The 57,671-nt window shown below is 46.7% G+C and carries 50 protein-coding genes (2 of these 50 running past the window's edge); 17 read left to right on the top strand and 33 right to left on the bottom strand.

The window, feature by feature from the left end:
* The 3 genes from ACJJIY_RS01890 to fghA all read left to right on the top strand — a co-directional run.
* Positions 1-762, top strand: partial view of an AraC family transcriptional regulator gene (locus ACJJIY_RS01890; protein WP_445358975.1) — the 3' portion only. Its footprint begins 252 nt before the window's first position; only the last 762 of its 1,014 coding nucleotides appear in the window; the start codon falls outside the window, past its left edge; its stop codon occupies positions 760-762.
* Positions 763-936: 174 nt separating this feature from the next.
* Entirely contained in the window at positions 937-2,070 is a 1,134-nt protein-coding gene (locus ACJJIY_RS01885; RefSeq protein WP_413663342.1) for an S-(hydroxymethyl)glutathione dehydrogenase/class III alcohol dehydrogenase, read from the top strand.
* Between the two features lie 14 nt (positions 2,071-2,084).
* Entirely contained in the window at positions 2,085-2,942 is an 858-nt protein-coding gene (gene fghA, locus ACJJIY_RS01880; protein ID WP_445358974.1) for an S-formylglutathione hydrolase, read from the top strand.
* 138 nt (positions 2,943-3,080) lie between these two features.
* Here fghA and ACJJIY_RS01875 read toward each other — a convergent pair whose 3' ends face one another.
* On the bottom strand, positions 3,081-3,533 hold the full coding sequence (locus ACJJIY_RS01875; protein ID WP_444907253.1) for a hypothetical protein: 453 nt from the start codon (positions 3,531-3,533) through the stop codon (positions 3,081-3,083).
* Between the two features lie 412 nt (positions 3,534-3,945).
* On the opposite strand from ACJJIY_RS01875, the gene ACJJIY_RS01870 reads away from it, so the two are divergent.
* Entirely contained in the window at positions 3,946-6,153 is a 2,208-nt protein-coding gene (locus tag ACJJIY_RS01870; protein ID WP_445358973.1) for a S9 family peptidase, read from the top strand.
* Positions 6,154-6,224: 71 nt separating this feature from the next.
* On the opposite strand, the gene katG is transcribed toward ACJJIY_RS01870, so the two are convergent.
* The 11 genes from katG to ACJJIY_RS01815 all read right to left on the bottom strand — a co-directional run bounded on the left by katG (position 6,225) and on the right by ACJJIY_RS01815 (position 20,344).
* Complete coding sequence (gene katG / locus ACJJIY_RS01865; RefSeq protein WP_445358972.1) at positions 6,225-8,498, bottom strand: catalase/peroxidase HPI; 2,274 nt, start codon at positions 8,496-8,498, stop codon at positions 6,225-6,227.
* A gap of 375 nt (positions 8,499-8,873) precedes the next feature.
* Positions 8,874-11,222: a DNRLRE domain-containing protein gene (locus tag ACJJIY_RS01860; RefSeq protein ID WP_445358971.1), complete on the bottom strand. Its 2,349-nt coding sequence runs from the start codon at positions 11,220-11,222 to the stop codon at positions 8,874-8,876.
* Between the two features lie 87 nt (positions 11,223-11,309).
* The gene (locus tag ACJJIY_RS01855; RefSeq protein WP_444940748.1) at positions 11,310-11,951 is read right to left on the bottom strand and encodes an Lcl C-terminal domain-containing protein; all 642 of its coding nucleotides are present in this window, start codon (positions 11,949-11,951) and stop codon (positions 11,310-11,312) included.
* Positions 11,951-13,534 (bottom strand): ethylbenzene dehydrogenase-related protein, encoded by a 1,584-nt coding sequence (locus ACJJIY_RS01850; RefSeq protein ID WP_445358970.1) that lies wholly within the window; start codon positions 13,532-13,534, stop codon positions 11,951-11,953. Before ACJJIY_RS01850 ends, ACJJIY_RS01855 begins: the two co-directional genes overlap by 1 nt.
* A gap of 291 nt (positions 13,535-13,825) precedes the next feature.
* Positions 13,826-14,428: a glutathione S-transferase N-terminal domain-containing protein gene (locus ACJJIY_RS01845; RefSeq protein WP_445355654.1), complete on the bottom strand. Its 603-nt coding sequence runs from the start codon at positions 14,426-14,428 to the stop codon at positions 13,826-13,828.
* A gap of 83 nt (positions 14,429-14,511) precedes the next feature.
* Positions 14,512-14,763, bottom strand: coding sequence for an HP1242/YdcH family protein (locus ACJJIY_RS01840; protein WP_282931240.1), 252 nt, complete (start codon positions 14,761-14,763; stop codon positions 14,512-14,514).
* 313 nt (positions 14,764-15,076) lie between these two features.
* Positions 15,077-15,769 carry a TetR/AcrR family transcriptional regulator gene (locus tag ACJJIY_RS01835; protein ID WP_413663333.1) on the bottom strand — a complete coding sequence of 231 codons (693 nt, stop codon included), beginning with the start codon at positions 15,767-15,769 and terminating at the stop codon, positions 15,077-15,079.
* A gap of 205 nt (positions 15,770-15,974) precedes the next feature.
* Positions 15,975-16,994, bottom strand: coding sequence for a cytochrome d ubiquinol oxidase subunit II (gene cydB, locus ACJJIY_RS01830; protein WP_445358969.1), 1,020 nt, complete (start codon positions 16,992-16,994; stop codon positions 15,975-15,977).
* Positions 16,991-18,379, bottom strand: coding sequence for a cytochrome ubiquinol oxidase subunit I (locus ACJJIY_RS01825; protein ID WP_445358968.1), 1,389 nt, complete (start codon positions 18,377-18,379; stop codon positions 16,991-16,993). Before ACJJIY_RS01825 ends, cydB begins: the two co-directional genes overlap by 4 nt.
* Positions 18,380-18,696: 317 nt before the next feature.
* Positions 18,697-19,254, bottom strand: coding sequence for a GbsR/MarR family transcriptional regulator (locus ACJJIY_RS01820; RefSeq protein ID WP_282931244.1), 558 nt, complete (start codon positions 19,252-19,254; stop codon positions 18,697-18,699).
* Between the two features lie 136 nt (positions 19,255-19,390).
* Positions 19,391-20,344 carry a DUF1853 family protein gene (locus tag ACJJIY_RS01815; protein ID WP_445358967.1) on the bottom strand — a complete coding sequence of 318 codons (954 nt, stop codon included), beginning with the start codon at positions 20,342-20,344 and terminating at the stop codon, positions 19,391-19,393.
* A gap of 263 nt (positions 20,345-20,607) precedes the next feature.
* Between ACJJIY_RS01815 and ACJJIY_RS01810 the strand changes: the two genes are divergently transcribed.
* Together ACJJIY_RS01810 and ACJJIY_RS01805 are read left to right on the top strand one after the other, a co-directional pair.
* Positions 20,608-21,510 (top strand): bile acid:sodium symporter family protein, encoded by a 903-nt coding sequence (locus tag ACJJIY_RS01810; RefSeq protein WP_445358966.1) that lies wholly within the window; start codon positions 20,608-20,610, stop codon positions 21,508-21,510.
* Positions 21,511-21,721: 211 nt separating this feature from the next.
* Complete coding sequence (locus ACJJIY_RS01805; protein ID WP_445358965.1) at positions 21,722-22,639, top strand: glycosyltransferase family A protein; 918 nt, start codon at positions 21,722-21,724, stop codon at positions 22,637-22,639.
* A gap of 80 nt (positions 22,640-22,719) precedes the next feature.
* On the opposite strand, the gene ACJJIY_RS01800 is transcribed toward ACJJIY_RS01805, so the two are convergent.
* The 3 genes from ACJJIY_RS01800 to ACJJIY_RS01790 form a co-directional block, all read right to left on the bottom strand.
* Positions 22,720-25,080 (bottom strand): autotransporter family protein, encoded by a 2,361-nt coding sequence (locus tag ACJJIY_RS01800; protein ID WP_445358964.1) that lies wholly within the window; start codon positions 25,078-25,080, stop codon positions 22,720-22,722.
* A 151-nt stretch (positions 25,081-25,231) separates the two neighbouring features.
* Entirely contained in the window at positions 25,232-26,026 is a 795-nt protein-coding gene (locus ACJJIY_RS01795) for an OmpW/AlkL family protein (protein WP_444896092.1), read from the bottom strand.
* Positions 26,027-26,319: 293 nt separating this feature from the next.
* Positions 26,320-27,249, bottom strand: coding sequence for a LysR family transcriptional regulator (locus ACJJIY_RS01790; RefSeq protein ID WP_444896093.1), 930 nt, complete (start codon positions 27,247-27,249; stop codon positions 26,320-26,322).
* Positions 27,250-27,362: 113 nt separating this feature from the next.
* Between ACJJIY_RS01790 and ACJJIY_RS01785 the strand changes: the two genes are divergently transcribed.
* Genes ACJJIY_RS01785 through ACJJIY_RS01770 form a run of 4 tightly spaced genes read left to right on the top strand, consistent with a single transcriptional unit; the run spans position 27,363 to position 30,124 of the window.
* Positions 27,363-27,581, top strand: a complete 219-nt coding sequence (locus ACJJIY_RS01785; RefSeq protein WP_282931251.1) for a hypothetical protein — start codon at positions 27,363-27,365, stop codon at positions 27,579-27,581.
* A 2-nt stretch (positions 27,582-27,583) separates the two neighbouring features.
* Positions 27,584-28,513: a sodium-dependent bicarbonate transport family permease gene (locus tag ACJJIY_RS01780; protein WP_445358963.1), complete on the top strand. Its 930-nt coding sequence runs from the start codon at positions 27,584-27,586 to the stop codon at positions 28,511-28,513.
* A gap of 6 nt (positions 28,514-28,519) precedes the next feature.
* On the top strand, positions 28,520-29,011 hold the full coding sequence (gene purE, locus ACJJIY_RS01775; protein WP_282931253.1) for a 5-(carboxyamino)imidazole ribonucleotide mutase: 492 nt from the start codon (positions 28,520-28,522) through the stop codon (positions 29,009-29,011).
* Between the two features lie 12 nt (positions 29,012-29,023).
* Complete coding sequence (locus tag ACJJIY_RS01770; RefSeq protein WP_444896095.1) at positions 29,024-30,124, top strand: 5-(carboxyamino)imidazole ribonucleotide synthase; 1,101 nt, start codon at positions 29,024-29,026, stop codon at positions 30,122-30,124.
* Positions 30,125-30,127: 3 nt separating this feature from the next.
* On the opposite strand, the gene mnhG is transcribed toward ACJJIY_RS01770, so the two are convergent.
* Genes mnhG through mbhE form a run of 7 tightly spaced genes read right to left on the bottom strand, consistent with a single transcriptional unit; the run spans position 30,128 to position 35,871 of the window.
* Positions 30,128-30,472, bottom strand: coding sequence for a monovalent cation/H(+) antiporter subunit G (gene mnhG / locus ACJJIY_RS01765; RefSeq protein ID WP_413663319.1), 345 nt, complete (start codon positions 30,470-30,472; stop codon positions 30,128-30,130).
* On the bottom strand, positions 30,462-30,797 hold the full coding sequence (locus ACJJIY_RS01760; protein ID WP_413663318.1) for a cation:proton antiporter: 336 nt from the start codon (positions 30,795-30,797) through the stop codon (positions 30,462-30,464). Before ACJJIY_RS01760 ends, mnhG begins: the two co-directional genes overlap by 11 nt.
* Positions 30,797-31,270, bottom strand: a complete 474-nt coding sequence (locus ACJJIY_RS01755; protein ID WP_445358962.1) for a Na+/H+ antiporter subunit E — start codon at positions 31,268-31,270, stop codon at positions 30,797-30,799. The genes ACJJIY_RS01760 and ACJJIY_RS01755 overlap by 1 nt, the downstream gene beginning before the upstream one ends.
* Positions 31,271-31,291: 21 nt before the next feature.
* The gene (locus ACJJIY_RS01750; RefSeq protein ID WP_444918185.1) at positions 31,292-32,797 is read right to left on the bottom strand and encodes a Na+/H+ antiporter subunit D; all 1,506 of its coding nucleotides are present in this window, start codon (positions 32,795-32,797) and stop codon (positions 31,292-31,294) included.
* Complete coding sequence (locus ACJJIY_RS01745; protein ID WP_444907269.1) at positions 32,794-33,168, bottom strand: Na+/H+ antiporter subunit C; 375 nt, start codon at positions 33,166-33,168, stop codon at positions 32,794-32,796. The genes ACJJIY_RS01750 and ACJJIY_RS01745 overlap by 4 nt, the downstream gene beginning before the upstream one ends.
* Before the next feature lies 1 nt (position 33,169).
* Positions 33,170-33,589: a Na+/H+ antiporter subunit B gene (locus ACJJIY_RS01740; RefSeq protein WP_444911518.1), complete on the bottom strand. Its 420-nt coding sequence runs from the start codon at positions 33,587-33,589 to the stop codon at positions 33,170-33,172.
* Positions 33,586-35,871, bottom strand: coding sequence for a hydrogen gas-evolving membrane-bound hydrogenase subunit E (mbhE, locus tag ACJJIY_RS01735; protein ID WP_445358961.1), 2,286 nt, complete (start codon positions 35,869-35,871; stop codon positions 33,586-33,588). Before mbhE ends, ACJJIY_RS01740 begins: the two co-directional genes overlap by 4 nt.
* A gap of 348 nt (positions 35,872-36,219) precedes the next feature.
* On the opposite strand from mbhE, the gene ACJJIY_RS01730 reads away from it, so the two are divergent.
* Both ACJJIY_RS01730 and ACJJIY_RS01725 read left to right on the top strand, forming a co-directional pair.
* Positions 36,220-37,008: a NosD domain-containing protein gene (locus ACJJIY_RS01730; RefSeq protein ID WP_445358960.1), complete on the top strand. Its 789-nt coding sequence runs from the start codon at positions 36,220-36,222 to the stop codon at positions 37,006-37,008.
* Between the two features lie 571 nt (positions 37,009-37,579).
* The gene (locus ACJJIY_RS01725) at positions 37,580-38,404 is read left to right on the top strand and encodes a right-handed parallel beta-helix repeat-containing protein (RefSeq protein WP_445358959.1); all 825 of its coding nucleotides are present in this window, start codon (positions 37,580-37,582) and stop codon (positions 38,402-38,404) included.
* Positions 38,405-38,461: 57 nt separating this feature from the next.
* On the opposite strand, the gene ACJJIY_RS01720 is transcribed toward ACJJIY_RS01725, so the two are convergent.
* The 5 genes from ACJJIY_RS01720 to ACJJIY_RS01700 all read right to left on the bottom strand — a co-directional run bounded on the left by ACJJIY_RS01720 (position 38,462) and on the right by ACJJIY_RS01700 (position 42,626).
* Positions 38,462-39,157, bottom strand: a complete 696-nt coding sequence (locus ACJJIY_RS01720; protein WP_444896101.1) for a pirin family protein — start codon at positions 39,155-39,157, stop codon at positions 38,462-38,464.
* A gap of 109 nt (positions 39,158-39,266) precedes the next feature.
* Positions 39,267-40,169 carry a LysR family transcriptional regulator gene (locus ACJJIY_RS01715; protein WP_445355668.1) on the bottom strand — a complete coding sequence of 301 codons (903 nt, stop codon included), beginning with the start codon at positions 40,167-40,169 and terminating at the stop codon, positions 39,267-39,269.
* Between the two features lie 101 nt (positions 40,170-40,270).
* Positions 40,271-41,242 carry a glutathione S-transferase family protein gene (locus tag ACJJIY_RS01710; RefSeq protein WP_445358958.1) on the bottom strand — a complete coding sequence of 324 codons (972 nt, stop codon included), beginning with the start codon at positions 41,240-41,242 and terminating at the stop codon, positions 40,271-40,273.
* Between the two features lie 39 nt (positions 41,243-41,281).
* Positions 41,282-41,716, bottom strand: coding sequence for a DoxX family protein (locus ACJJIY_RS01705; protein ID WP_444896104.1), 435 nt, complete (start codon positions 41,714-41,716; stop codon positions 41,282-41,284).
* Positions 41,717-41,888: 172 nt separating this feature from the next.
* Entirely contained in the window at positions 41,889-42,626 is a 738-nt protein-coding gene (locus ACJJIY_RS01700) for an OmpW/AlkL family protein (RefSeq protein WP_445358957.1), read from the bottom strand.
* Positions 42,627-42,999: 373 nt separating this feature from the next.
* Here ACJJIY_RS01700 and ACJJIY_RS01695 point away from each other — a divergent pair, with 373 nt between their 5' ends.
* Positions 43,000-43,869 carry an alpha/beta fold hydrolase gene (locus ACJJIY_RS01695; RefSeq protein ID WP_445358956.1) on the top strand — a complete coding sequence of 290 codons (870 nt, stop codon included), beginning with the start codon at positions 43,000-43,002 and terminating at the stop codon, positions 43,867-43,869.
* Between the two features lie 204 nt (positions 43,870-44,073).
* On the opposite strand, the gene ACJJIY_RS01690 is transcribed toward ACJJIY_RS01695, so the two are convergent.
* Together ACJJIY_RS01690 and ACJJIY_RS01685 are read right to left on the bottom strand one after the other, a co-directional pair.
* Positions 44,074-47,274: a DEAD/DEAH box helicase gene (locus ACJJIY_RS01690; protein WP_445358955.1), complete on the bottom strand. Its 3,201-nt coding sequence runs from the start codon at positions 47,272-47,274 to the stop codon at positions 44,074-44,076.
* 145 nt (positions 47,275-47,419) lie between these two features.
* Positions 47,420-50,437 (bottom strand): DUF2339 domain-containing protein, encoded by a 3,018-nt coding sequence (locus ACJJIY_RS01685; protein ID WP_445358954.1) that lies wholly within the window; start codon positions 50,435-50,437, stop codon positions 47,420-47,422.
* A 598-nt stretch (positions 50,438-51,035) separates the two neighbouring features.
* Here ACJJIY_RS01685 and ACJJIY_RS01680 point away from each other — a divergent pair.
* Positions 51,036-51,758, top strand: coding sequence for an AzlC family ABC transporter permease (locus ACJJIY_RS01680; protein ID WP_444934162.1), 723 nt, complete (start codon positions 51,036-51,038; stop codon positions 51,756-51,758).
* Entirely contained in the window at positions 51,755-52,069 is a 315-nt protein-coding gene (locus ACJJIY_RS01675) for a branched-chain amino acid transport AzlD family protein (RefSeq protein ID WP_445358953.1), read from the top strand. The genes ACJJIY_RS01680 and ACJJIY_RS01675 overlap by 4 nt, the downstream gene beginning before the upstream one ends.
* 131 nt (positions 52,070-52,200) lie before the next feature.
* Here the strand turns inward: ACJJIY_RS01675 and ACJJIY_RS01670 are convergent, their stop codons facing one another.
* Positions 52,201-52,581 carry a DUF5329 family protein gene (locus ACJJIY_RS01670; RefSeq protein ID WP_444934160.1) on the bottom strand — a complete coding sequence of 127 codons (381 nt, stop codon included), beginning with the start codon at positions 52,579-52,581 and terminating at the stop codon, positions 52,201-52,203.
* Between the two features lie 116 nt (positions 52,582-52,697).
* Complete coding sequence (locus tag ACJJIY_RS01665; protein WP_445358952.1) at positions 52,698-53,006, bottom strand: hypothetical protein; 309 nt, start codon at positions 53,004-53,006, stop codon at positions 52,698-52,700.
* A gap of 446 nt (positions 53,007-53,452) precedes the next feature.
* Between ACJJIY_RS01665 and ACJJIY_RS01660 the strand changes: the two genes are divergently transcribed.
* Positions 53,453-54,445, top strand: a complete 993-nt coding sequence (locus tag ACJJIY_RS01660) for a hypothetical protein (protein ID WP_445358951.1) — start codon at positions 53,453-53,455, stop codon at positions 54,443-54,445.
* 388 nt (positions 54,446-54,833) lie between these two features.
* On the opposite strand, the gene ACJJIY_RS01655 is transcribed toward ACJJIY_RS01660, so the two are convergent.
* Positions 54,834-55,958: an alkene reductase gene (locus ACJJIY_RS01655; RefSeq protein ID WP_445358950.1), complete on the bottom strand. Its 1,125-nt coding sequence runs from the start codon at positions 55,956-55,958 to the stop codon at positions 54,834-54,836.
* A 179-nt stretch (positions 55,959-56,137) separates the two neighbouring features.
* On the opposite strand from ACJJIY_RS01655, the gene ACJJIY_RS01650 reads away from it, so the two are divergent.
* A complete protein-coding gene (locus ACJJIY_RS01650) occupies positions 56,138-57,028 on the top strand; it encodes a LysR family transcriptional regulator (protein WP_445358949.1) in 891 nt (296 codons plus the stop codon).
* A gap of 116 nt (positions 57,029-57,144) precedes the next feature.
* On the opposite strand, the gene ACJJIY_RS01645 is transcribed toward ACJJIY_RS01650, so the two are convergent.
* A protein-coding gene (locus ACJJIY_RS01645; RefSeq protein ID WP_445358948.1) for a winged helix-turn-helix domain-containing protein crosses the window boundary here: on the bottom strand, positions 57,145-57,671 show its 3' portion. 1,639 nt of this gene lie beyond the right edge of the window; the window shows 527 of its 2,166 coding nt (coding positions 1,640-2,166); its start codon lies beyond the right edge, outside the window; its stop codon occupies positions 57,145-57,147.

Here is a 57,671-nt window from a genome sequence, read left to right as displayed (position 1 = left end):
GGTAAGCTGATACTGGAAAGTGAGAATCTATCCAGTGCTTTGACAGTAACTCATCGGTATATGGTGTTACACAACCAGGCGGACTACTGGAAAATTTACCAAACCGATGACTGCTTGATTGCAGAGAGAGTTAATCACTTCCCCGACGCAATTCCCGCGCAACAGTATACTGAACTTTCAGTAGGCGCTGCCTATCGCCTGATACAGGAGATGGTTGGCTCTAAAGTATCTCCCCGCTCTGTTTCATTTCGGCATAAGCCCCAATCTCCGCTGAGTAGTTACCAAAATTTTTTTGGCATTGAGGCTAGTTTTGAGCAAGATCGAGATCGCTTGGTTTTTGATGGATCATTGATGAACTATCCCCTCGCTAAACCCAGCAGCGGTCTTATGAGATATTTTGAGGAGTTTTCCAAGTGCTTATTGGCAGAGCACAAGGGTGATATCAGCCGACAGGTTCAAGTCTTAATCCTTCAAACTCTCGGGGCCCAGCAGCACTCCCTGGAGCAAATTTCTCGCTTACTCGGTATGCCAATGAGAACGCTTCAGCGCCGTTTAAATGAAGCGGGAACCTCCTTTAAGCAGTTGGTACAGGGGGCGCGAATGAAGACTGCTCGCTGGCATCTACGGGCCTCAAGTATTGATGTGGGATTACTATCAGCAAGTTTGGGCTACACCGATATCAGTGCTTTCTCAAAAGCATTTCGAGCCATTCATGGAAGCTCCCCACTGCAGTGGAGGAAGCGACAAGCTATTAATTGTTAATCAATTAAAGGAATTATTTTGAATAATTGTTCGGCGCTACCAATTATTACTAGAAGGGTGAGCTTTTAGATTTTTCCTGATTTTACTTCAGCAGCGGCGCTTGGCTTTGCACCAATAATCTTAGGGGACTATGCTGGGCGCCACTGGAACGAATGATGAAAGGCAGAATTGAAAATGAGTGCAGAGACAATCCGTTGTAAAGCAGCTGTAGCTTGGGGGCCTGGGGAGCGTTTGGTTATTGAGGATGTCGATGTTATGCCTCCCCAACGGGGTGAAGTTCGCGTGAAATTACACGCCACCGGCGTTTGTCACACAGATGCGTTCACTTTGTCAGGAGATGATCCTGAAGGGGTATTCCCGGCAATCCTCGGTCACGAAGGTGCGGGTGTTGTTGAATCCGTTGGTGAGGGGGTGACCAGTGTCTCTGTCGGGGATCATGTAATTCCTTTGTATACCCCTGAATGTGGCGAATGTAAGTTTTGTCTCTCTGGAAAGACTAATTTGTGCCAAAAAATCAGGGGCACCCAGGGCAAAGGATTAATGCCTGACGGTTCGACACGTTTTTCGGTGAATGGGAAACCCATTTTCCATTATATGGGATGCTCTACTTTTTCTGAGTACACAGTCCTTCCTGAGATATCTGTGGCCAAAATTAATCCCGAAGCCCCCTCAAATGAGGTTTGTCTGCTGGGTTGTGGTGTTACTACGGGAATGGGAGCCGTTACCAATACCGCCAAGGTTGAGCCGGGCTCCTGTGTGGCAATTTTTGGTTTGGGCGGAATTGGTTTATCCGCAGTGATCGGAGCCAAGATGGCTGGCGCCTCACGAATTATTGGTGTCGATATTAATGAGGACAAATTTGCGCTGGCGAAGAAGTTGGGAGCCACTGAGTGTATTAACCCCAAAGCTTACGATAAGCCTATTCAAGAGGTTATCGTAGAGCTTACCGATGGCGGAGTGGATTATTCTTTTGAGTGTGTGGGCAATGTTAACCTGATGAGAGCTGCCTTGGAGTCTTGCCACAAAGGATGGGGGGAATCCATTATTATTGGAGTGGCAGGTGCAGGACAGGAAATCAGTACCCGCCCATTCCAGTTGGTTACAGGGCGGGTTTGGAAGGGATCAGCATTCGGCGGTGTAAAGGGGCGCTCTGAATTGCCTTCTTTCGTAGAGCGTTACCTGGCTGGAGAATTTAAATTGAATGACTTTATTACTCACTCAATGCCCCTTGAGCAAATAAATGATGCCTTCGATTTAATGCATGAAGGTAAAAGTATTCGCAGTGTTATTCATTTCCAGCAGGCTTGATAGGACCACTTAAAATGTCGATTGAATTGGTTAGCAGTACTAAATCTTTTGACGGTTTTCAGCAGCGTTACCGACATAAATCCAGCACGCTCAACTGTTCTATGGTCTTCTCCATTTTTTTACCACAGGATGCAGAGGGGAATACACAGAGGAAATATCCTGTTGTTTATTGGCTTTCGGGCTTGACGTGTACGGATGAAAACTTCAGTCAAAAGGCTGGTGCTCAGAGAATCGCTGCAGAGTTAGGGATTATCTTAGTGATACCCGATACGAGCCCCAGAGGAGACGATGTGGCGGATGACCCGGGTTATGATCTGGGGCAGGGGGCTGGTTTTTATGTGAACGCGACTCAAGAACCCTGGAAGCAGCATTATCAAATGTATGACTACATCGTGGATGAACTTCCAAGCCTGGTAGAACTTCATTTTCCCACCAATGGTCGACGCGGGATTTGCGGGCACTCCATGGGCGGGCACGGTGCCCTGGTCATCGGTCTGCGAAACCCCAAGCGATATCAATCAATTTCTGCTTTTAGTCCAATTTGCAATCCTATTGCTTGCCCTTGGGGAGAAAAGGCGCTGGGAACATACTTGGGAGCTGATCCCAAGAGCTGGGAGCCATATGACGCAACAGTGCTAATGGGGCGCGCTGTAGAGAAAACGCCGATTTTGGTTTCTCAGGGGGAACAGGATGAGTTTCTTGAGGAACAGCTGAGGCCACATTCCCTGCAAACAGCTGCTGAAGCCAGTGATTATCCTCTTCGGATAGAGCATCACGCAGGCTACGATCACAGTTACTATTTCATCGCTTCATTTATTGAGGAGCACTTAAGGTTCCATGCAGACTCATTGTTGAGCAGACATATATATTAGGCTGGATAAATTACGGACTAGTGAAGTTAGCCCCTCAGTTGAGGGGCTGTTTGGGTAAAGGGTTTCGCGCCCTGGGCAAGTTGCTATGTATAAAGCGATACGAGCAGAATACATAGAGCCAAAGTGAGAGGCGTAAGCTTATCGTGCAACCGCCCGACACTCGCCAATAATTTCAGCTCTGTTCTGGTCAAAAGTTTGTTCGATCAGGAACCAGCCATTGGGACAGAAGCCACTTTCGGCTAGCAAGAGTTCCATTCTCTGCCGGGCAACTTTCTTCACATCTCCAGAATTGGCGCCGCCGGGACCGCCACCTCCTGGGCCACCACTACCCTTACCACCGCCGCCGGGACCACCACCACCGGGACCACCACCACCGGGACCACCGCCACCTGGACCTCCACCACCCGGACCACCACGCTTACCGCCTTGGCCCTTGGGGCCAGCTCCAATGGTTGCCTTGTAGGTAAAGCGACGATGGCCCAGTTCGGTGATGTCAGTGACAAACGATTCAGTGGTGGGGATCTCTGGTGTAGAGCTACAGCCAGCAGCGATCAAAATCACAGCTGCAGATGCAAAGAGATGAACCTTCATTATTGTTACCCCATATTTTGATAAAAGCTTTAGTCCGACATTAGCTAACCACAAATGTTGGTTAAGCAGAGTAAACATTTGTAAAGGGGGGCTATTGCAGCAGGATTGTTTGTGCGCAAACCCAAAACTATAAGGTACTGCATGTCCCGGAAGGTTCCGTTGTAGAATCCTTCACCGGTTTGCTCTATCCACAATATAGCTGCATTTTTTAGAGGGTTTCCGATAAATTTGAGATACTTCTGGTGATCAGAACAAGTCCCAAAGAGAAGCTATGGCTTACCTGGATGTCATTTAGGCCGGCTCCTAAGGAAGCCGGAGATAACATGGAATTAATCAGAATTTTCTAAATAATACCCCTGCTAGCAAAGTGGTACGTGAATTGCCAACAATACTTAATATAAAGAGTTTTCCTATGAAACAAGCACTGCTTGCATTACTTGGATGTACTTTTGCAGGAATATGTTCTGCAGAGTCACTCAGCATTGAACGGTTATTCTCCGACCCGGCTCTGAGTGGTACCGCTCCCCGAGCGCTGGAATATTCACCTGATGGGCAGCGCGTAACTTTCCTCAAAGGTAGAGTTGAAGATTACAACCGTTACGATCTTTGGGAGTACAACCTGAAAGACGGTCAGTCCCGAATTTTGGTCAATTCCGATAGTCTGCACAGCGGTAGTGAAACTCTTTCGGATGAGGAAAAGGCAAGACGGGAGCGCCAGCGAATTTATGGTAGTGGAATAATGGAGTACAGCTGGTCAGAGGATGGTCGGTCTCTGTTGTTCCCTTTGGCCGGCGATATTTACTATTACGATCTCAAAGACCGTTCTTCGCGTCGACTGACTGAAACGGAAACCTTTGAAACCGATGTAAAGGTTTCTCCCGAGGGGCACTTTGTTTCGTTTATTCGCGACCAAAATATCTATATTGTCGATCTGAAAACCGGTAGGGAAAAGCAGCTAACCAGCGACGGCAAAGATCATATTAAAAGTGGAATGGCTGAGTTTGTTGCCCAGGAGGAAATGGACCGGATGACCGGTTATTGGTGGTCTCCTGATGATCGGCATATTGCTTTCCTCCAAGTTGATGAGTCGCCAGTTGATCAGGTAACCCGTAGCGAAATCTATGCGGATCGTATCGAAATGATACAGCAACGTTACCCCGCTGCTGGGCGTGCGAACGCAAAAATCCGACTTGGCCTTATAGATATTGATTCGGGGGATATCCGTTGGGTCAACCTGGGAGATAATCAGGATATTTATATTCCCCGAGTAAAATGGGCCCGTAATCACCTGCTAACTTTCCAGTGGCAATCTCGAGACCAGCAAAAGTTAGAGCTTCGTGCTTACAATCTCAATACGGGAAAAACCCGAACGCTCCTTACCGAGTCCAGCGATACCTGGGTTAACCTGAGCCATGATCTCCACTTTTTGGAAGATAGCGATGCTTTTATTTGGTCATCGGAGAGGGATGGCTTCAAACACCTGTATAAATATGATTTTGGCGGCAGATTACAGGCACAATTGACTAAGGGAGATTGGGTGGTTGACGAGTTAGAGGCTGTTGATGAGCAGGCTAACCGTCTGTATTTTACCGCACGAAAAGATACTCCAATCGAGAGGCATCTCTATGCAGTCTCCCTGCAAGGGGAGAGCGACATTAAGAGAATTTCACAGCGTAGTGGTATGCACTCTATCGAATTTTCTGAGGATGCCTCTGGATATATTGATAAATTTTCCAGCGTTACCACGCCGCCTCAAGTGAGCCTGCACAGCAGCTCAGGGGCCAGAATCACCTGGCTTGAGCAGAACGCTGTAAATCGTGATCACCCTCTCTATCCTTATAAAGATCAATGGATCACTCCGGAATTTGGCAGTATTGAGGCGCCCCATGGCCAGGAGCTTTTCTACCGCTTGTACAAACCTGCTAATTTTGATGCGAAGAAAAGTTACCCGGTAATGGTGTTTGTCTATGGTGGTCCACACGCTCAGGTGGTTACCAATAGCTGGGATAAACTATTCAACCAGTATATGGCCCAAAAGGGTTATATTGTTTTTTCCCTAGATAATCGTGGTTCAGCAAACCGCGGTACCACTTTTGAGAATCCTATCTTTAAGAATATGGGGTCTCCTGAAGTGGAAGATCAAATTACCGGCGTTGAATTCCTGCGTACCCTGCCTTACGTTGATAAAAATAAAGTAGGTATCTTCGGTCACAGCTACGGTGGTTACATGGCACTGATGAGTATGTTCAAAGCCGGAGACTACTTTAAGGCGGGGGTATCGGGTGCGCCGGTTACGGACTGGACGCTGTATGATACCCATTACACTGAGCGTTATATGGGCAATCCAACCAAGGATATGGATGCCTATGAGGCATCTTCTGTGTTTCCCTATGCGAAGGGCTTACAAGGTGATCTGCTGATTTATCATGGCATGGCGGATGACAATGTGTTGTTTACCAATACCACTAAACTCATAAAACAGATGCAGGACAACGGCCAACAATTTGAGCTGATGACTTATCCAGGCAAGAAGCATAGCTTGCGCGGTAAGCAGACTCGCATCCACCAATACAGCATGATCAAGCGATTTTTTGATCGGCATTTAAAGGGGCAGGATTAAAACTTAAATAATCTCCCAGAAGAAAAAACCGAGGCTAGCCTCGGTTTTTTCTTTATTGAGGTATATGATTCTTAAGACTGAGGCTGATCAACCCGATCCAAATTCATTACCTTGGTCCAGGCCTGCACAAAATCATTTACAAACTTGTCGGCGCCATCACTGGAAGCATAAACCTCTGCGACTGCCCTTAATTCAGAGTTTGAACCAAAAATCAGATCTACAGGTGTGGCTGTCCACTTTGCCTGGCCACTTTTGCGATCTTTTCCTTCATAGATACCCTCTGATTTTGCCGACTTGGACCAGACAGTAGACATATCGAGCAGGTTCACAAAGAAATCATTCGTCAGTGTGCCGGGGCGCTGAGTAAGTACACCATTCTGTGAGGAGTCGGTATTTGCGTTAAGTGCGCGCATTCCTCCAACCAGAACAGTCATTTCAGGCACACTCAGTGTTAACAGACTGGCTTTATCAACTAATAACTCTGTAGGGGTTCTTCCATAACCATCGCCAAAGTAGTTGCGGAAGCCATCGGCCAGAGGTTGTAGTACCGCAAAAGAATTAATATCTGTTTGTTCCTGGGAAGCATCGGTGCGTCCAGGTTTGAAAGGGACCTGAATTTTATGTCCGCCTTGCTCTGCTGCTTTTTCAATGGCTGCTGCGCCTCCAAGTACAATGATATCTGCCATTGAGATTTTTTTGCCCCCGGATTGGGAACTGTTAAATTCTTGCTGGACTTTTTCCAGCGATGCCAGGACTTGTGATAGTTCAGAGGGATCATTTACCGACCAGTCCTTTTGGGGTTCCAGGCGAAGACGGCCACCATTGGCGCCACCGCGAAAATCTGAACCACGGAAGGTAGAAGCAGAGGCCCAGGCAGTCCTCACCAGATCGGGAACGCTAATGCCCGCCTCCAGTATTTTTGCTTTGAGAGAATCTATATCCCGGCTGTCAATTAGCGGGTGATCAACTTTGGGAATAGGGTCTTGCCAAATTAAATCTTCTTCGGGCACCTCCGCTCCCAAATAGCGCGCGCGAGGGCCCATATCCCGATGAGTCAACTTGAACCAGGCTTTGGCAAAAGCGCGTTGAAATTCTTCCGGATTTTCCTGAAACCGCTTGGCAATTTCTTTGTAGCTGGGATCGAACTTAAGGGATAAATCCGTGGTAAACATGATGGGGGCATGGCGCTTGTTCTTGTCGAATGCATCGGGCACCAGATTTGCCGCGCTCTGATCATCGGGAATCCACTGAACGGCACCAGCTGGACTTTTTGTTTTGACCCAATTGAATTTAAACAGGTTGTCCAGATACTGCTGACTCCAATTGATCGGGGCGGCAGACCAGGCCCCTTCCAGGCCGGATGTCATTGTGTCGTCGGCATTACCTTTCCCACACTTATTTTTCCAGCCAAGCCCCTGCTGCTCAATTGGGGCGGCGGCGGGCTCTGGGCCGAGGCAATCAGCTTTCACTGCACCGTGAGCCTTACCAAAAGTATGGCCTCCGGCAATCAAGGCTACTGTCTCTTCGTCATTCATCGCCATGCGGGCAAAGGTTTCGCGGATATCTGTGGCGGCAGCCACCGGGTCGGGATTGCCGTTGGGGCCCTCCGGGTTGACATAAATAAGCCCCATTTGCACAGCACCCAGGGGTTTGTCCAGCTCCCGATTGCCGGTGTAACGCTCATCCGCCAGCATCTTGGTTTCGGGCCCCCAATAAACCAGGTCGGGCTCCCAGTCATCCTGTCGCCCCCCGGCAAATCCGTAAGTGGGGAATCCCATGGACTCCAGGGCTACATTGCCGGTTAGCACCATAAGATCAGCCCAGGACAATTTGCGCCCATATTTTTGTTTGATGGGCCAGAGTAGACGGCGGGCTTTATCCAGGTTGGCATTATCAGGCCAGCTGTTGAGGGGATCGAAACGCTGTTGGCCGCCACGGGCACCACCGCGACCATCACCGATACGGTAGGTGCCAGCGCTGTGCCAGGCCATTCGGATCATAAATGGGCCGTAATGACCGTAGTCTGCGGGCCACCAGTCCTGTGAAGTTTTGAGCTGAGTTTCGATGTCCTGTTTTACCGCTTTAAGATCCAGGGTTTGGAATTCGGCAGCGTAATCAAAGCTGTCACCCATTGGATTGGATCTTGGAGAGTGCTGCCTGAGGGGACGCAGATCCAGCTGATCAGGCCACCAAAACCGATTGGACTTTGGCTGTCCTTCTACTGCACCCTCAAGAATTACTGGATCAGTGACGACTTCCTCATGGGTATCTGCGACACTAAATGGCGCGACTATAAATATTGAGATTAATAAAGCGACATAACTACGATTATATTTCATTAACATTTACAGTATCTCCGTACGATCGTTGGTACATCCTTTGGCTCATTATTTATTTGATGATGAAATACCTGACTCTATTCCTTACCGCTGATTTCTTTTGCCCTTTGGCTGAAGCGTAGTCTTGGATATGGGGTTAATAGTATATAAATTTTATAGCGTCAGGTTTAAAAGGAATTAATAAGGTAGATTGGTAAACTTAATTACTGGTTCTTTTATTTAAAGGAATTATGGTTTTGGGGTAGGGCGACGTTGATATTTTTATATTTTGAAGAAGTTCGTGCCAAAAAATTTGGATTGTAAATCTAAACCACTGTTGGAGAAATAAGATACACAGAACGGGATAAATAAGGCTCTCCGGACAGAGAGCCCTGAAGGCAATTAATTGCAGAGTGTCTGTAAGGTAAGAAGAGGGCTCTGCCCGCTCTCTTTGGAGCTTAAATCCAGACCGTTAATGCCCCGTTCCGATGCGATGACCAGGCCGTTATTATTATCGTTTAACCAGCTGTCGACGATTCCTGAGGCTCCCAGGTCAATGAGATGTCGGCCGGTAGAGGAGGGGATAAAGCTGCCCACCTGGAGTCCGAGAATAGAACTACCCCCGACAGAATCCCAAGTGGCCGACTCTTCCCGCCAACTTTGTGTTGCCATGTAAATGCCGTAGCTATTGCTGGAAGTATTGGTTACATTCAATTCGAGTGTCGCATCAATATACTGGCGACAGCTTAAATCTGATAAGTCAAAGCGAATGAGGCTATAGAGAGTTCCATAGGTTAGATCGCTGCCGTCGGCGAGGAGTCCATCGCTATCACCATCGAAATTATCATCCTCTTTTCTGGATGAAATAAACACATCGTCTGAAGCAACTTGAGATACCTCTTCACTAATAGAATCGCTGCAATCGGCGGTTACCCTGAGGGCTGGGGCAATACCGGTTTCTTGTGAAGAGATATCTACCCCATCACTGCCACTCAGTGAGGCAATGACCAAGCCAGTATTTTCATTGTCCAGCCAACTATCCAGAAGACCTGATGAACTCAAGTTCACCACTTGGGTACCAGTAGACGACGGGGTAAAGCTGGCGAACAACTGTGAAAGCACCGTTGATCCACCGACAGAATCCCAGGTGGCTGATTCCTCACTCCAGTTGGATTCAGCCAAGTAAATACCGTAACTATTACTGGACCGGTTGGTGATATTAAATTCGATTTCAACTGAATTTATCGTCGAGCAGTGAGATAAATTGGAGAGATCAAATTTAATCAGTGAGTAAAGCGTTCCATAGGTGCTATCACTGCCATCTGCGAGAAGTCCATCTGAGTCATTGTCAAAATTACTGGAAGAGTAGCGCGATGAAATAAATGTGTCATCAGTCACTGGTAGTGATAACTCGCCATTACCACTGTCGTCCTCAAGCATAACGCTCCTGCCAACGTTATTTTGTGCGAGAACCATAGCTTCACCAATTCGGTTGGCGCTCCACCAATTGATATTTTCCGGTAATACAAGAGGATTATTGGCTCGATCTTCTCGTGTTAGAGTACTTGCGCTGTTATCGAACTGTGCTGTGCGTACAGTGAGTTGGTCAAAGCTGACCTGGATAACTTTAAACTGCTGGATGCTGGCCATATCTATGGTCCAAAACTTGGCATCATTTGCTGAGCGAGCTGGTGCTCCCCAGCTTCCCTCACCAACGTAAACGGTGCCGCCGGTTTCGTTGGTTGAAAAATCGCTATTACTGGGGGCAACGACTTCGGTGACTTTGGTGAGATGGGTATCTGATTCGACCACCATATTCATGGCGTAGTCATAAAAGGGTTGTGCCCACCAATTAAATAATGTGGGGTTGTCAGATTTACCGCTGTAGTGGGGGAACATGGGTTTGTGGTACTGGGCAAAGCGCCAGTGACTGTAGGCGCCAGTCCCTGCTAAATCACTCTCAAGCCAATTGTTCATGGCGGTAGCATAAGATGACCAGCCGCTTTCTTGAAACTGGCTGTTTAGTGTGTAGACACGCAATAGGGGGGAAATTTGTACTGCGCCGTAGGTATCACTGGGGCTACAACTACCATCCGCATTGAAGTCCACACCAAAGACCTGGCAGGTGGTTGAATAGTTGTCATCCTCATGATTTCCATGGGTAGGTATTAGAGGGTAAATACGTTGATAGCTATAGCCATCAATTTCGTCGTTGGAGTAGGTCAGCGTCCAGTCTTGTAAAAAGTCATCCATTTCCGACGCACTGTTGGCGTTGGTAAAATCACCGCCATGCATAACGGCCAGTGGGCGAATTTTGGCTAGTAAAGCATTGCCCTCGCGCCGTGTTGTATGCCCCGTGCGGGTATCTCCCCCAGCGACTATGACGAAGGGAGATTCCTCCGCAGGAGCCGTTTTAAACCAGAACCGGTCGCCACAGCCGTCCTGATCACACACACGATAGTAAACTGCTGAATCCGGTGTTAGGTTTTCCAACCTGACAAAGTAGCTATCTAAGCTGCCATCGAAGGTAGATGTAGAATCAACCCCTTGACTGCTCCAGCTATTTTCATTGGTTGAATAGCCAAAATTAATGTAAGGGTTACTACTGTGGCCATCTGGCGAAAAACCGATAACGGCACTGGTGGATGCATCACCATCCCAGGCCAATCTGTGGTGTTTAGTTGCTGAACTGGCATCAATTGCCAAACATAGAGCCGAGATAGCAAAAGCAGTGCTTAAGAACCGTCTCATTGGGGGTTTCCTGTAAGTAGTGGTTATTCTTTTCAGGCGCAGCAGCTTTAGAGATTAGTTGCAAAAGACTTGTGCGGCGCGCCGGAATTATTGTGGATCTTTATTACAGGCCGTTGAATGATTGGAGACTAAACGAACGAAAGCGGCGTTTCGATAGGGAATTGTGATGGTTTTTGCATTCATAAAATTGATTGCGCCAGCACCTGTTCCCAGATATTGGTAGATGCCATATAAAGGCCTGTCAAAATTACGGGTCCAATAATCTCCCCTTTGAGTTTTCGGGAAATATTCAGTCGCAATTAGAGGTCTGCCAGATTTACTTTCCTGCAGGATAATGGATCGTAACTCTGTAATATCGGGGAGCCGCCAGTTTTGCGTTGCACACAATTTCTGTTGATTGGTATTGCGAATCAGATCCTCGGTATCACACCGCTCTTCTTCAAAATAACAATCTCCATTATTTTCTATACCTTCTTCATATTGATACCACGAGTAGGTCCACCTTCCATCGTGAATTCCTTCGTCGTCAGTTTTTACTTCCCAAAGAAGCCCTGTATCGGTGTCGCAGATACAGGACCAGGGGCCTGCCCAAGCCTCGATAGGCTCCCCATTTTTATCAATTTTAACTAAGTGATATTCCCTTGGCAGAGGTTGTGATGGTTGGTGCAGTATGGCTGCACAGATCGTGATTGCAGGTAAAATGAATACCCAAAATATACGCACAAACATTATTGATCTGCCAACTTGATTTTGACGGGGAGGGCATGGCGAGTGTGGGCGATTTGCGAGTGATCAAAGGCAGAAACCCAGAGGCAAATACCGTCTTTTATTACTACATCTAACGCTGACCCAGTATTTAATTTACGCACCATCTCCATAGACCATTGGCCGTCCTGCCAAACAGCATAGGCCCTGACATCGGCACGATCTCCTTCAAAGCGATTTGAGGTATAGAGGACTGAAGGCATAATCGTATTGATAGGATAATTGTCATCTTCAGCCGTGTATGGCTGGTAATCAAACCAGGAAATAGTCCAATCGCTCTTTGTATCCTCGTTTTGATATGGCGTCAGGCTGGAGGGACTTTTGGGTAGTCGTTTTGGGGTAACGTTTTTTGAGGAGTACCACTCCCAGTTCATTAAGTATGCCCCGGACTCTTTGCCATCCTGGAGATATCCTGCGGTATAGCGGCGTGCTCCTGGCCTTACAATATCAGGCTTGCCAACATAATTGTCATCTGCCAGGTGCATTTTATTGGTTCTTACTGCTTTCCAGTGCCAGAGATCGTGTATTTCATCGGATGAGCTGTAGTGGTAGCCCTTGCCATGCCAATTTGCGGGCAACTGTGCTGATGGTTTGCGGCCCAGGTGAGAGGTTCCCGAAGCACCGAAATCACAGGAATTGGAGAGCAGGATGGCAAACTTATCTTCATAGTGACGGGTTTCATTAAAATTTTGAAAACCTTGCTGTTGTATTTCCCAGCCAGAATCCACTTTTTTCAGTGGTAGGTGTTTCAGGCTTTCAGTGGGATCTTCCCAAGTGATATGAAAAAATATTTCCTGTTGGTTATGCAAGGCTCTTAAGTTGACGGTTGAGCTACCATCAATAAAGTTAGCACCTCCGTCAGTATGGATTTTAAGTGGTGTGGCTGAGGACCATGCGGATTCTTTGGGGATTCCATCTATGTTTATAAAGGTTTCCGGCCTTATTTTCTCAATTGTAAGATCGTGGTAACTGTTATTTGTAACAATAATCCAAAGTAATAAAGTGACACAGCCGGCAGATAAGTAGGTAAAAATTGAAGTTCGATAGCCCGATCGAGTATTGGGAAGCAAATAGCCCGAAGTCTTCAGACCATAGGTTATTAGGTAAACGCCAGCGTGAAAGAATATATAGAGTAAGATCGCAAAAGCACTATAAAAGTGTGCCTGGCGAAAGATAGAAGCATTGTCGGAACCAATAAATAAAATCCAGCCACTTAAGATCATGAGTGTTAAAAAAAATGAGCCAATGCGTGTTACTACTCTATGGTAGCTAATTGATGTTTTATTAGGTTCACTGGATGAGTTTGTACTTTTTAATTTAATTGTTACTTTATAGAATAAGTAACAGAGAAGGATGGCTGAAGTAACAATTGCGACAAAGAAGTGAATATCATGAATCTGTCCCTGGGGTAAAAGTTCTTCGATATTTCCAATACTTGGCTTAGTCAAGGTGGAGATACGGAGCCCCGTTAGCAGACTACATAAAACTGCAACAATGGCCATGCTGTGCAGAATTATCCAAAGAGTACTCTTCGGTTGTTTGGCCATGGGAGTATTCCAAAAGGGTTTAGGCTAGTAAAAAAGTGTGGCATTTATATTAATTAAAATAGACTACATTCTGCTGATGGAGTCATGGCGCCTAAAAAGGAAGAACGCACTGCGCTGTAGAAGCGCATAAAGAATGAATGCCGATTCCGAGCTTACCGAGATATAATCACAGCGAGTCTCAGTTGTAGAGTCTCCTTTCCGCCTGACCCAATAGTGTACTACTCAGTATTTTGACCTGTTCAGAACAAATAGCGGGATAACTTATTCTTGTTGGTATTCGGCATTCTGTAACTACTCATGCAGCTGACACTTATTCAGGCTTTCACTTTTCTCCAAATCTTCCGATATGGCCATAAGTTTCGGGTGGTCACTTCTCCAGTCAAAATCTTCATGGCGAAAATCAAGATAGGATAGTGCTGAGCACAAGTTAATATGTGGCAAGCTAAGACTGGCGGGTAATCGATCCAGGTGCTTTTCCAGGTAATCTAGAGATCTCTCAATAGCACTGAAGTAGCGCTGCCACCAAAAATCAGACCTAAGTTCTTCCCGTGCGCGCAGCTTTTCCATTTGCAGATGCACTGCTGCGTCCATTAATCCAGAGCTGACACTGTGAAAAGTATACAGATCCCAATTGTTGTCTAGTGGTGTAGATAAGTGACCATCCCCTAAGCTTTTATCAAGAAATGCACAGATGACTTCGCTGTCAATGATCGAGGAGCCATTATCCAGGGTTAGGCAGGGGACTTTTCCCAAGGGGTTGCTGGAAATAAGTTCGTCGTCATTGTGAAAGGGGTGAGAGAAATGCTCTGTTACCACAGAGTGCAGACGCTGTTCTTGCACAACAATGCGCGCCTTGCGCGCAAAGGGGGAGGAAAAGGTCAGGTACAGTTGCATAGGCCAAGCTCTTTTTAGCTGCGTGCCCTTTCAGCAACTGCAGTGACCGCCAGTGCTGCTACGAGCAACTGTTAACGCGTACTTTAGTGATGGGTAATCACTGAAGTAATGCGGTTATAGAGGTGCTGTTTCAAGTAGGCTCTCTGTTTTTTGAGGCTGGAATAGTGATCGTCGTCGGTGCCAATACCACTATCCTGAAGGCCTCTTATTTGTTTATCCAGTTTGCTGTAGATGTCGTTTTCGAGTTTGAATTGAATATCGTCTTCGATGAGCTGCTTGATTGTGTCTGCATATTCTGGGAAATCCACCGAGAGCTCGTGTGAAGCAATGGGCATAAGGGACCTCCACAATCGATATTAGTTAATGAAGTGTAGGTTCAGTCTTGCCAGTCACAAAAGTGCAATTCTAGCGCTGCTTCCCTTAATCAACATAGTTATAAAGTGAAGTTAATATAAGTTTGTATATAGCCATTTGATATATATAAAAGTTGAAGCTATTTTATTAGCAAATATTTTTTACCCTCTTTTTTTGATTATTGGTAATTGTTAGTCAGGTGAGGCTTAAGCAGAGGGCTGGGAGGAAGTGACGGGCACAAAAAAGCCCGACAATTACTTGTCGGGCTTTTTTGTTGCGGTTCTGCTACTGGGCTTAGGCCGAAGCCTCCAGTGGGGCAAAGCGCAATTGGCGCCTCTGCAAAAGCTCACCGAGGTAGAGCTTTAAGTAGGCTGCAGCGGCCCGTTTCCCCTCTGCTGCGGAGTCTTCTGTTATTTTTCCAAAGCGGGAATAAGACTGGGAGCAGAAGGAGTCGTTAATGTTGATGGCACACATAAACCGGTCTCGCCAATCCTGAGAGGGTGGTAACTCAAACTCCCGAGACAGGTTTTTGATCAGAGTATCTGCCAGGCGCCAATTGTTTTCCATTTGTAGTTGGCGTAATGCCCAACTGGACTGAGGTCCAAAATGTACTTTTAGTGCCGCGAGATTCTCTTCATAGTAGCCGCGCACAAGGTCGCACAGCTGATTCAGCATATCCTGCCAGCTTTCTGACGGAGAAAAATCCGAATGGCCCAATACTACGTCACCGAAAGACTTATAGTGACGCTCGGCCAGGGCGGTTAAGCTGGCATCTACACTTGGGAAGAAATGATAAACAGACGCTGCTGGAACACCTGCAACCTGACTAAGGTTTGCGAGGCTAATATCCGTAGAGTCTTGTTCAGTAATTAATACTTCAAGGGCGTCAAGAAGCTTTTCATACTTCTCCCGACCATTTTTGCGTTGTGGTTTGCGCGGACTGGCGGTGTCGCGCCGGCTGATTGCTCGTCGATCGATTTGGTTCAAACTACCTCCCCCTTTAGACAAGCGGTACTGGCCATGGGCTAGCATACGCTTTACTTCCATGTAAAAAATTGTCTTTTGGAATTGATTATTATAATCGTACCAAATTCGGGCGAGCAAGAAGAACTTGTTTGATTTGTGGGGTAGTTCCACCTTAATTAATTAAATTCGGCTAGCAGGTATTTCTGCCAGCCGAATGGAAATGCAGCTAGTGATAATGTAGCTCTGTCGCCTTTCCTCGGAAGACGTAATAAGAGAAAACGGTATAGGCGAGGATGACGGGAACTACTATTACCGCACCCACAAGAATAAATTTTAATGAGGCGGTGGCACTGGCTGCCTGCCAAATATTTAGTTGGCCGGGAACAATATCAGGGAAAAAGCTGAAGGCCAGGCCGATAAAGCACATCAGGAAAATAACGACGACCGTGAAAAAAGGAACCGCTTTATGTCTATCTGTAGGCTTAGGCATTCTCGCCAACAGAACATCATTGGAGACAAAGGCAATAAAGCATAGGGTGGGGATGAGTAGTACAAACATAACCAGAGGGTAGGTAAACCATCGGTCAAATACTGTTGGGTTTACCAGTGGATTGATGGCCGATACTGCAACCACCCCAAGCAGGGTGGCCCGCCCTGCGTAACGGGTCCATGTGGTCGCTCGTTTTTGCAGCTCCGACTCGGTTTTAAGAACCAGCCAGGCGCCGCCAATATAGGCATATGCGGCGGTAACTCCCAGAGCACTGAGCGCTGAAAAAAGCTGTGCAGACCAGTCGGGCTTAAAGCCAATCACGTACTGCCCCAGCATGTACCCCTGCGCAAGGCTGGTAATAATAGATCCCGCTTTAAAGGTTCGATCCCAGGTTAGCTTTTTGTCGATGGCAGCTTTTGCACGAAAGTCGAATGCCACTCCTCGCATGATTAGCCCGACCAGCATAATCGCAGCTGGTATATATAGATGCATTAACACCAGGTTGTGTGCGATTGGGAATGCAATCAGGAGCAAACCGATTGCCAGTACCAGCCAGGTTTCGTTGGCATCCCAAAAGGGGCCAATGGATGCGATCATGGTATCCCGCTGCGATTCCTCCTCTTCTCCCATGGGGAGCAAAATTCCCACACCAAGATCGTAGCCATCCAGAATTGCGTAGACTATTACCGCCAGGCCCATAAGGGCGACAAAGGCGACAGGCAGCCAATAGGCCGCTGCAGAAGCGCTACCGGTCATTTGCCTTCTCCCTTGTCATTTTTCTCGGTATCTTTTGGGCGGTTGGTTAAGCTAGTGCCGGCGAATAGTTCCTGAGTTTCAAACTCCTCGACTTTTACAGACTTCAGGGCCATCACTTTCAGGGTTCTTATGTACGCATAGAGCAATATCACGTAGACAACCAGATAAAGGGTTAGGGAAAAACCGACATGAGAAGGTGGTACTGGAGTAACAGCGTCGGCGGTTTTCAGTACTCCTGTAACGAGCCAGGGTTGGCGTCCAATTTCTGTGACATACCAACCGGCCAAGGTGGCTATCCAGCCGGAGAATGTCATCGCGACCAGGGTTTTAAGCATCCAGCGAGGCAGCTCACCTTTACGCAATAGATAGACCCCACCCCAAGCGGTTAGCAGCATCAATATGCCTATGCCGACCATAATGCGGAAGGCGAAGAATACGGGGGCTACCGGTGGGTGATTATCGGGGAATTCATTAATTCCCTTGATCTCACCATCCCACTCATGGGTAAGGATAAGGCTGGCCATTTTGGGAATGCCGATCGCCAAATGGTTGGTTTTTTCTTCTCCGTCGGGAATCGCAAATAACAGCAGGGGGGCACCGCGCTCTGTTTCCCAAACCCCCTCCATTGCGGCGACTTTTTGAGGCTGGTGCTCAAAAGTGTTGAGTCCGTGTAAGTCACCCACATAGATTTGAATCGGAATAAAGATGGCAGCGAGAATCAGTCCTGTTTTAAGGGCGAGCCGGGGCGCGCGTTTGGGGTCTCCTTTAAGAATCCGATAAGCGGAAACCCCCGCAACAAAGAAAGATGCCGTCAAACCCGAAGCCAGCAGCATATGTGTAAGTCGGTAGGGGAAAGAGGCGTTAAAGATAATTTCCATCCAGCTTGCCGGGTAGGCGACCCCATCCCGTAAATCGAATCCGGCAGGTGTTTGCATCCAGGAGTTGAGAGCAATAATCCAAAAAGCGGATAGAGTGGTTCCTGTTGCCACAATAAAGGCAGATAAAGTATGTATTTTGCTTGGCACCTTATTAATGCCAAACAACATAATGCCGAGAAAGGTTGCTTCGAGAAAGAATGCAGTAAGTACTTCGTATCCGAGAAGCGGGCCGGCGATATTGCCGACCTGGGCCATAAAGCCGGGCCAGTTTGTTCCGAACTGGAATGACATGGTGATGCCACTCACTACGCCGAGAGCAAATGTCAGGGCAAAGACTTTTACCCAAAAACGATATGCGCGCATCCAGACCGGATTATTAGTTTGGTCGTAGCGTAATTTAAAAAAGAAAACGATCCACGCGAGTGCGATGGTGATTGTTGGAAATAGAATATGAAAGCTGATATTTGCGGCAAACTGTATCCTGGAAAGGATCAGGGTATCTAGCATGAGAGCCTCTGCTGGTCTGAGATCTTTGAACCAGTGAGCCGATTAGCACCTCCTGTGCTAATCGGCACTGCAAGAAAATATAGAGGCAGGTGTGTGTTCCCGCGTATACAATCCTGCAGGAGCCGACTTTGGATCGGCAGCGGCACGGCCTTGTGCCGTTTTTAATCCAGCACTATGGGCTGCTGGATTAAAAATATGCCGGGGCTTTTAGCCATGGATTTGGCCCTATGGGTTTCTCCCCGGAATAAGTGCTTCAGATGAAGGTGTTATTTCGCTTTGAGTGCAGCGGTATATTCCTCGTGCTAGCGTTTTTTTCGCTAGTTTGAGGTGTTCTGTCCACCTGTCATCTTACTTTTGAGTTCCAGTAGCTTGACGATACCGGAGCCTAGCTTCATCAATTTAAGCAGGTCCTGGTGTTCTAGCTTGCTGAGTGTGTTGGCAAATTCTTCGAGTAGCTCCAGCAAGCTGTAAACTTCCTGGATTTTTTCCTGTGCCTGGGCATCCAGCTCATCTTGGGGTTCATTGAGCAGCAGCTGGCGAAGCAGACTTAATGTAGGGTCGAGCTCTCGCTTGCGGCGCTCCTCGAAGACAGTGCGAGCGAGGTCCCAGATTGACCCAGCTGCAGTGAAATAATCTTTTCGGTCGCCCGGTTGATGATGCAGCTCAACCAAGCGCCAGGCCTGTAGCTCTTTGAGCCCCATACTGACATTGCCACGACTGATCTTCAGGGCCTGGGCTAATTGCTCGGCATTGAGTGGCGTGGGATGAATGGTGAGTAGGGCAAACATTTGTCCCACCGTGCGATTGAATCCCCAGCGGCTACCCATTTCACCAAAGTGCAGTACGAATGCCTGGGCTTGACTCGATAGTTTCATTTACTTCTTAAGTTTCAGAAATTTCTGAAAATTGTAAATGTAAATTGATCTATGTCAATCACCAATTTAGAAAATAATGTGAGGCCAGCGAGAGGCTCCCTGATTCTGATCTGGGGAGAGGCTGGCGCAGTGGGGGTTATATGCTCAAGCTACTTTTGGCTCTTTGGTACCAGTTGTCGGGCACGATAAAGCCTCTGCTGGCTTCGCCATTTTTATCGACGGCGGCGATGCACAGGGGGTGGGTAAAGCTTTCGGGCAGCAGCGCCTCTAGCAATTGATCGGCAGTCATGCCGGTGGTGCTGCTCTGAGGCGCCAGCCAGGCTTGCTTGGGGAGCGCCAGCCACTCGAGAGCACTGCGGTTTGCCTGGCTCAGGGAGAATGACCGAAACTCAGATAACGATACCCACCAAAGATCATGACTGGAGGGCCGGCGAAGTGTATCCAGCGGTTTGAATAGTCTCCCGGGCATTAGCGCCCACTGGCGATCTATCTCTAGGCCGTGCTCTTTCAGTATTGATTGAACTGCCGGCATTTCAATTAGTGGCAGTTGATGATCTGCCATTCTTGCCAGTTTGATATCCAGTCGGTCCTTGATTCCAGGCCCTACCCAATGGATATCGGTAACCTGGAGATAAAATTTTACGGCAATTTCCCAGTGTTCACACTGGTTGCTGGGCAGGTGTTGCACGACGAAGTCGAGTTCCCCCAGTGTCTTGCCGCCGGACCTTAGAGGGAGGTTTTGGTAGAGCAGCTGGTAGTCGGGATGTTTGTCAAAGGCAAATGACCAGAGCCTTTCAAAGTAAGTGCCCAAGCGGTTATTGGGTTTGTTGAGGCTGAGTTCGTGCAGGTAATTATCCAACTCAGGGGAAAGTGCATCTTTTACTTTCGGGCAGGAGAAGTATTCCAATAGGGACTTTCGTCGCGTGGATAGAAGCCAGGGGAGTTGGTTAGCTGCACTAAAAATTGTAACGGAGTCCTCGCTAGTGGGAATATCCGAACTTCCCACGGACCACATTAAGTTGTCCCAATTATCTACCTGTCCGCTTTTCAGGGAGGAAATCATGGCCTTCTGTATCGTTTCCTGAATCATTAAACTTCTGTATATTGCTAAAATACAAGACAGATTGGTGAAATCATCTATGATTGCTTTACCATCTGAACTAAAAATAATAATTACACTTATAAGAATCGATCCGAGCACCAAAAAAATCAGCGAATTACCGATGTCGAAATAAGTCCCCTGGCAGTGAAGTTTCTGCCTTGATTTCGTTATCCATCTCCAGTGCCAGCTTTATTCTGGGAGTTGATTTTGGTCGGGTATTTTTCTTACAGTGACTGATACTGGAGAAAATCATGGAATCAGGTCCCCTTATTTCGATCGGCTTGCCTATCTCGCTGTTTATCATCATGGTGGGAATAGGGATGACCCTAACTGCCAGGGATTTCCATCAGGTAACGGTAAAGCCCATTGGCCTTATTATCGGAACTTTTACCCAAATTCTCCTGATGCCAGCTATAGCAATTGGCCTCTGCTGGGGCTTAAATCTACCACCGGCCATTGCTGTTGGCCTAGTCATTATTGCCGCCTGTCCGGGAGGCACAACATCGAACCTGTTTACCTTGATGGCTCGCGGCAATGTGGCGCTTTCTATTGTATTAACAGTTTCTGCCAGCCTGATTACTATTGCCAGTTTACCGCTTTTCGCAAATTATGCGCTTCGAACTTATTTCGGTGCTGACCAGACTGTAATTCTGCCATTCGCCAGTACAGTGGTGATGTTATCCAGTATTGTCCTCTTGCCTGTTGTGATAGGGATGCTATTTCGCGCCTGGAGACCGCACCTGGCTCGCCGCGCAGAGGGAATAGTCAGTATTTTTGGCGGGGTTGTATTGCTTGCACTGGTAGCAGGCCTTATCTGGGGAATTCGCGATCGCCTTGCAGACTTGATGGTTCAAGCTGGACCCTCGGTCATTCTATTGAATCTCTGTGGTGTGCTATTGGGGCTTCTTATCAGCCGGGTTGCTGGCCTGCCAAAGCGGGAAGGGGTTGCGGTTGCAACGGAACTCGGTATTAAGAACAGTACCATCGGAATGATGGTAACTCTCACGCTCTTACACTCGAGTGAAATGTCCGTGCCCTCAGCAGTTTACGGTGTATTGATGTTCCCATCTGGCGTTCTTTTGGCGTTATATGGTCGCCGTGGTGCAACGAAAAAACTGGCCTCTGAGACGGAAGGAGCAGGTGAAGTAGGGTAGTAAATGTTGCATTTACCGAAAACTAGACCATACCTTTACTATTGAGGGTGTGGTCGATGTTGGAAAATTGAGCTCGCCTATACCAATTTCTGTTACTGCACTATGAATTTCAATAATTCTAATGTGCGGCCACGGATTACTGAATGTCCTTTTTAGGTATATGTCTAAAACCAGGCATTGAGTTGTCTCAACCCCAGATTGTAAAGTCAATATGTTCAAGGGTTTTACGGCGAAGCGCAGCAAGAAAAATACAATCAACAACAACCTAAAATTAGATGCTCTGGTCTGGAAGAGAATATTGGAGCAGTCGGCCCTCAGTGGTAATGATTCTGGGGTAGGTAATGCGGCTAAACACAGTATTGTTGTTTCTCTGACTAGCTATGGAAAGCGAATCCATGATATCCATTTGTGTATCGAGAGTTTATTTCAGCAGTCGCTAAAAGCGGATTTAATTGTACTTTGGCTGTCGACCAAAGAATTTCCAGATTATATGTTGCCCAATATTTTAATGAGGCAGGTGGATCGTGGGTTGAGAGTTGAATTTGTTGATGAAGATTTAGGACCTTACACAAAGTATTATTACGCGCTTCAAAAATTTCCTGATAGCCTGATAGTCACGGTGGATGACGATATCCTCTACCCGATGGATACCATCGATATGCTGTATCAGTCATATTTAAAGTTCCCGTCACATATTTTCTGTCATCGAGCTCACAGGATAGGTGTTGATAAAAAAGGCAATATATTGCCTTACAATAAATGGAGGACAACGCGGGAAACTTGGAAGTGCAATATGAATATCAAACCTTCTTATCGCGTTTTTCCTACTGGAGTTGGGGGTGTTTTATATTATCCCGGCTCTTTACATCCCGATGTTCTGAATAAAGATAAGTTTTTGGAGTTATGTCCTAGTGCGGATGATATCTGGCTTAAAGCCATGAGTATGAGGCAAGGAGTCCGTTGTGCAAGAGTGCCAGATGTTCGTTTCTGGAGGGATAGGTTTTTAACAATCCCTGGGTGTCAGGCTAGCGGCTTGAAGAAACAAAATTTAAAGGGAAAGTGTGGTAACGATAAGAAAATACACAGAGTATTCTCCGAATATAATTTATCTCAGTTACTGTTAGAGTGAATAGGCACTGCTTTATCTAGAGGTAATGTAGTTGTCGCACTCTAAGGTTGATATTTGGCTTTCAGTTTAATCTCAAACTGCTACCACTTATAACGAAATCCTAATTCCAAGCCTCCGGAAAAACTATTCCCCAGGTTTTCCAAACTGCTGCTGTAATAAATTTCTGAATAGATAGAACAGTGATCACCGCACTCATCGTAGCTCGCACCCAGGCGCAATTCACCGTACCAGGTATCAGGTTTTTGACTGAGTCGGGTTTCCGATACGAGTAAATTAGTCCTCTGGTCGATATTGTAAATAAGGCTCGGAGTTGCGAACAGAGAGAACCTTTCCAGGGGAATTGAGCCATACATATTGCGACTGCTCTTACGCTGGCTCTTGCGCTTTTCAAAGATGGTTCCCAAGCGTAAGAGGAAGCCATTGTTATTGATATCTGTAGCTTGTACTGCATAGATATCCTGCAAGTTATTGGCTTCCTCCGAGGTGTAAATCAATTGCGCATGGGGTGTCCAGGAATAGTAATCATGCAGTTTAAAACTCTTGCCGCCCTCGATAGACAAGGCGTAACCAAATGCTTCATCGCTATTATTGAGTTCGCGCAGTGATTTGGCATCCATTTCAAAGTCAAACCAATTTAGCTTAAGTTGACTATCAATAAAAATGCCATCCAATCCATACCAGGTGACAAATGCGCTGACGCCGTAGTTACTCGCATCGATTGAGCCATCACCAAAAAATGAACTCACATCGTTATTTGAATCGCCGTAGTGCAAAGCGGCGCTGCCAATAAGTTGGCTTCCAAATACGGAGACTTGTATTGGTAAATCAAAGCCCACTTGTACTTGATAGTAAGTCTGTTTCCAGTTTGCACGGGTACTGGACTCATTGGGGTCAAGGGTAATATGCCGGGCAGAGTTCCTGATCCAAAGTCCACGATTATCAATTGCCTGCTCTTGGGCATCGCTATACTCGCTACTGGCCAGGTCCAAATAGCTTGTACCTACCCAATAGCGATTACCCAGGCGGCTGCGCAGTGAAGAGGGAATATTGAGTGTTCTGAGAATTTGCGGGAGGGCTTCGTAGAGTACTGCAGTAGGTTGCCAGCGGATCATTCCGCCTTCAGGAAATACTGAAGAGTTATCCACAGTTGAACGCAAATACCAGCTGCCATCATCACTTCCTCCTGCGCCGTTCTGGTGCAATGTGTAAGCATAGGCTCCACCTATCACTGCCTGCTGATCATCTTTACTGACAAAGTCCCCTGCCAGAGTGAATTGTGCATTTGATTCGCCTTTGACGGAAACCACCTTAATACCATTGCCCTCTGTCCGCTTTCCTTTACCTGAGCGGTTAAAGACAGAGATAGTGGTGGTGCCAGAGCTGTCTCCTTCCACAATTAGTTGATCGCTCTGTGAAAAATCATCTTCAAGGACGGCGTCTACCCATAGGCGCCCATTATTAGAGCGGTATTGCCCATAATTTCCATTATCGTCTTTGGCTATGGTGAGGGTGTTGAACCTATTGTTGGATAGATCAATGGTTCCACTATTGGATACATCTCCTGAAATTACATAACTGTCGCTATCAAAAAATGCCTGTCCACCCCAGCGAATATCCAGGCCGAGGGAATTTCCTTCCGAATCGAGACCTCCTCCGACAGCTAAACTCCCAGTGAATGTCATTTTGGAGCTACCCCAGATAACGACTCTTTCCCAGTTGTTTAGAAGAGTCCCGTCAACGGAATAATCCAGTTTAAATATTAAATTGTCGATTTCTCCATCATTTGCACTGAGATCATCACCACCATCCAGTATCACGTCTCCATCGAAAGAGTGTGAATCTATCAGGAGGGTGTCCGATCCGGAGCCGCCTCGAATTTCGTTGCTGATGCCCTCATCCCAATAGATGTAGTCGTCGCCGTTTCCGCCATCCAGATAGTTAAAAATGAACCCTCCATCCAAGGTGATGGTATCGTTGCCTTCTCCTCCCCAGACGTGAAAGGACAGTCCATCGAGTAGAATCAGGGTGTCATCTCCATCGCCCCCATGAATGCCTCCTCCCCCCAGGTAATTCCCTACATCACTGGAGCGTTCATCAAGGGTAATCGTATCGTTGCCAGCACCACCGTCGGCAAATAAGGTAACAATTCCTCCCGTGATAGTAATTTCGTCATCTCCCTCTCCCGCAAGTACATTTTCCGCCGTTCCACCGTTAAGAATGATGGTATCGTTGCCGGCATAAGTTTCTATGTCCACACCATCGGGGTCATTGTCTTCGTCACAGGTGATTTCATCTGCGGCAGAGGTGCCACTATTGCCGGGGTTGCATTGTGCTGGAGAGTTGCGGCTAAAAATAAGCAGTGCAGAAAGCGTCATAATGAGTAGGAATATTTTTACGAATCCTATAGAAGAAAGCTGGAAACCAGTTTTTTTGGGGGACACAGTTATTCCTTTTATTGTGCCAGATAGTTGCAATACCGATTAGGTTTTTAGCGGCAAAGTTATAGTTGGGGACAACGCAGCTCGTGTGTGAAATAACTTCAAATTTTAAGCGTATTCGCTGTCGCCCAACTGTATGAAATTTCTCCGATAACTAAAATTTAATACCCACCCCGAAATTTATGATCCAGGGGTTGTAGTCAAAATGGGCATAGAGGCGATCCCTTCCCAATTCAGTGGGGAAGTCGATAGTGGCATCGGTGTCTGCCAGGTAATAAATCGCGGATGCGTTAAGTAGTAGAGGATATCTCCAGTCGCGGAAATCAAAGATATAATCCAGGCCGGCCTGCAGCCCCCAATCCCACGAGTGCCCCATATTAAATGATCCCGGTGCGACCGAGAGCTCTGAATCTATCAGGTATTCGTTAAACTGGCGGCTGATTTCAACGGTGTGGAAATTGGTGTAATTGATTCCTGCACCGATATAGGGGCGAGCGCGATAGGATGGGTCTAAGAAATACCAGTTGCCGAAGACCATTGTCGTTGTAGTGCTAAAGTCGCCGAGCTGGATTTGGTTTCGCCCAGGGTTGCCGGTGAAATTATCCAGTTTTGTACCATAGCTGGCGCCATTAATATGCATTAATTCTATGCCCCAGCGATCGCTGGGCCGCCACACTCCCGATATTTGCCATGCATGGGTCGAGTCGATTTGCCAACTGCTGTTGTATAAATCCCATTGCTGTAAAACTCTGTATTTAAGCGCTGTGCCCTCATCGTTTGGCTGGACATAAGTCAGGCCAAAACGAACAATAAATTCACCCCATTCGATATCACGCCAATCATCCTGGGCATGGGTCGATAGTGCTGAGAGAGTGAAAAGTAGAGTAATAATTCCTTTATTAATTCCTTTTGCGGTCATCTCGATATCCATCTCTGAAAATCCGGACACAGGCAAAACAGCTTATCTGCCATAGGTGGCTTTGGTTGATAATTATTGGCAGTGCATGGGCCAAGTACCCCAAAAAGTAGCAGGACTGAAAAAGGCCGCAGGGAATTTTTCAAAATTTGAGGCCTAAATTATCTAGCCCGGTTTACAGGGAGAAGGGAATTTATAAGGAGAGAAAGAATAATGCGCTTGGTGCCTTTGGGGGTATAGGTGTCTATTCGGGTTTACAGGGAAATTTCCACTGTGAGTCTTGGGTGCAGTGTATTCTTTCCCTCTTTTCCAATGATAAGGCTGGGCTACGGGAGATTACCCAGGGGCACTTTTTCCAGATTGCGGGCGTACTCCAGGAACTTCTGTGCTGCTGGTGATAGCGGACGTGATTTGCGTCGAGCCAAATACCAGTGGGTGACAATAGGAAGCTCTTCGACATCGAGAATTGACAAGCCTGCGCGTCCGCCAAACGCCAGGGTATGCTCCGACAATATAGAGACCCCCAGACCGGACATAACTGCATGCTTAATGGCTTCATTGCTCTCTATGGTCATACGGAGCTTGAGGTCTACATTGCGTTTGCGCAGGAACTGTTCAATGGCATGGCGTGTACCGGAGCCCTCTTCCCGATGCAGGAACTGACAGCCTGCAAATTCTTGCAGGGAGATTTTCTTGCGGGAGGCCAGTGGGTGCTTCTCAGGCGCTATCGCCAGTAAGCGGTTGGGTAGAAACTCCACCAGCTCCAGGTCCTGGCTCTTTGGAGGATGGCTGAATACGTAGAAGTCATCTTCATCCTCACCGGTGTAATCAATGATCTGTTGGCGGTTGCCCACCCTGAAGTGGATATCCAGTCGCGGATGCTGCTGATAAAACTCCCCGATCAGGTGGGGGATAAAGTATTTGGCGGTGGTCACTACTGCCAGTTGTAAGCTGCCGGTATCCAACCCTCGCAATTGGGCCAGTTTCAGGTCCAGGTACTCGTAACTCTTCAGGATTTCCCGGGCACTTTCTACCAGGGTTTGCCCGGCCTCCGTAAATTGCAGTTGCCTGCCCACCGAGTAATACAGAGGTAAACCCACCGCATCGGAGAGTTTGGCCAGCTGCATCGATACGCTCGGCTGGGTTAGGTGCAGTTTTCTGGCTGCGGCGCTGATATTGCCCAACTCATAGACACAAAGCAGGATCTCCAGTTGTCGAACGGTTCCAATGCGGGCATGGGCACGAGTTAAGGGCACAAAATCACCTATATAGGTTTTGGTTTATAGTTTACATAATAAATATCTATTTTTATCTATCAATAGCAATTCCGATAATGCGTCAATTTCAATAACCAGTGGGGGCATTATCAATGCAGAGATCACAACTCTTCTTTGGCGTGGTTGTCGGCTTGTTAGTTTTAAGCACAGGCTTATCAGTAAATCTTGCCGGTATGAACGGGGTTCCCTTGATGGCTGTAGGCCTAGTGGTGGTTCTGGCCAATGCTGCTTACTGGCTGATGGCGCAGCAAACCCCGAAACGTATACGTATCTCCAATAATCGCTCCAGACAGCGCCGGGGACAGCGATAGAGATGCAGTTGGATATTGTTGTTGGTTTCTTTCTGCTGGGCGCCTTTGCCCAGCTGGTTCGCAGTGACCTGCGTTTACCCAAAGGTCTTTACCAGAGCTGCGTTATCTTCCTGCTAATCGCCATCGGCCTGAAAGGTGGTGCTGCTTTAAGTGCGTATTCCGCTGCCACCCTGGTTCCCCAGTCCCTGTCGGTGGTGGCTTTTGGTGCCCTGTTACCCCTGGTGGCTTTCCCTATCTTGCGCTGGATTGGCAAGTGGTCACGTGTGGATGCGGCGGCAACGGCGGCGCACTATGGGTCTGTCAGTGTTGCCACCTACGCGGTGGCTGTAGCCCTGCTACAGTCACAGAATATTGAATACGAAGCGTATTTCCCTCTGTTTGTAGCGCTTCTTGAAGTCCCGGCAATCATTGTCGGCATGTTGTTGGCACGGCAATCGATGGGCAGTTCGAGCAAGCGCCGGGTGTTTCACGAGGTCACCTGCAACCAGGGAGTACTGTTGCTCCTGGGGGGAATCGTTATCGGAGCCTGGGCTGGAGAGCGCACCGCTTCAGTAATGCCTTTGTTTGGGACCCTGTTTCATGGCATATTGGCGCTCTTTCTGCTGGAAATGGGGCGTGTCGCTGCGGCGCGGTTGGCCGATGTTAGAGGGCAGGGTGCTTTCCTGCTCAGCTTCGGCATTTTTATGCCGCTGATTGGCGGTGCCGCTGGCGGTATCTTGGGGAGTTTGTTGGGTTTGTCGCCTGGTGGTATCTTTCTGCTCGCGGTGCTCGGTAGCAGTGCCTCTTATATCGCTGTGCCTGCGGCTATGTCCGTTGCCCTGCCGCAGGCCAATGCTAGTGTGTCCATCACTTTGTCCCTGGCAGTTACCTTTCCTTTCAATGTGCTGGTGGCGATTCCCGTCTATCTGGCGCTCGTTCAATATTGGAGTTAATCGCAAGTGAAGCCGATTCCTTTTGAAAAAGTCACTATCGTAATGGGTTCCCGCTCGGATTGGGCCACCATGAGCAACGCGACTAAGCCTCTGGAAGAGCTCGAAGTTCCCTTTGCTACTGCTGTGGTTTCGGCCCACAGAACTCCCCAGCGCATGGTTGAATTTGCCAGCCGTGCCCACGAATCCGGTACCGAAGTGATTATTGCTGGCGCCGGCGGCTCCGCCCACCTGCCGGGTATGATCGCTGCTTTGACTCCCCTGCCTGTGATCGCAGTGCCGGTTGAGAGCCGCTTTATGACGGGTATGGACAGCTTATTATCCATTGTGCAGATGCCTCGCGGTGTGGCGGTAGCAACCCAGGCGGTCGGTGCTTCCGGTGCCTACAATGCAGGTTTAATGGCTGCGCAGATGTTGTCTTTGGCTGATGCGGAATTGCAGAAGCGCCTGATCGCCTGGCGTGAGCGCCAGACCGAGCAAGTCCCGATCACGGTTGAGTGATAGGAGATCGTTGTGAGTAAGAGACGAGTTGCCATTATTGGCTGTGGGCAGTTGGCACAGATGATGGCTCAAGAGGGGCAGCCCCTCGGAGTGGAGTTCAGTTTCCTGGCTGAGACCGGTGAAAACACCGACTGTGTGAAGGGACTGGGGACTATCGTGGAGATGGAACCGGGACAGGACCCTGAGGCCTTGTATCAGGCATTGGGACGCCCGGAAGTGATCACCAGTGAGAGAGAGCAAGTGAGTGTGGACTTGCTGCGCTCATTTCAGCCCTTCTGTCCGGTATATCCGGACCCGCATATTACAGAGAAGGCCCAGCACCGCTTGCGTGAGAAGCGAGCACTCACAGACGCTGGACTGCCTGTTGCACCTTTCGCAGCAGCACAGGGTGAAAAAGAGCTGCGGGAAGCGGTCGACCAACTGGGATATCCGGCGTTTATTAAGAGCTGTGAAAATGGCTACGACGGCAAGAACCAATGGTGTGTGAAGAGTGCTGCAGACTTGGATGCTGCCATTCCCCAAGCTGGTGATCAGGAGTGTGTGGTTGAGGCTGGGGTGAATTTCGCCTGTGAAGTCTCCATTATCGGTGCTCGCTCGGCATCCGGTGAAATCAAAGCTTATCCGCTGACGGAAAACCGCCACCGCAACGGCACCTTACTGCTGTCCACCGCTCCCTACGACAACCCGGAGCTGCTCAAGGCCGCAGAGGGTTACCTGGCGACCCTGCTGAAGGACTGGGACTATGTGGGTGTATTGGCCGTTGAATGTTTTGTCAGTGAGAGCGGCCTGATTGTCAACGAAGTGGCACCGCGAGTTCACAACAGCGGTCACTGGACCTTTGTCGGCCCTGAGGCCAGCCAATTTGCCAATCATATCCGCGCGATACTGGATATGCCCCTGGGCGATACTGCCTGCCCGGTGCCAGTTGCGATGGTCAATATGTTGGGGGTTGATGTAGCTCCGAAGCAGGATAACGATGGTGTTTGGCTGTACGGCAAAGCACTTCGCCCTGGGCGCAAAATGGGTCATGTCATTTTACAGGACCCAGATATGGAGCACCTGCGCCAGCGCAGCGAAAGTATGATTGAAGAACTTTACGGCGAAAAGATTTAGTGCTTACTGAATATTGCGCATCGGGTTCTTGAACTTGAGTTTGTAGCCGGTACCCCGCCACATGGGAGTGCCGGCTCGATAAGCCGCCCGGGCAATCATATGGACACCAATTGGCACTGTAAGTAATAAGAATAAAATAGCGGCTATGGCCCTGGCTGTTACCTGAGCGTCACTAAAAAGAATTGCTACGCCCGCCAGCAATAATCCGCAACACACCGTAGCCCCTTTTCCCGATGTACTCATTCGAGTGTAAAAGTCCGGCATTCGCAGCAAGCCCAAAGCGGCGCTGAACCCAAAAAAACTGCCCACCAGAATTATCAGAGCGATAAAAATTTCATCAAATGTCATCATGATCCCTATGGCTGTGGGTGACTGTGCGCGAGCCGCTTTTTTCAATAAAACGGGCAAAGGCCACACTCACTAAAAATGCGACCAGGGCCAGGGCGATGGCAGCGTCCAGATACACGGGTTGTCCCGAGGCGATTGCCAGTAGTGCACAGTAGGCTACCGCCAAAATATTGAGAACATCCAGGGCGACAACCCTGTCTGCTAAGGTGGGGCCCAAAGCGATACGCAGGAAGCACATCACCAGGGCGAGTAATAATAGAAAGGAAGCAATATTGATTGCTACTGTGACCAGTGGCGAATGAATATCGATAATTGTGAGAAACATCAGGAAACGGCCTCCTTAACCCGTTTCTCAAATCCCTCCCTAATCTCCTCGCGAAAGGTTTCTGGATCACTGACAAACATAGTATGTACGATTAAGGCATCATTGTTGGGTTTGACATCCAATACCATAGTGCCCGGTGTCAGCGAAATTAAATTAGTGAGAATAAAAATCTGGTTTCTATCGAGCCTCTCCATGGGTAGTCGTACTACCAGGGGCCGGCTTTGCAAGCGGGGCGAAAAGACTTCGTAGGCGGCACGCAGGCTGGATAAAACAAGCTCCTCGATAAAGAAAAAGAATAAATGAGCCAAACGGGGCAAGCGGGTAAAATAAGTCTGTGCTCCGGGTAATATAGGTGAGACTCGCAGTGCCAGAAATCCGATCAGAAAACCAAAGAAAAAATTTGCCATGGAAGCATTGCCGGTCAGGGCCGACCAACTGATCGCGAGCAATAAATTTAATAGAAAAATACGCATTTCTATTTATCCATCCCAAAGTTAATGAGTGGTACCTGGTAACACGGCGTTCAGGTAATCATCAGGCTCCAATAACTCTCCGGCAGCCCCCAGGGAGTATTCGATAAAAGGCTCGGGAACCAATCCCAAAGCCAAAGTGATTAATGCCAATAACGCGACTGGCAACAGCCGCTGGAAGCGCTCTGCGCCGCTAAGGCTATATAAATTTTTGCAGTGCTCCTGGGGGTGTGGCTTCCAGAATGCCTCTGCCCATATTTTACTCATTGAAAACAGGGTGAGCGCCCCGGTAATCAGTGCGACGGCAGCGACGATATAGGCGGCCTGATCGAGGCTTGCTTTGACTAATAGCAATTTTGCCCAGAACCCAGATAATGGTGGGAACCCCGCTAAGCTAAATGCGGCGATAAAAAAGAAAGTAGAGAGAAGTGGGCTGGCGCGATATAAACCACCAATTTCATTGAGCTCATAACTGCCAGTAAGGCGCTGGGCAGTACCGCTAATCAGGAATAAATTTGTCTTTGCCACAATATTGTGAACCATGTAGAACACAGATCCGGCCAATGCTAAAGGACTGTTCAGTGCTAATCCCAATACAAGGAATCCAATCTGGCTGATGATATGGAATGCGAGTATTTTGCGGAATTCGTACTGTGCTGCTGCGCCCAAAACACCCGTCAGCATGGTGAGTAATGCAGCTCCCAATAAAATATCCCGGGTGAATTCCAAATCATTGGGAAATATTAAAGTAAAGGTGCGAATTAGCGCATAGACGCCGACTTTGGTCAGAAGGCCGGCAAATACAGCGGTTACAGCGACCGGTGGAACATGGTATGAAGCGGGCAACCAGAAAAAGAGTGGAAATATTGCCGCCTTAATTCCAAAAGCGCAGATAAAAATAACTGCCAATGTTGAAATCGCGACGGGATTTTGTACCTCGGCCAAAGAAATATGCAGCTGCGCCATATTAAGGGTGCCGGTGAGTCCATAAAGCAACCCGATAGAGGTCAGCATCAACAGCGTGGATACAAGGTTTAATGCTACATACTTGATGCCACCGTCCAGCTGTATTTTTTCACCCCCTAGTACCAGCAGCGCGAAAGAGGCAATCAGCATCACCTCAAACCACACATACAAATTAAATAAGTCACCGGTGATAAAGCTACCGCTGACACCGGCCAATAACAGTTGAAAGAAACTGTGAAACCCAAGTTTTACCCGTTTCTCACTGATATCTGAAATGGCAAATAGAGAGACACACAAACCCACGATGGCACTGATCAACAGCATTACCGCGCTGAGCCGATCGGCGATCAATGTGATTCCGAAGGGAGCTTGCCAGTCTCCCATTTGCCCAGCTTGAGGGCCCTGGCTTTCTACCAGGACAAGAATATAAAGGTTAATGCAAAGGGCGGTAAGGCACCCCAATATCGAAATACCAGAGCAAAGGTATCTACGGCCTCGAGCGGGAAATGTAATTAACGCCGTGGCGATAGGGATTAGGAATGGCAGGGCCAATAACCAACTCAAGTGGTCTTCTTCCTCTTGGGTTTCACAGGCTCGGCAATACGCATGCTATCCACATCTAATGTACCCAGCTCACGGTAAGCCTGGGCGATCAGGGCTAGGGCAAAGGCCAGCAGGCCAAAGCCAATTACGATCGCAGTTAGGATCAGGGCCTGGGGTAGGGGGTTGGCAACGATAATTTGTGGGGCTTCCTGGCCCTCGGGTACCAGGGGTGGTGAGGCGCGAGTCAACCGCCCGGCGATAAAAATTGCCAGGTTGGCGGCATTGCTAATTAGTACCAAGCCAAATAGATAGTGCAAGAGATGGCGGGCAAGCATCAAATATACGCCGGTAGCAATCAGAATACCGACGACAACGGCGAGGGGAGACTCCATATCAACTGGCCTCTTCCAAAGCAAAAATGAGTGTGAGAACGGCTCCAAGTACTGTCAGGTAAACCCCAATATCAAAAAACAAAAGATTGCTGATAATGATTCCGCCATCTTCCTTGCTGCCTACCAACGCGAACCACTGTCCGGAAAAGGGACCGTCTCCCCAAAATAGAGCCATCAATCCAGATAATCCGGCGATGACAACTCCCCAGGCGGCGAGAGTCCCTGGAGGTATGCGCAGAGCACTTTGTGCCGCCTCCATCCCCCAAGCCATGGCAAACAGGGCAAAAGCAGAAGCGGCAATTAATCCAGCAATAAATCCGCCTCCGGGATAATTGTGTCCACGTAACAGCATATAAATGGAGAAGACCAAGATCAGCGCTACCAACACACGGGTCGCTGTCTGTAGGATAATAGAATTCACTGCTTGCCCCGTCTTAAATGATGACCGAGTAAGGTCACCGCAGCGACAGCCGCGGTAAACACCACAATAATCTCCCCGAAAGTATCCAGGGCCCGGAAGTCCACCAGAATGACATTGACGATATTGCGCCCATGAGCCTCGGGTACAGCAGCTTCCTTGTAAAATTCACTCACTGGGCTCTCGAATGGGGTTTGCAGAACCACCAGAATGCTAATGGTAAACAAAAGGCCAACTGTGGCACCGAGCAATGCATCCCTGGGACGAAAGCCTTCCTTCTTGCCGGGAGTAAATACGGGCAGGCGTGGAAGAATCGCAGCAATTAATACCAAGTAGAGTGTTTCCACCAGAATCTGTGTAATGGCCACATCCGGTGCACCAAAGAAGAGATAAATTAGAGCGATACCCACACCGAGAGCGCCGAGAGCGCAAATGGCAGTCAGAGGTTTACGCGCAAAACCCGCAGTAAACGTACCTCCTACCGTCAGCAGTATGGCTGCCCACTCTTTTAAATTAAGTCGTGGCGCAGTGTATTCCAGTGAGAAGTGGCCGGTATGAACAAAGGCATAAAAAAGGGCCATCGAGAGCGTAACAAAAATGACTGTGAGATAACGACGCATAATTCCATTTTGCAATATGCGTGTTTGCAGTGCGGCAAAAGCTTTTAATAGTTCTAAGGATTTATCCCACAGTAGATCGGCGCTAGTTGGCGCATGGGTAAAGTCCCAGTTTAGCCAGGCACGCATACGTTTTAAATTGACATACATAATCACCCCGAGCACAAAAGTAAGAATGCTCATCAGGAGCGGAATGTTAATACCGTGCCAGAGTTTCAGGTCGATGGTTTCCGGAAGGCCAAGTATCGCTGTCAGTGCCGGTTCCACCAGTCCGCCACCGACTAAGTCCGGGGCCAAACCAAATGTGAGGCCGAAGGCGCTTAAAACTAGTGGGCTTATCCATAAACCGGGGGGTGCCCAGCGTATGCGGCTGGCATCTTTGGGGGGAGGGCCAAAGAATGGTTTGATGGCCACCATGCCGGCTACTGTCACCGTTACTGCATTGGCAAAAATTGCTGCTGTGCCCACCAGTGCGGGCTCTGAAGCTACCGCCAGTGCACCTTCATATTTAAGCTCTTTACCAATAAATCCAAGGAACGGCGGGAATCCTGCCATGGATAGGGCTGAAGCCAGTGCAGCTATAAAAGCAAAGGGCAATAATTTTGCCAGACCGTGCAGCCTGGTTAAATCCCGGGTACCTGTTTGCCGATCGATAATGCCCACCACCATAAACAGTGCGGCTTTATAAAAAGAGTGAACCAGCAAGAAAGTAATTGCAGCGGCGACGGCAGCTGAAGCATCAGAACCCAGAAACATGGTAATAGTGCCGAGGGCAATAACGGTGGTATAAGCGAGGGCCAGTTTAAGGTCTGTTTGACGCAGGGCGGCCAATGCCGCTACTGCGGCAGTGGCAATACCGGTGCAGGTTAAAATCCACTCCCAGTATTCAGTGTGAGCCAGTACCGGATGTAGGCGCGCAAGAAGGTAAATACCGGCTTTGACCATAGTGGCGGAATGTAGATATGCGCTCACAGGTGTTGGCGCCGCCATGGCATTGGGTAACCAAAAATGGAAGGGCAATTGTGCCGACTTTGAAAATGCTCCGATAAGTGCCAGTATCAAGATAGGAAGATACAGTGAACTGGATTTAATTTGTTCTCCTTTTATTAACAACTCTTCAAGATCATAGCTATCGACAATCTCTCCCATTAATAGGAAAGCGGTTAGTAAGCAAAGCCCCCCTAAGGCGGTCACTAGTAAAGCCTGTAAAGCTGAGCGTCGTGCAACAGCACTGGAGTGGTTAAAGCCAATCAGGAGGTAACTTGCGACCGTCGTCACTTCCCAAAACACAAATAAAGTAATGAGATCGGATGCCAATACCAACCCCAGCATTCCGACCATAAAGAGATAGAGATAGAGAAAGAAGCGCCGAAATAGTGGATTGCCGCGTAAATACTCAGCGGCGTAAATGGTGATGAAAAAGCCGATACCGCTGATTAATAAGGCAAATAAAAAGCTGAGGCCATCAATATAGAAGCGTAGGGATACGCCAAGTTCTGGAACCCAGCTAATGCCAAAAGAAAACTCTCTACCAGCGGAAATATCGGGCAGATGAAAAAGCAATGACAAGGCAATAATGGCCGGAGGGATCGAAGAAAGTAGAGAGATCCATCTTCCCGGCGTTTTTTTATCGCCATTGCGACTTTCCATGTCGCCTTCTGATTCCATTATTTTATCCCTGGTGACTCGATGCCTATATACAGTAGTGATTCACTGCCAGGGTAATAGTTTAGGTGTTATTCCTGAGCTAGAGTGCTTAGGATCAAATTACTCTTGATTGTCCGTATCAGGTGAATAATCTGAGAGGTCAAACCGGGATCTCGAAAGAGTATGATGATTAATGCTAAAGGCGGCAGCGGATTTGTATTCTTATAATTTTATCCAATCACTTGGATTAATAATTAAGAAAAATATCCTATAGATAAATACCCCATTCCCCTCACACTGTTCCTGTTATTGAGTCGCAAGTATTTATGCACAATGAAGAAGTGTGGAATATAACATAGGAGAATAGATATGTTGAAATTGGCATGCTTAGCTGCAGTGGGAGCTTCTGCTGCTTTTCTGTCCAGTGGTGTTTCTGCTGTGAGCTGTGGGGATGTTGTAACTGTACCGGAAATTTTGGAAGGGGCGATAGAGTCATGCGCCGTAAGCCCTGCGGTCACTATTACTGATGCTGGAACATTGGATTTAAATGGTTACTCAATTAGCTGTAATGGTTCTGGGGTGGGCGTAAATCTGCAAGGTGCTGGAAGGATTCTGAGTAACTCAGAGGGGGGAGGGTTTATAGAGAATTGTGCAACAGGTGTCTCCGTTGAAGGGGTTGGAGCGCATTTTATTCAAAATGTAAGTGTCATGAGTAATTCTAATTCTGGTGTTGCAATTACAAGTAACAATAATGTTGTTTTGGATTTATTTTCAAGTTTTAATTCCGGTGTGGGTGTCCGGGTGTTGGGTGACTTTAACCAAGTAATAAATGCAGAAATAAGCGCTAATAATTCTTCCGGTATGGAAGTTTCTGGAAGTAGTAATGTAATAAGTTCAAGTGAATATCAACTAAATGATGATAACGGAATTGTTATTTTAGATGCAGATAATAACCTAATTGTTGGGAATTCATTGGATGAAAATGGAACAAATGGAATTCTATTAGAGGCAGATAATCAGCATGGTAATGTTATTACAGGAAATGAAGTGAATGATAGTGGTAATACGGACCTTAGGGACCAAAATAATCCTGCCTGTGCGAATAATGTATGGATTTCAAATACCTTTGGTAGCTCTAATGATTCATGTATCCAATAGGAGGGTTATGGGGTTGATATTCTTTGCAGATGTATTTGGTTTGGTTGACGCAAGTTTAGGTGTTATTGCAAGACATAAAAATAAGCTAATTTCTATGTCACGTTGGGACAGCAGTATCTATATAACTTGTTGGCAAGCTTAACTCGCCAAAATCTATATTTCAAAGAATCCTGTTTGTCGGGATATTTAAAATTCGGGTAAAAGCTGTAGGGCTGAACGCCGCCTTTTTTAAGGGTAGCGTTTAAGATTGCAGTTAGAGGGATCTTGGTCTTGGATAATGAGTTGGCCATTTTTAAAGTAATCGATTCCGAGATCTGGAAATGGCATATCATAATAGACCAACTTTTCAAGCATTGGTGGTTCTCCTAGCGGTAGTATTCAGAATTCTGAATACTACCGCTAGGAATGATCATCTTGTGTGGGGCGTATTTTTCATTCGCTTTCCGAGACATTTAATTCACGTTTAATTGGGAAGGAGATCCCATAGATAAATCCTGGCTCTCTATCACACTATCAATAGCTTCGAAAATTACAGGCTTTGTAGTAATTAATTATGAATGGATGAGATGATATGAAAACTGAATGTGCTAACCTCGCAAGATTGACGCTTTTAACGATATCTGGTGTTTCAGCTTTTTCACTGGCGGGTGCCGCCTTCGCGGTAAGCTGCGGTGACACGGTTACTACTCCAGAGACTCTGGATGCATCTATTGTTGCATGTGCTACAAGTCCCGCTGTTACTATCACTGATGCAGGATCCTTGGATTTAAATGGTTATACTATTAGCTGCAATGGGGCTGGGATAGGGGTGCAAATACTAGGGTCAGGAAGGACGCTTTCAGATAGTTCTCTCGGCGCGGGAAGTGTTGAATCTTGTGATGTTGGCATTTCTGTAGAGGGAGTGGGGGGGCACTATTTGGAATTTATAACAGTAGTTCTTAATAATTTTTCTGGTATTTCCATTATTTCTGATGCTAATTTTTTTCTCGGTGTTATTTCTGGTTCCTCTACTTTTGGTAATGGTGGTGTTGGGCTTAGGCTGGCTGGTGCGAATAATCAGATTTTACAATCTGCATTTGAAAAGAATACACTGTCAGGTGTGGAGATTTCTGGAAATAATAATTATATTAAACAAAGTAGCGCTCTATCAAACTCCGGATCGGGTTTCGTAATTACAACCGCTAATAATATTACCTTAGATAGTGTTACGGCCAATGATAATGGTGTTGATGGAATACTAGCTGAAGCCAGTTCTATGTCAGGTGGATTGATTTTTAATAGTACTGCGCGAGATAATTCTGGAGATGATTTGAGTGATCAAAATACTATTCCTTGTGGGCGATTTCAGTGGATAAATAATGATTTTGGTACAGCAAATAACTCTTGTATTGATTAGTTAGTGTTGTCAGGGGGGGCTACTCTGTGGGCCAGTAGCCTAGTGAGGTTATGAATATTAGACTATAGGCAAATCAAACCATAATGCCGTTGCTCCATCTGTTGCTGCTTTTAGCCTTATTATTTCTTTAAATATGCCTAGACCATCCCCGGCACTTAACTGGCGATTATTTTTAATAATGATGTCTCCATCTATGATATGTAGGTAGCCAGGGCGCTGCAATGTATCCAATTGTAGAATCTCTCCAGGCTCTATTTGAAGACGATATAGGCTGGTATCCTGATGGATTTTTAACGAATTATCTCGACCACTGGGTGTTACCAATGGAGTCAGCATGCTCGTTTGGTTTATTGTCCTTTGCTCATAGACAGGTTGAATACCCCTCTGATTTGGCTGAATCCAGATTTGAAGAAACTTCAATTTTTTTGTTTTCGAGTGATTGAACTCGGAATGGGTAATTCCGGTTCCGGCGCTCATTATCTGAACTTCGCCAGCGGGAACGACAAAGTGATTGCCTTCACTATCCCGATGTTCGATAGCACCTTCAAGAATGTAGGAAATAATTTCCATATCCCGATGTCCATGGGTGTCAAATCCGGCCCCTGCTTTTACTGTATCATCGTTGATAACGCGCAGTGCAGAAAAACCCATGTGTTTTGGGTCGTAATAGTGCCCAAATGAAAAGGTGTGCTTGCTGTCCAGCCAGCCAAATCGGGCTTGACCGCGTTCATGTGACGGTCTGAAGTAATACATAGCCAGCTCCTATTAGTGCAGTAAATAGAATATTAGGGCTATGATAGTCTTTTGCGGTATAAGGGAATATTGGGTAAAAAGAATCTTACCATTCGTATCAATAGAATACTCAGCCTTCCTCAGAGGTGGGCATATCTAAAGTGAGTAATCGAAGTTCGCCAATAAACTCCCTCGCCACTGGGCCTAATTTATCCTGGTCTTTAAAGTTCAGGTAAAAGCTGCTGGACCGCACTCCACCATTTTTCAAGGGGAGTCGATTTAAAGTGCCATTCTCGAGTAGCGTGGAGACCATTGGCAATGGCAGCCAGGCGAACCCCATTCCCTGTACAATTAAATCCACGGAGGCCCGTAAACTGCCCACTTTCCAGCGTTGCTCTGCCCCCAGCCAGCCGGAATCTCTATTGGTCTGTAGTGCGGAATCTCGCACAATAATCTGACGAAAGGACTTCAAGTCTTCATAACTCAGCTCGTATCCCAGCTGATGCAGTGGATGGTTCTTATGGGCTACAGCCACAAATTCGATGCGACAAATCTCATCGTTGAGGGCATTCTTCATGCGGAAGGCGGAAAGTCCCAGATCTACCAGCCCCTCCTGGATCAACTCATTAGTGCCGGATAGTACGGTATCAACGATATCAATATTCACTTGTGGATAAATTGCGGAAACTCTCTCCAGAGCCTGAAAAACGACACTTTGGGGAAAGGCACCATCTACGGCAATGCGCAGCTCGGATTCCACTCCCTGGTTAAGGGAGCCGGCAATATCCTCAATACGTGAGACTTCATCCAGCAGGTATTGGCCCCGGCGTAGCATTAAATTACCGGCTTCAGTAATTACCACTTTTCTACCCGAGACTTCAAACAATTTTACGCCGAGTGCAGCTTCCAGATTGCTAACTGCATTGTGAATACTGGACTGGCTTTTGTGAACGTGGGAAGAGGCCTGATTAAAGCCGCCGGCATCTGCGACAGCTTTAAACATTCGCCACTGTTCCAGAGTGGTTTTTTGCATCTGGGTACTCTTTGAAGGCTGCGAAGGGCTGTTCCAAGGTTTAAGGAGCCTGGGGCAGCCCTGAATATCCTGACTGGCCCAGGCTGGATAGACAAGGGTTTTTAGCTGCGGTTGTGAGAGCTGTTGTAATCGATTTCCGGCCCTACAGGTACAACCTGGGTTGGGTTGATCGATGTATGGCTAAAGTAGTAATGACGTTTAATATGGTGGAAATTTACTGTTTCAGCAACTTTCGGCCACTGGTATAGCTCGCGTACATAGTTACGCAGATTAGGAAAGTCCTCCAGTCGCTGGCGGTTGCACTTGAAGTGTCCATGATAGACAGCATCAAAGCGAATAAGGGTAGTGAACAGTCGCCAATCTGCCTCGGTAATTTCTGTTCCGACCAGAAAGCGCTGTTCCCCTAAAATTTTCTCAACCTGGTCTAAAGCAGAGAATAAATTATAGTAAGCACTCTCGTAGGCTTCCTGGGTTGTGGCAAAGCCGCAGCGATAAACTCCGTTGTTTATATTCTCATAGACCAGTTGATTAATGGTATCTATATCCTGCTGCTTCTCTTCGGGGAAAAAGTCCTGTGTATCGCCGGTAATGGTATTAAACGCTCTGTTGAACATGCGGATAATTTCAGAGGACTCATTGCTAACGATACAGTTTTTTTGTTTATCCCAGAGTACTGGTACCGTCACCCGGCCCGAGTAGTCAGACTTGTTACGAGTGTATACTTGGTGCATAAACTGACAGCTAAACAGAGTGTCCCCGCTGCTACCTTCGTCGACGTTAAAGCTCCATCCCTGATCGAGCATATCGGGGCTTACTACCGAAACATCGATATGCTCTTCCAGTTTCTTCAGCTTGCGGAAAATAAGGGTGCGATGGGCCCAAGGGCAGGCCAGTGAAACATATAGGTGATAGCGGCCAGACTCTGCCTTAAAGCCGCTGTCACCGCTGGGACCTGAACTGCCATCAGCAGTTACCCAATTGCGCAGTTGCGCCGCTTCGCGCTTGAAGTTCCCACCGGAATTCTCGGTGTCGTACCACTGGTCGTGCCACTGGCCATTGACTAACAGTCCCATTTTTTACTCCACAATCGGTATTTTCTGGTCCAGAGGAATTTATTGCTTGGTGCTTTTGCGATGATCCAAGCTGAAACGCCCGGCGCCATGGGCCGCCACTACCAAAAAGCCGCCGGCAATCGCCAGGTTTTTGAAGAACATCAAAAACTGCATCTGATCGCCCAGATTGTTATGGAACAAGGCAGCAGTAACTAAGCTAAAGCCAGCAAACGCCAAGGCGGTCAGGCGAACCTGGAATCCGGCGACTAGTGCGAGCGCACCACCTATCTCAAACAGAATAACAAGGGGCAGCAGAAATTCTGGCAGACCGCCATAGGCTAGGTACTGTGCACTGCCCTCATAATTTTGGATCTTGTTCATTCCCGCCAACAGGAAGATCGCCGCCAAGCTGATACGGCCAGCCAAGTCAGCACTTGCGGAAAACAGGGAGCTGCCGTCGATATTGGCGCTTGTGGATAAAGTGGATGTGCTCATGGTATCGCTCCTAAAACTGTGAATTTTGCGCTACTCAGTAGTCGCTGCTGTGAGTAAGAGGCAGTTTACAGAGGATCGATAGAATGAAAATTGGTTAAATTCGACCAAACCATTCGAAAAAATAGAATGATTGTTGAGCCTATCTTATCATTAGGTGCAATAGGGCCTTAGTTCAGAAATGGTAACCGATGCCCACCGAGTAAACCCAGGGGTCGATATCCACATCGACATTGATGCGGTCGTAGTCGTTATCTTCTGTGCGGAAGCGAATTTTGGCCTTGGTATCGATACTTAAGTACCAGATAGCCGCATTAAACAGCCAGTTGCTCTCTCGTCCAAAGGCAATATCTATGCCCACTTCCCCTGCCAGGCCCCAGGAATTGCTCAGGCTCAGGGATGCTCTTGAGTCTGCACCCAGGGCTGTATCGAAGTAGTTTTGTGCCGTGCGGCTGATATCTTCATCGAAGAAATGGGTGTAGTTAATTCCCACACCAATATAGGGTTGCACCCAGGACTCGGTGCATACCGGATACCATTGTACGCTGAGGGTTGGGGGAAGGTGCTTGATGTCACCCAGGGATACCTGACCCAGTGGATCACCGGTATCCGGGTCAGGTAAACCGCGCACATCAAGATCGTGCCGGAAAGGTACAGCTGCCAGTAATTCCAGTCCCCAATGGTTTGCAAATAACCAGGTACCAGTGATGCTAGCGGAGTAGCCTGTATCCACGTAGACCCGGGTGTAGTCCAAGGGGGTGCCATTTAGGCGGAGTCTGCCAGAGTCGTCGTTTGGATCGACCGCAGCAGCGCCAACGCGAACGATAAAATCTCCCTTTTGATAGTCCGCTACGGAATGGCCGGTGAGCAATAGTGCCATGCAAAAAACTATTGTCAGATTGATTCCTTTCATGTCCAACTTTCCAGAGATTCGATGGAATATAAGTAGGAGAACTGATAGGGGTAGGAGAACCCTAATCTACTGCCAGATTATTAGTGTAGATGTCTTGGGGGACTGGGCATGTAGATAACAAAAGCGGTGGCGCAGTATTTTATTGATATAACTCTAAAGATCTCTTCTGGGAAAAACTTCCTATTTCGTTAGGAAAATATTTCAGAAGAAGAGTAATCATCGAATCGGTTAATCTGTTGGATGAAATTGCCCTGTATTATTGAATGTTTTTAGGTTGAAATCTCATCAGAGACCATTGATCAGTGTAATTTTCCTATTGCGTATTAAATACCATCAATGATCATATAAAACGGGATATCAGAGATTTAATAATATGCTTAAGATAATACAGGGAATAATGCAACTCACAGGGCGACTATCCCCCAAATTATCAGCAAATATAGCGATGTATATGGCCTCCCGGCCCAGGCACTATCCAGATTCAGAACGCGAGAAAGCGCAGTTAGCCCAAGCCAGGAAGATTATCTACCAGGGTGCTTTAGGTACAGAAAATACGGCCTGGTCTTGGGGGGAGGGGCCAGTAGTGATTCTTTGCCACGGCTGGGAGGCCAAAGCCACAAAAATGGCCACTATGGGGATGGCAATTGCCGAGCAAGGCTTCCAAGCGGTGGCCATAGATGCTACTGCTCATGGTCACTCCGAGGGAAAGGTTTGTAATTTCGATATTATGGCGAAAGATATTTATTCTCTGGCCAGTCAATTTTCGGAAATATTTGCCGTCGTCGGCCACTCGATGGGTGGAATGATGACGATGAGAGCACGGGAATTTGGGCTTAAAGCTCAATGTTATGCTGTACTCGGCTCACCGAGTGCACCTCTGCCTATTCTTGAAATTATGGAAAATTTGTTGAAGGTAAACCCTGAAACTATAGAGATATGCCAAGACAAGATTGCCGACCAGATAGGATACTCTTGGCAGGAATTGTTACAGTGTAAAATGTATACCCCGGAAGAGACTCCGCTTCTGATGATTTACGATACTGAAGATGATGAAGTGCCGATCTTTCACGGAGAGAGAATTCACAAAACCTGGCCCGCAGCGGAGATGATCAAAATTAGTGGTGTGGGACACCGGAAAATGGTCTGGGATACCTCGGTAGTAGAGTCTGTGACGAATTTTTTGGACTACGAGAAGAGTAAAGAAAGCACAAAAGAAGCTGGTTTGGCCAAACTTGTAAGCTAGCGAATTTACTGTAAATTAGTAGGCATAGCGGAATTAGGTTGCCCTAATTCCGCTTGATTATTTTCTTCAAAGCTGCCGTAGGCTGTCCTATTGTGAGGGCTGGTTATAAATAAGCTTATGGAAGCCGACAATAAAACCGAAATTATATGACTGATGGGGTTCTATCTACGACATACCTTGCCACTCATTTTTTTATCGCGTAAATCAGCCCTCAAACAATGATAACCATTGCTCTGAATCCATAGTTATATCTTTCCCATCTTTACTGTAAATCGCATCAGCCAGGGCTTGCTTGTGCGCCTGCATATCGACTATTTTTTCTTCTACGGTATTTTCACAGATAAATTTATACACAAAGACTGGCTTGTCCTGGCCGATGCGATATGCGCGGTCGGTAGCCTGGTTTTCTACTGCGGGATTCCACCAGGGGTCGTAGTGAATAACTGTGTCGGCAGCGGTAAGATTTAGGCCTACACCGCCGGCTTTTAGGCTAATCAGGAATACAGGAACATCGCCATTCTGGAAAGCGTCAATCGCCTCCTGGCGTTTGCGCGTGCGCCCGGTCAGTTTTACATAGGGTATCGCCTGTTCTTCAAGGGCGGTTTCAATCTTGCCGAGCATTTCGGTAAATTGGGAGAATACAAGTATCTTGCGGCCTTCCTCCACCATTTCCGGGAGAATATCCATCAGCGCTTCCAGCTTGGCCGATTGTTTAACCTTTTTTGCCTTGTCCAGTTTGACCAGTGCGGGGTCGCAGCAAATTTGTCGCAGCTTTAATAGGGCATCCAAGATTTCAATATGAGAGCGGTTGAGACCTTTCTTCTTCATCAGGTCCCTAACCCGCTTCTCCATCACCGAGCGTACGGTTTCGTAAAGCGCGGCTTGGGCGGTATCGAAAGTCACCCGTTGGATAATTTCTGTTTTCGGCGGCAGTTCAGTGGCCACTTCTTGTTTGGTGCGGCGTAAAATAAATGGGGAGATTCTCTGGTTCAGAGTCTGTTGCTTGTGCTCATTAGCCTGCTTCTCAATGGGGATCCGATAAAGGCTATTGAACCTTTTCTGGTTGTGTAGGAAGCCGGGCATCAGGTAATCAAATAGCGCCCACAGTTCGCCCAGGTGGTTCTCCAGCGGAGTTCCGGTCAGGCATACCTTGTGCTGTGCATTGAGTGTGCGGAGTAATTGTGCCGCTTTTGATTTGGGGTTTTTAATAACCTGAGCTTCATCGAGGATCAATAAATGAAAGTCATGTTCTTTTAATATTTCGCTGTCCCGCACTATAAGCGGGTAGGTCGTTATCACCAGGTCTGATTCAGGAATGAGTGGGAAGCTCTCATGCCGATTGCTACCATGAAGTAGCAGTGACTTTATGGTTGGGGCGAAACGCTGGGTCTCGTTAAGCCAGTTGCCTACCAAGCTGGTGGGTACAACCACCAGGGCAGGCTTGGCCAGGCGCCGGCTCTCTTTCTCTTTGAGGATATGGGCCAGTCCCTGCAAAGTTTTTCCCAGGCCCATGTCATCGGCCAGGATGCCATTCATATTGAGTTTACGCAGGTATTGCAGCCACTCAAAACCCGTTTGTTGATAGGGGCGTAATTGTGCCTTTAGGGCCCTGGGTGGTTTTACGCTTTGCGGGCCTTTTTGCAGGTTTTTAGCGAGCGATTTTAAGTCTTTATTGCCCTGCCAGGCTGAAGTTGCATTAGGCAGTTCCGGAACAGCAAACCTGGGCACTTTGAGGCTTTGGGACTCGCTGTCATACCACTCCTCTAAAACTGCGAATAAGTTGTGAAATAGTGCAATGGGTAGACGGATATACTGGTCTGAGCCGAGGGGAACCAATATGTCTTCTTCGTCTGTAGCCACATACCCCGATTCCAAATATTGCAATAATAATGGTGCTAAATGAATAGACTGCCCTTCAATATCTACAGTTGCACTAAGGGAAAACCAGTCGTTGGAAGATTGCTCTGTTTGCCATTCCCAATCTTCAATCTCGTGTACTTTTAAAGAAAAGTTATCCTCGAATTCAACTATCCAGCCAGATTCCTCAAGTCTTGGGATACCCTCATTGAGAAATTCATGCCAGCGCTCAATAGGAGTTTGGCCTGGCCCACTATCGGAGAAGAATAAAACGGGTTCACCAGTTTCGTCCGCCCCCAAGCTAAATTGCCACTGCAAGAGATCCTTCAGTACGGCGGCTTCATGTTTGAAGTCTCGCTCTACTTTATATAGTTTATCTTTTTGGGGGTAGATATTAGTCTCAGGACGATTCTCTGTAAGAATTTCTTCCGCGCGGATTACTACCGGACCATATTTAATAAGAAAACTTGCTGTATGGAGACTTTCAGCTCCTTCTTGAATAGAAATTGAGTTAAGGGTTAATACCGGCCGTAACAAATCATCTACAGGTATGATGGGCACCGACTTTGGCGTGGGTAATTGTTCACTGCCATATTGTTTATTGAGGAAAGTAATAGCATTGCCTATTTCATCTTTAGAAATGGCTGGCATGGTTGTAAAGTCATTAAGCGCTTCCCCATCCACCGGGCTGATGATGGGACCAATGATGTCTTCCTGTGGTGAATAATAGCAAGGTGGTTCGGTAGGTATGAGCTTCCAATCATCGGGGAGGTCAGGTACATCTAATTGCAACTGTGCACTACTCTTACTTTCCTTCCAACTTAGTTCCAATTTAACTGCCTCTCCCCAATGAATCGGGGTTAGGGAATCGATATCGCTGAAGAAACGCTGACTGGCTAGTAGGTTTCTCAACAGCATTGCTCCTTCTTCTCCTGAAATGCTCTTTTTGAACGAGGACTGGGAAAGCAGTTGTTGAAGGCCGAATATTTTTTGGTCGACTTTTGAAGTGGCGAGGCTACTGTTGATATGGAAGTATTCGCGCTGAGGCGCTCCATAGCCGCCTTTCTTTAGGCGTCGAGCTGAATATACGCTAATTCGGGCATGAGCTGGGGTATATTGATCATTCCAGTCCAAGGTGTATAGCAGGTCGCGATTAGATGATGTGTCCTGCTCGGAATCACGATATTTTTCTTTTACACCTTGTTGCCAGTTGTCCCAAGTACGACTGACTGATGGTTGCCCTAATGGATGTTTATACTCAGCAATTACCGCTATTAGCACTGCAGCTACATGTTTACAGTTGTACCCTACTGGACAGGAGCATTCTCCATCAATTTCAAAGGTTCCCGAAATTGGATTTTCAGTTAGCGATATATACTGATGGTAGTGACTAGAGTAGGAGCCTTTCACTTTCCCGGTGATCGTTTTGCCATCCTGAGAAATATTGAATCTTTCGACAAAACCATTCCGGAAGTAATTTTTCCCTCTAGACAGGCTATTAGTGGGAAGTTGATTGGAAATACTACTGAAATCGATAGGGTTGTTCATTTTTGGGTTGTGTAATGACTACTGGCTGGCGGTTGAGGTTTGAAGAATATTCTTTGCTCTAATAATACCCTCTTTTAAGGAGCTTAATTTGCTAATAGCTAAGGGATTTCTGAATAAATTTATGTCGATAAGGAAAAAAGGCTGCCTATTCAGGCAGCCTTTTATTTGGTAGGAATCTCTGGTATTGATAGGCCGCCCCCAGCATACACAATCCCACTAACATGCAAACGACTATCTTCTGTATTAGTGAGAAGTCCTGCATATCCCAGAGCACAATCTTCAGTGCAGCTATGCCGTAGATAATTAGTGACAACTTAAGTAGTTTCTGGGTTTCGGGCTTTAATGTTTGGAACAATAGTAGGGTTGCATGGACAACGAGAGCGAAAGAAACTGCCGGTAGCCACATGGCATCAAATAGCTGTGCTAGTAGAGCTACGTAAACAATAATCGCGGTAACATGCACCAGCCACATATTTGCCATTCGATGACCAGACCAAACGGCTCTCGTAGGCAGGGTTTTGTGGTAAACCAGCAGGACAGCGATGCCAAGAGAGGCCAGGTTATAGGCTCCAATCCACTCTGCATTGTGCGATTTCACAATGACAGCTCCGACTTGACTCAGTGTGATTAATTCAAAAATACCCAGTGTCAGCATGTAGAAGGGCGTAAGCTGGTTGCGTACTGGTGCCAGCTTGGGTTGGCTGAAAAAGAGGCTTCCAAAATAGAGCTGGGTGAGTAGTAATGACAGGACAAAGTCATGAGTTAAAGTGTAACTGACAGCTATCAGCACTGCCGCAAAATAGTAGAAAGCCAGCGGGAATACAGGCTTCAGCGCCCAGTGAATAGCATGCTGCCACTCCCTACCTGCGGGATATCGTTTTAAGCCCTGGCCAAGCCATATGAGCCCTATGAAGCTGGCGACTCCCAGTAATAGCCCCTCCATCGCCTTGCCCTGCCACCTGACAAACTCTTGTAGAAGACAACCGCCGATAGTGATAAGGCTTGCAGCAGAAATCAAAATGCGAACTTCTTGTTTTAGATGTTCCATCCGCAGCCATGTGTAGAGGAATAAGGCAATACCACACGAGAACCACATAGCAACAGTGAAGTAGTCACTGGCTTTATACAGTATGGTAGGTAAGGCAATAATGGGCAGTAAAGCGTAAAAGAGTTTACGCAGTGCCAATGCCAGCTTCTGCCCTGGTGATTGTATATTCAGCTGGTGATAAAGCTCCGCAAGCAACCAAAGTCCCAGGAAAGCTTCAATACTGGCAATTTTTCCGTAGGGGATTTGATCGTAGAAATGAAGGTTGCCTACAACCGATGCACTGGCTAACAGTGGGACAAACAACAGAAGGTAATGCCAGAGACCGAGCCACTCGCTAAATGCTGAATTCATGCGCTGGCTACGCCAGATCAGGAAAGTCATTGGCAGTGGTGCCAGCAACCACATCCCTTGCGGCCAGATAATACCCACCGATAGCAGGAAGCTCGCAGATAAAAGCAGTCCGAAAGCATTATCTGCGATATAAGTGAAACGTTGTTCTGCTGGAGTGATTTTACCGGCACTACGGCGTAATAGCTGGGTGAGCGCAAAGGCCCCAGCACTGAGGGTCAGCCAGTTAGTCCAGCCTGCACTCACCTCTAAGGATAATAGTAGTGGAGCAGGAACCAAGCTCTCAGCCGCCCATATGAGAGCTTGCAAGAATAAGGTTACGCCGGCGAGGGCTAGAGCGATATAGCCCTCAGTTCGCACGCTGACAAAACCAAAATGTATTCCAAGGTAAATAAGCAGGAGGCCCTCCAGGCACCACACAATGCCCAAAAATTCAGGGCTGCAAAGTGCCAGAATTGCCAGGCCTGTTAACAAGCCCCCATGGAGTAAAGCCATTGCGAGGATACTGCGGGCCGAAGCACTATTAACATCGTAGCCGAACAGGTGGCGTGAGTAGATGGCGAGCGCGGCCCAGGGTATTAGATTGAGTAACCAAACCACACCTAGTGCATTAGCAGTGGGTGCTAGAGACCAGCTAATATGAATAAATAGCACCAGGTTTGCTACCAGCAAACCGAGGCGCCTCCTATCCATTTCCTTGCCACTAAGCCCACCCAGTATGTAATGGGTAAACCCATAGAAGAAACCATGCAGTATCAGTAACAGGCCCCAGTTTGAGCTAGACTCGCCCAGGTTTGCGACTGAAAACTCGAACATCCCTGCGCTGAGCGCCATGGTGACCACTGCCAGCTGAGGCCATTGAATCAACTTGGACAAACGCAACATTGCGAGCGCGAGTACCAACAAGTAGCTGAGATAAATAACTGCGGATGGATCAAAATGATTGGCCACCAAGGGCATCGTGGCTCCACCCAGCAGAGTCACCATGGAAACAACCCGGGTCTCGAATAGTAGGGCGAGTAAATAAGCAACTCCGGTAGTTACTACAAGCAGCCCTACGCCGATGGGAATCGGAACCAACTGATAGTAAGGCCCAGCAAAGTAACCACATAAGTAAAGCAGTATGACCCCGAGAGCGATCAGTCCTGAGCCGTAGTCCGCCATGTTGGGCATGCGCCGCCTGAACATTACCCCACCAGTAGTAGTAGTCGCTGCTACCAGGAAGCCCAAAGTCACTTTACCTACAGGCCCCAAATAGGCATTGAAGGAAAACTGCAGCAGGTAAGCAAAGCCAAACACCAGCGCCAGGATACCGGCAGCGGTCATAAAGAAGACAGGAGCCTTCCCTTGGCTTTGGTAGTGCCGGTAGAAACTCATCAGGGAGCCCCATACTCGGCTAATGGGTTCCAGAGCAGGTTCCAATAGACTCGGTAGCTCCTCAGATAGCCATTTAGCCTGTCTACTAGGCTTCCTGGCTGTGTCAGAAGCAGTGGTAATAGTACTTGCAGGCTGGGTTGGAGTTTCAGGAGGAGGGGGAGTAGGTTGCTCTATCGACGGGGATCTGGAGGGATGAGTACCCATCAATTGGGATAGCTCATCTTCTGGCTCATCCACTGTCGGGAGCTGACTTGCCAACTGATCCACAGTATCTTGCTGTATCTGCGCTTCTAGAGCCGATAACCGCTGTTCGAATATCTCAATGCGACGGCGATTGTCTCTCTCCAGCAGGGCTAGTTCCGCGCGAAGTGATTGCAGTTCACTTTCCATAACTTGCTCTAAATGCTTTTTTCCGAGGCTACCTGGGCCTGACTGAGGGAACAAGTATTTATAGGTTTGTGGCTATCTATTCAATTAGTTTTGATAAATGTATCACTGTTTTTCAGGTAAGTGTTCGCTAACTGCCTTATTGGCAACTAGTAAAATCGTAGGAAGATTAAGTACAGTGAAGATTGCTATTTTTGTTCTGTCTGTTTTACGGTGATTGGGGCAGGGGAGATCGTTTGTTGTCACTCAACCAAGAAACTTGATAGGTCTCGATAAGATAGTTCTTTCACTGTATAGCGCTTACCAAAACTACTTTTTCTATATTTTTACTTTTTTGCACTTAATATTTCAATGTGGAAAAATCATTTGACCCCCTGTAATTCAAAATATATAAGTTCCACCAGATAAAAGATTAAACATCTTTAAATATTTCACGGAAAATATGAAAGCTAGGTTTCAAAGATCTAGATATCGCATGTTGTTAATCATTTGTTGTTGTCAATTTCATATGCTCGATTGTGTATCCCTCAAGTAACTTTGTGATTTTGTATCAGGTAGAACAGTAGATATTCCCAAATTGTAAAAGTTGTCAGTAATTATTATGGATGTTCAAAGAGCCATTCCCACAGAAAGACCGCATTCACTTGTAATGGCAGCAATACTTGATACTTTGCCATTAGCAATAGCTGTAATTCCCTGGGGGATTCTTTGTGGCTCTCTAGGGATTAAAATGGGTTTGAGTCCACTAGAATCACAGCTAATGTCCTTGCTAGTATTTGCCGGGGCAGCCCAGTTATCGGCTCTTTCCATTATTGGTGTGGGCGGTGGACTTTCGTCTATTCTTGGTAGTACAGCAGTTGTAAGTTCTCGCCATTTACTCTACTCAGCAACTTTTAGAAGTGAAGCTTTAAAGCTGCCAATATACAAGCGAATTGTATTTGCCTTTCTTCTTACAGACGAAATGTTTGCAGTTGCAGAGAATAAAAATAGAGTACTTGGATATTTTTCGTTTGAATATGCGCTAATGTCCGGATTTACCTTCTACTTAATATGGAATTTATCCACCTTTGTAGGCGTTGTTGCAGGAAAGAGTATTCCAAATTTAGAAGCGCTTGGATTGGAATTTGCAATTGCTGCAACTTTTATTGCTATGGTAGTTCCAAATATTAAATCTAGGACTACTCTTATAGCTGTTTTGATTTCGGCAGTAAGTTCTGTAATGTTTCATATTTTTGCAGTACCCAATGGGTTACTCTTTTCAGGATTGATGGGTATGTGCATAGGTTATCTATTGGAAGACAAGGCCGAGGAGGAAGAGGTATGAGTATTTATACAATCTTAGCAATGTCTACCATTACTTTTTACATGCGTTATGCTTTTTTTGTAAATAATCTTCCAATAAAGCTAAACAATAATACTCAGCGTTTTTTAAGATTTACTGCACCCTGTATATTGACCTCAATGGCTGCTCCAATCGTATTTGGAGAGGTTGAGCTTTCCAATTCCGATCTGGCTAACCCCTTCCTTGTTGCAGGTCTCTTTACTATTTTAGTAAGCTGCGTGATTAAGAATACCCTTGCCGTTGTCCTTCTTAGCATATTTGCATTTTCATTGATGAAGTTCTTTTTTAGCTGAAAGAGCTTTAACTGTTTAGAGCGAAAGCTACTCGGCAGCAAGTTTAGTAGGCTGAAGTTAGGTTAAGCCAAATTTTGATGGTAAATTAAGCTGTCAGTTTAAATTAATTTGCTCTTCTTGCTATTAATGGTCTAAGTGTTATCAGGAGTTAACTTAACTGAGTCACGATAGCGTGCCAGCTCATCTAAAAGCCACTGCTGGGATGCTTCTTTAGGCTTATCGGTACACTGAATATGATATGGCTTGCCACTAAAGGTGCTCTTGGTTGCACTTAGCTTAATAAAATCTTCCGCGCTATCAATTTTGTTGGAGAAATACTTATATTTTTTCTCCATATGCTCCACTGCTTCCTGGCTGGTGTGCTCACTATCATTGCGGATAAAGGTACACTCTGAGGTAGAGACAAACTCTATTAGGTGATTTATTTCCTTGATAGGTGTATCTGCTTGAGCCAGGGTGGAGGGCATACTTAGTGAGATAGTTGTTAGTAAAGTTGAGAAACTTTTAACCATTTTTCCATTCCTTGGCTATGGAGTATCAGGGGAGTTCATTAGCGGGCCAAGAACTGGCATAGGGTCAAGAGGGGCTCTATGCCAGAACTATATATCAAGGCCAGCAGCTCGGCGCTTTAAGCGTTCTTAGTGACTACAACTTTTGCAGCGCACTGTACGCTCTTGCTATCTTCCTCTCCAATAACTTCAGAAGATTCAGTCAAAATTTGTGAGACGGTAAGTTCAGAGGCAGAAATCACCTCCATCATTTCCTTCTTGCAGTTGGTGATGTTGATTGCATTAGAGGCAGTCGGATCGTAGCTGATTTTGTGAGAAAAGTCTCTCTCTTCTTCACCATTACGGCTTCTCTTGATGCTTTGGAACGCCTCTTTACCCGCATCTACAGTGTCCCCGATAACGTTGCCAGGCTGTACCTCGAGTTTCATACAAGAAGTGGTAGCAAGGGCTAGTGTAATAATGCTCAAGAGATTCTTCATTTCTTTTTGGGCTCTGGAAATTGTAGTTTTCTTTAAAACAGTACAGTGTACTTGGTTAAGGTATTTTACATGAGGAATAACAACGAGTCCTGCAAGTGGCCTTTATAACAATAGGAGTAAGCGATTAACTGCCTATTTAATCATCTTTTTGGTTGAAAGTTAGCCTGCTAGTCGAAGTATTGCCGGTGAAAGTACCTCTTTGGTTAAAGTAGATAGCTTTGAAAAGTGTTAACTGCAGGATATAAGCTATTTTCGCTTAAGCTGGCTTTTGAATATCCACACAGATTAAGTTCTAGAGAATTGATATATTGGCTAATACATTGAACTATGTATTTTTATTAGTATCTGATGATCTCTGAAATATAAATATACTAAAAATAAATGGTACTATTGTTATGTTTCGACTTTTATTCTTAGCTTTAGTAATTTTCGCTCTGTCTTGTTCTGTTCTTGCTGAGATGCCAGTTGTCAATGGAGTGAAAAATTGGCATTCGGTTAAATTTAAAAATGAGCTGTTACTAAATTTACACCTCTATTTATATGAATTAGCTAGAGATAAAGATTTACATAATGATTTAAAAGAGGGGCGAACTCTTTCTGTTGAGGAGCAAGAGATTTTTGACCTTGTAATTGGCGAGTATAGGAAATATGGCGCTGGCAAAAACATACATATCATCAGGTCTAATTCTGAGATTTCAGATTTAACTGCGCTCTTGTTATCACATCACGCCGTTAAGCAAGGTTCTGTGGAAAATATTCTATATACACATTTAAATAACCTCACAACTATTTATAAAGCCAAGTTGTGGCCGGTTCATGAAGCGAGAAATCTTAATTGGTACCAGAATTTGAAAAGTAAACTTGATGTTTATGGAGATAGGGTTTCTAGTAGCTTGGAAAAGCTATTTGATGAAAAGCTGGTTCTTGATGAGCATACGGTAAATATTGTTTACAAACCTGGAATGCGCCAGGGCGCTACCACTTCTGGGAGAAGCTTTCAAACGATTATTAATAGTACCTATTCAGAATATACTGACTGGTATGCGTTTGAGATGTTTTTCCATGAAATTTCTCATGCTAATGGAGTAGGTCGAAATAGTAAGTTGCAGCGAGTCATTAATAAAGAATTTAGTCGGTTGGGGCTGGACAATCATAAAGGAATTTGGCATCCGATACAGTTCTATACCGTTGGAGAAATAGTTAAGAAAGTGATATCCGAGGATGACTCTGAGTATGTACCTTATGCCGAAATACGTGGCCTGTATAGCGGGCATTGGGACTACAAAGTACTTCTTGATAAGTATTGGAAGCCTTACTTGGATGGAAAAGTTTCTATGGAAGTTGCGATAAGTAATATTGCGGTAGCTTTATCAAAGAAGGCTGCTTGATCTTATACTAATATAACTAATTAGTAATATTGATGGTTTTACGGTGCCTTAAGATACTTGTAAACTTGAGGCTTATTAAATTCTCGGGTTTTACATTTTACCTAAGTCTAGTTCGGTCTACTCATCGACCTGATGATATAAATCTATTTTTTTTCCAGGGTAATGAGTGTTTGCATAAGATAAAGGTATAGCTTTAAGGCTTAAAAATATTATCTCTTATGAGTAGTCTGGAAAAAGAAGCCCCAGAAAATAGAATTCTCTGAGGCTATCTATTTCTAATCAATAAGCGCTTATGTCTTTTAAATAGCGCTGATAGACTTTAGAAATATTTATAGAAATGCCACTTACAGCTAGCAATTCATAATGAACGAGCCCAATCTACACCAGATCACGGCTGGTATAGAGGGTAGTCCGTATATCCGACTTCGGTACCGCCATACATAGTTTCCGGATCAACCGGGTTGAGTGGCCATTCATTGCGAATACGTGTGGGTAGATCCGGGTTGGCAATAAAAGGTCGGCCAAAGCCAAAGATATCTCCATGACCTGCGTCAAGCACCCGCAAAGCTTTTTCGGGGGAATACTTTCCTGCATACATGATGCGTCCGCCAAAGATTTCACGTACTTCTCGATAGAAATTCTCAGGCAAATCCGGTGCGTTATCCCAATCCGCCTCGGCCAGAGACAGATAGGCAATACCAGCTTCGTTTAGCAGCTTGATAGCCTCGATATAAGCCTTGTGGGGATCACTCTCTACCAGCCCAAGGTAGACTCTATCCTCATCGGTACTTTCGAAAAGCGGTGCAAACCGAACACCGAGCCGTTCGCTGCCAACTTCTTTTGATACCGCTGCAACAATTTCTTTAAGGAAACGCAGGCGGTTTTCCAAACTACCACCATACTCATCATCGCGATGATTGGTATGTTCTGAAATAAACTGGTTCACAAGGTATCCGTTTGCACAGTGTAGCTCAACACCATCAAAACCAGCTTCCATCGCATTGCGCGCGGCTTGGGCATAGAGTTGAACCAGTTCTTTAACTTCCTCTGTTGTCAGCGCACGAGGCTCACTGGGTTCAGCCAGGGCGCCTTGTCCTGGGCCTGTCTCGATAAATACCTTAACTGCGTCTGCGCGGATAGCAGAGGGTGCAACGGGCGCTGCGCTGCCAGGCTGTAATGAAGTGTGGGATACACGCCCAACGTGCCATAGCTGGGCAAAGATGATACCGCCTTGATCGTGCACGGCTTTGGTCACTTTTTTCCAGCCTTCGATCTGTTCCTTTGAATAGATTCCGGGTGTCCAAGCGTAGCCCTGGCCCCTGGGTTCGATTTGCGTGCCCTCTGTAACCATAAACCCAGCACCAGCACGCTGTGAGTAATAGTTAGCCATCAAGTCATTGGCAATATTTCCAGGCTGGCTACTGCGTGATCGGGTCAGGGGTGGCAGAACAATACGGTTTTTCAGGGTGTAGGGGCCCAGGTTGATCTCACTGAATAGTGACTCGTTCTTCATAATGACCTTCCTGTTAAAAACTGACTGCAGTGAGTGTTTGAAAAGACACAGGTAAAAAGCAGCGGTGATAAGGGCAACTGAATAGCCCCAGCCAGTTTTGGCTGTGCCTTGTGATGGTGGGAATACTAGAGGTGCAAGGATACAATTTGAAACAACTACTCTTTGTCTTGGTTACAACTATGAATGGTATAAGCCGCCTGGACCTAAAACAGCTACGTATACTGGAAGCACTGCTTCAAGAGAGAAATCTATCCCGGGTAGCCGAAAAGGTGGGGTTAACCCAGCAAGCGATAAGCGAACAGTTGCGTAAGCTGAGAGAAGTGTTTGATGACCGGCTGTTTATCCGGCAAGGCAACGGTATGGTCCCTACGCCTGTTGCTGAGCAGCTGGGAGGCAGGGTCAGCAGCATTTTGAAGGATGTAGAGTCACTGCTAACCCCAATAGCGTTTGATCCGGCAACTTATAGAGGGATTTTTAGTATTAGTGCCACGGATTACGCGATTCAATCGGTACTGCCCCAGCTATTAGAGGTTGTCCGTAAATCTGCCCCGGAACTTAAAGTTATCGTCAGGGACTTTGAAACAGATAATCTCAATCAGTTAATGGTTGCTGGTGAGATCGACTTAGCGCTCACATTTCCTGATTTCATCCCGGATGACCTGCCATACAAATTGCTATTTGAGGAGCAACATGTCTGTATAGCGGGAAAAAAGTCTCCACTGAAGAGTAAGTCATTAACATTGGCAGACGTGGCCGAGCTTCCGCAACTGATCATTTCACCGTCACGGGCAAACCTCAAAGGATCACACGATGAGTGGTTTGCGATGCAGGGGCTAAAACGCAATATTGTTATGTCGATACCCAGCTTTTCCGCCGCTCCAGATATTATTGCTGCGACAGACACAATTGCGTTTTACCCCTCAAGACTTCTACCCAATAAAAAAGTTATTCCCCTTAAGTTGGACACGCAAACACCAAAATTTGAGGTTATAGCAGCATGGCATAGTCGATCTAACCATAGCCAGCTTCATATGTGGATGGTTGAACAGCTTATGAAACTTTTTAAGTAACCATGCAATTTAGTTGATAGAAAATAAGAGTAATATCTTGAATTAAATCGCGGTTGGGAAATAAGATGGTTTATAGCTAGCCATCTTATTTTTGAAAACTAAAATAGGCTATATTTCTATTCCCGTAAGAATAACTCCGCAACTTCCTTTTTAGCGGCAACAACATAGGTAATCATTAGGTTTTCCTGATTAATATCAGTCAAATAATCGATATCTCTATGCACTGCTCTCAAAATAGAAAAGTCACCAGTGCTGAGATCGTATGACCACAGTTGGTCATCTCGATTGATTGAGTAAATCACATTCTCTTTGATCACAAACCTTTTTTCACTGCCCTGATAAATCAGCTCTTCAATAAGCTGGTCTTCCGCAGGGCCGGGCTGCCAGAAGCGGTTCATATGATCCATATAGATTAGCCGGCCATCCTCGGTTCGCTGGGCCCAGTTAACTTGTGCATCGTTGATACTACTCACTTCAAGATTATCCAGGTTTACTTCTGCAAACTTTGTAACACCTTTCACCGTTAGAGTTAACAGTGCGAGGTTACTCACACTATCCCACTGGAACAGTCGGTCAACTGGATGGGCTAGTGAGAAGGCTTCTCTGCTACCGTCCAGGGAGATCTTAGCCAGTATCTGATTGG

The organism is Microbulbifer maximicatervae (SeqCode), from assembly GCF_052468155.1.
This window is presented reverse-complemented; position numbering and strand designations above follow the sequence as displayed.

Excerpts from the sequence above, each read along its gene's own strand:
- ACJJIY_RS01885 (WP_413663342.1), top strand. The coding sequence starts at position 937 with ATGAGTGCAGAGACAATCCGTTGTAAAGCAGCTGTAGCTTGGGGGCCT.
- fghA (WP_445358974.1), top strand. The coding sequence starts at position 2,085 with ATGTCGATTGAATTGGTTAGCAGTACTAAATCTTTTGACGGTTTTCAG.
- ACJJIY_RS01875 (WP_444907253.1), bottom strand. The coding sequence starts at position 3,533 with ATGAAGGTTCATCTCTTTGCATCTGCAGCTGTGATTTTGATCGCTGCT.
- ACJJIY_RS01870 (WP_445358973.1), top strand. The coding sequence starts at position 3,946 with ATGAAACAAGCACTGCTTGCATTACTTGGATGTACTTTTGCAGGAATA.
- katG (WP_445358972.1), bottom strand. The coding sequence starts at position 8,498 with ATGTTAATGAAATATAATCGTAGTTATGTCGCTTTATTAATCTCAATA.
- ACJJIY_RS01860 (WP_445358971.1), bottom strand. The coding sequence starts at position 11,222 with ATGAGACGGTTCTTAAGCACTGCTTTTGCTATCTCGGCTCTATGTTTG.
- ACJJIY_RS01855 (WP_444940748.1), bottom strand. The coding sequence starts at position 11,951 with ATGTTTGTGCGTATATTTTGGGTATTCATTTTACCTGCAATCACGATC.
- ACJJIY_RS01850 (WP_445358970.1), bottom strand. The coding sequence starts at position 13,534 with ATGGCCAAACAACCGAAGAGTACTCTTTGGATAATTCTGCACAGCATG.
- ACJJIY_RS01845 (WP_445355654.1), bottom strand. The coding sequence starts at position 14,428 with ATGCAACTGTACCTGACCTTTTCCTCCCCCTTTGCGCGCAAGGCGCGC.
- ACJJIY_RS01840 (WP_282931240.1), bottom strand. The coding sequence starts at position 14,763 with ATGCCCATTGCTTCACACGAGCTCTCGGTGGATTTCCCAGAATATGCA.
- cydB (WP_445358969.1), bottom strand. The coding sequence starts at position 16,994 with ATGACCGGTAGCGCTTCTGCAGCGGCCTATTGGCTGCCTGTCGCCTTT.
- ACJJIY_RS01825 (WP_445358968.1), bottom strand. The coding sequence starts at position 18,379 with ATGCTAGATACCCTGATCCTTTCCAGGATACAGTTTGCCGCAAATATC.
- ACJJIY_RS01820 (WP_282931244.1), bottom strand. The coding sequence starts at position 19,254 with ATGAAACTATCGAGTCAAGCCCAGGCATTCGTACTGCACTTTGGTGAA.
- ACJJIY_RS01815 (WP_445358967.1), bottom strand. The coding sequence starts at position 20,344 with ATGATTCAGGAAACGATACAGAAGGCCATGATTTCCTCCCTGAAAAGC.
- ACJJIY_RS01810 (WP_445358966.1), top strand. The coding sequence starts at position 20,608 with ATGGAATCAGGTCCCCTTATTTCGATCGGCTTGCCTATCTCGCTGTTT.
- ACJJIY_RS01805 (WP_445358965.1), top strand. The coding sequence starts at position 21,722 with ATGTTCAAGGGTTTTACGGCGAAGCGCAGCAAGAAAAATACAATCAAC.
- ACJJIY_RS01785 (WP_282931251.1), top strand. The coding sequence starts at position 27,363 with ATGCAGAGATCACAACTCTTCTTTGGCGTGGTTGTCGGCTTGTTAGTT.
- ACJJIY_RS01780 (WP_445358963.1), top strand. The coding sequence starts at position 27,584 with ATGCAGTTGGATATTGTTGTTGGTTTCTTTCTGCTGGGCGCCTTTGCC.
- mnhG (WP_413663319.1), bottom strand. The coding sequence starts at position 30,472 with ATGACATTTGATGAAATTTTTATCGCTCTGATAATTCTGGTGGGCAGT.
- ACJJIY_RS01760 (WP_413663318.1), bottom strand. The coding sequence starts at position 30,797 with ATGTTTCTCACAATTATCGATATTCATTCGCCACTGGTCACAGTAGCA.
- ACJJIY_RS01755 (WP_445358962.1), bottom strand. The coding sequence starts at position 31,270 with ATGCGTATTTTTCTATTAAATTTATTGCTCGCGATCAGTTGGTCGGCC.
- ACJJIY_RS01745 (WP_444907269.1), bottom strand. The coding sequence starts at position 33,168 with ATGGAGTCTCCCCTCGCCGTTGTCGTCGGTATTCTGATTGCTACCGGC.
- mbhE (WP_445358961.1), bottom strand. The coding sequence starts at position 35,871 with ATGGAATCAGAAGGCGACATGGAAAGTCGCAATGGCGATAAAAAAACG.
- ACJJIY_RS01730 (WP_445358960.1), top strand. The coding sequence starts at position 36,220 with ATGTTGAAATTGGCATGCTTAGCTGCAGTGGGAGCTTCTGCTGCTTTT.
- ACJJIY_RS01725 (WP_445358959.1), top strand. The coding sequence starts at position 37,580 with ATGAAAACTGAATGTGCTAACCTCGCAAGATTGACGCTTTTAACGATA.
- ACJJIY_RS01720 (WP_444896101.1), bottom strand. The coding sequence starts at position 39,157 with ATGTATTACTTCAGACCGTCACATGAACGCGGTCAAGCCCGATTTGGC.
- ACJJIY_RS01715 (WP_445355668.1), bottom strand. The coding sequence starts at position 40,169 with ATGCAAAAAACCACTCTGGAACAGTGGCGAATGTTTAAAGCTGTCGCA.
- ACJJIY_RS01710 (WP_445358958.1), bottom strand. The coding sequence starts at position 41,242 with ATGGGACTGTTAGTCAATGGCCAGTGGCACGACCAGTGGTACGACACC.
- ACJJIY_RS01705 (WP_444896104.1), bottom strand. The coding sequence starts at position 41,716 with ATGAGCACATCCACTTTATCCACAAGCGCCAATATCGACGGCAGCTCC.
- ACJJIY_RS01700 (WP_445358957.1), bottom strand. The coding sequence starts at position 42,626 with ATGAAAGGAATCAATCTGACAATAGTTTTTTGCATGGCACTATTGCTC.
- ACJJIY_RS01695 (WP_445358956.1), top strand. The coding sequence starts at position 43,000 with ATGCTTAAGATAATACAGGGAATAATGCAACTCACAGGGCGACTATCC.
- ACJJIY_RS01690 (WP_445358955.1), bottom strand. The coding sequence starts at position 47,274 with ATGAACAACCCTATCGATTTCAGTAGTATTTCCAATCAACTTCCCACT.
- ACJJIY_RS01685 (WP_445358954.1), bottom strand. The coding sequence starts at position 50,437 with ATGGAAAGTGAACTGCAATCACTTCGCGCGGAACTAGCCCTGCTGGAG.
- ACJJIY_RS01680 (WP_444934162.1), top strand. The coding sequence starts at position 51,036 with ATGGATGTTCAAAGAGCCATTCCCACAGAAAGACCGCATTCACTTGTA.
- ACJJIY_RS01675 (WP_445358953.1), top strand. The coding sequence starts at position 51,755 with ATGAGTATTTATACAATCTTAGCAATGTCTACCATTACTTTTTACATG.
- ACJJIY_RS01670 (WP_444934160.1), bottom strand. The coding sequence starts at position 52,581 with ATGGTTAAAAGTTTCTCAACTTTACTAACAACTATCTCACTAAGTATG.
- ACJJIY_RS01665 (WP_445358952.1), bottom strand. The coding sequence starts at position 53,006 with ATGAAACTCGAGGTACAGCCTGGCAACGTTATCGGGGACACTGTAGAT.
- ACJJIY_RS01660 (WP_445358951.1), top strand. The coding sequence starts at position 53,453 with ATGTTTCGACTTTTATTCTTAGCTTTAGTAATTTTCGCTCTGTCTTGT.
- ACJJIY_RS01655 (WP_445358950.1), bottom strand. The coding sequence starts at position 55,958 with ATGAAGAACGAGTCACTATTCAGTGAGATCAACCTGGGCCCCTACACC.
- ACJJIY_RS01650 (WP_445358949.1), top strand. The coding sequence starts at position 56,138 with ATGAATGGTATAAGCCGCCTGGACCTAAAACAGCTACGTATACTGGAA.